The sequence below is a fragment of the Streptomyces albireticuli genome, from assembly GCF_002192455.1.
Classification (GTDB): Bacteria; Actinomycetota; Actinomycetes; order Streptomycetales; family Streptomycetaceae; genus Streptomyces; species Streptomyces albireticuli_B.
The window spans coordinates 8,074,332-8,131,384 of sequence record NZ_CP021744.1 but is presented as its reverse complement, the minus strand read 5'-3'; the positions used below and the strand labels follow the sequence as shown (position 1 = coordinate 8,131,384).

Here is a 57,053-nt window from a genome sequence, read left to right as displayed (position 1 = left end):
TGAACCACACTGCGCATGAGACGAGTCCGGACAAGACCAGAACGCCGGATGCCGGGCACGACCGTGTCGACGCGGCTGACGGCCCCGGCACGATGAGCACCGGCCCACGCCAAGTGATCCCCGTCACTGGCCCACTGCGCGTAAAAGAGAAGACCGGCACCACCCGCGGACAGGAAAACATGCTGCGCCAGACGCCCGGAAGGCCTCCGGGCCGCCTCCCACCCGTCCACCACCACGTCAGCGGCCAAACGCGAACGCTCAGCCGTGCCGGTGAGCCACTCACTCATCAAAACCGCCCCAGCAGCAGGGCGAACAAAATCAAGAAAACGCGTCATGAACGCCAACCCTCAAACATCAAGCACACTCAAGGTCAAGACACACCCACTCAAACACCCCCCGAACACCCCAGCACACTCCCCCACAGACTTCACCAAACCACAGCGACAGCACGCCACGCGGCCCGAAACATGCCAGTGACACATGTACGCGATGACGAACACCCCGGCCATGCAACAAAGCCCACCCCACACCGATGGCCCGCAGACAGGCCACCAAGGACCCGGAGAGACCGAGACCCCCGTCGCCACGCACCCCCGCACCGAAGGACCCAGACTCCCCTCCAGAAACAAAGAAGGACGCCAGCCAACACCTCACGACCATGACGCAAACGCAACACCGCCCACTCCACGCAAGCGGAGGTGAACCGCAGTACAGCCGCCGTGGCCGGCAAGACCGGTACATCCGCTCCACGCAAGCGGAGGTCAGCCGGACAGGGCGCGTTCAACGCTGGGCAGCGTGTCGCAGACCTGTTCCCTGTCAAGTCAGCGTATTGAGCTTCGCAGTCTCGTGGCAGTAGCACTTGGGGGTCGGCTGCTGGCTCGGTCCGAGACGCGTGGCAATGGGGATTGAGGTAGTCGTTCTGGTGCGGCGTCTACCCGCGGCGTGGCTCGGTCAGTTCAGCGGGCGCTGGACTGACCGAGTCACTGCCGTACGTGGTTGCCGGGGTCGTCGAGCCATGCCTGCTGGCCGTCGGCGTCGACGCGGAGGCCGAAGCGGGTACAGCCGGGTCGGCCCTGCTCGGCCCACCAGGTGTGCGCGGCTTCGACCTCGTCCCACAGGCGGCGCTGCCCGGACTGGTAGACGGTGTGGGAATCTTGGTTGCCGCGGAAGATGGCGCAGGCCCAGGAGCGGTCGGTCAGAGACAGCAGCCAGAGGGGGTGGGCTCCGTCCTCCTTGGGGCCGCGGCGGTAGGTCATGGCGTGCACGCGCAGGCCGATGGCGAAGGCTGCGGGCGAGTAGTCGGCGAATACCTCCGGTGCGAGGGACGTCGTGGAGGCGACGGCGTCCTGTTTGCTGTCCTCGGTGACGTACGCGTCGTGGGTGTCTGGTTCGAGTCGTTGCGCGCGCATGCGCATGAACTCCACCAGGCCGGTGAACGGGCCGCTCGCGCTCGCCCCGTCGTCGCTGACGGCCAGGCGGGCGGTTCCCTCGGTGGAGGAGAAGTCGGTTCCCCACGGGAGGAGGATGATGCCGCCCGGCCGTGTCTGTTCCACCCATGCGAAGGGGACCTGGCGCAGACCGCAGGTGGCTACGATCCGGTCGTAGGGGGCGCGGGCCGGTACTCCGGCGTAGCCATCACCACACAAGACCTCCACCGGCAGGCTGAGGCTGTGCAGCGCGGCGCGCGCCGTACGGACGACGCTGGGGTCGATATCGATCGTGGTCACGTTGCGGGCACCGAGCCGGTGCGCGAAGAGTCCCGCGTTCCAGCCGGTGCCCGCGCCGACCTCGAGTACGCGGTCGCCGGGCCGCGGGTCGAGGTCGGTGAGCATGGACAGGACGAGTGAGGGCTTGGAGGACGACACCGAGGCGAGGCGCCCGCGCTCGGGCCCCTGGTGCCGGCCGTCGTCCCACTGCGTGACGATCGGGCTTCGACGACCGTGTACAGCCGGTGTAGGCGGTCGAGTTCCTGGTCGAGGCGTTCGAGTTCCAGGGCGCGCACTTCGGCGGCCGGCTCCTGGACGATGGCGCGCAGGGCGCGCTGTACGCCGTCGTGAACGGTGTGGACGTCGATGCCGAGTTCGGCGGCGATGCGCTTGTAACTCCAGCCGCGGGCACGGAGCTCGCACGCGGTCCGGTCACGCTCGGCTGCGGCGGCGGTGTAGATGTAACGGCCGTCTGGGCCGCGGGTCCGGACGGGAGCGGCGGGCATGGGGCCGGTGTGCTCTTGCACGGCCGCACCTCCAACGAGCATTGACAATGCTATCGCTCATCGTAGCTGCGCATCGAGATAGGGGTGCGAGCTGGCAGACGTGGGCCCCGAGGGCATGAGTGAAGCACTCATGCCCTCGGGGGTCAAGGAAGACCTTGTGGTAGGGGAAATCTCAAAGTGTACGCCCAAAGCGCCTCCCCCATCGGGACGTTAAGGCGCTTACGGTGCACAGAACTTGGCCCAAAGAGTCATGTCCAGAACGGGCCACCCCCCGGATAGCTTGATCAAGCCACAGGGCGGCGATCGTGAGCGGCATCAGGGAGGGGACACATGAGACGAAGAACAGGTTCGAGGTGGGCAGGAGTCGTAGCGGCTGGGGTGATTGCCTTAGCGGGGCCGCATCTCGCCTACGCCCAAGGCGCACCCGTAACCGCAGTGGAGGCACCGGGAGCCTCTCCCGCCGAAGCACCCGCGGGGATCCCTACGCAGCCGATCCAGGACGACCGGGAGCCGTATCGCAGCCAGGCGGCGGACATGAAGTCGGAACAGAGCTGCCTCAAGGTCACGGAAGACCTGACCCGTCACCCCGAGCAGTCTCCGGCTGAAGGTGTCGGCTGCGTATCCGCGGAAGACAGCTTCACCTCATCAGGACAGTCGCTTGTCGCCGGGTCTTCACTGCCTCGCGTTTCCTGCGACAACCTGCCTGGCGTGGTCTGGCATATGAGCAGGTTCAGCTGGTGCCGGCGCATAATTCTCAACTATTCTCACATCAAGATAGAGAAGGGAACGACCAAGATCACCGGAACGGCCCGGTACGCCGTTCAGCAGGACATCGGCCTGGATCCCAACAGCAACAAGTTCGGTGAGCACGTCGACGTCACGCTCATCGAGAAGCACGGAACAGTGAAGTCACCTCAGGTCTCTTTCGAGAGCGGGTGCACGGGCTGCAACCCCCTGTACGCGAGGCCATGGCAGGGCTTCACAGCGATCGGGGAGCAGGAGACGAAGCAGAAGGACTTCAACCGGTACGTCCCGATCCAGAACGGCACCAAGGTCGACGTCGACTGGGGCTGGGAGATGGTCATCAAGCACGCTGGCGTTGCCCTGGACACGAAAATCACCTGGGGCGACGTGGGTGCTCGATGCGACAACAAGGTTGCGGGTAACCGCGGCTGCGTCGTTCCTGCGTTCACACCAACGCTCTACATTGACTACGCGAAGCGCCAGGCCGCTGCGGCCATGATCGTAGAAGCGCAACAGAAGAACTTGCAGCACTGGGGTCTCAGGGGGAAGGGTAAACCTCTTACCAGGCTCGCCGACGACAAGGAAACGCAGAAGAATCGCGACATTACACGCCCGAGCGACTGGATACCGCCAGACGGTCTCGAAAAGGGCTCTTGTGACGAGTTCCCATTTGCGTCGACCTATCAAAGCGGGACTAAGGGCGGCGTACATAGCGGTGACCAGTGCGCCCAGTTGTTCTCGTGGCAATCCCCGAATGGTGACTGGTGGGTTGAGGAATGGGAGCACAAGAACGAGATCGTCGTTGCCCCTTGCATTCGCGCCAACACGCCCCTGATCCAAAACACCAGCGTCGGCGGTGACCTCGGCCGTTTCACGCAGGACATCCGTCTGCTGGACGCGGATCCGTACTGGGTCCAGGTTATAGACACACGCCGAGGGATCCCGACCGACGAGGAAACCCGCTGCCACCTGGAGCAGCGCCCCAACTGCCACCGCCCCACCAACCCGTAGGATCCGGCCTCCAACTGGCAGGTGAGCTCATCCCGCAGCCCCAGCCTAATCGGCCGGGGCTGCGGCACTGCGAGGAGAGATACATGGATTTCTTGTCCTTCAAGGATCACTTGGCCGTGCGCGCCCCGCTTGCCGCGAAGGCGTTGCGCATGCCTGCCAGCCTGGCTGACATCCAGCGGCTGGAGGCCGATCTGGGCTGCGAGCTGGGCACGCATCTGAGGAACCTGCTCCTGAGTAATGACGGGGCGGCAGACGACACAGGCAGGTTCCTCCCTGGCGGCTACCGACTCCTGGGGTGCCGGGAGATCGCTGAACAGCACGAGATGTTGTGCACGGTGCTCGATGAGCTGGGCGAAAGGATGATCGGGCACTGGTGGCACCCGCAATGGGTCCCGTTTGCCATCCACGTGGCGGCCAACTGCCTCTTCGTCGACATGCGGGACACTGACGAGCGTGGACGGGTCGGGGAATTCCTCCACGACGCCCGTGCCGTTGGCGCCTGGCCGAACCTGCCCGCGATGTTCGCCGAGACCAGCCACGCCTTGCGATCCGGTACAGCCGTGCGCGACCACGTTCCTGTGGTGGTCGAAGGCGAAATCACGTGGGAGTGATCGGTCGGTGAGGCGCTCATGAAACGCGGATAGGCCAGTGCGGTTCCGGTGGCGCGCGCGTGGGCGCCCCCAGGGCTGGGGTGCGACCGGGGGCACTGGCCCGGCGACCGCAGACCTTCGGGTGCCGGTGTGATCAGCACCCAACCACCGCGCTTGGGAACGGTGAGGGCGGCGCCCTGCGGTGCCGGGGAGATCAAGGTACCGCCGGTATCCGACGGTGTCAGGAGGCGTGCAGCAGGTTCTTGACGGGGTACTACCGGCGGCGCTGGCGCCCGCCGATCGTGTGGTGTGCAGGTCGAGGTGGCCAGCACCGCGTGTAGCGATGTCGCCGGAGACCGTGGTGGCAGCGAGGACGCCGCGGGCCGCCGTGGTCGCGGTGACCACGATGTCACCGGAGACGGCCTTCGCCCGGAAGGTCTCGCCGTTGTACACAGCGATCTCGACATCGCCTGAGACGGTGTGGATCTCTGCGGCACTGTCGACGCGTCGTTCGGCCAGGATGTCACCGGAGGTAGTGGTACAGCGCAGCGTGTGGACGCCCAGGGCCTCGACATCTCCGGACACCGAAGCACGTTGAGGAGGTGGAGGTCGCCGAGGGTGCGCAGGTCGGCGCTGGCGGTCTCCAGGCGGAGGGAGGAGCGTTCAGACAGCCGGGCGGTCACGGTGATCTGGCCGCAGGCTCCGGGGCCGCTGACGATGGCGCCGGCTTCGGCGATGACGCGGCCATTGGCGACGATCTTCCGGCCACCCATGTAGATGTTGCCGCCGGAGATGACGGCTCCTGTGCCGCCGTTACTGAGGTTTTGGGTGTGGTGTCGTCAGGGTGAGTCCGGTTTCGGTGAGGCATCCGTCGATGACGTCGCTGCGGTACTGGATCTCGCGGAGGGTTCGGCGCAAGACACGCATCAGGTGGTCTGGGTCGGTGAAGGCGATGTTGTTCTGACCGGCGCGTCGTACCAGTGACCAGATGCCTTTGACTGGGTTGAGGTCGGGTGCGTAGGGCGGCAGCTGGCAGGAGGTGATCCACTCGTGAGAGCTTATGAAGGCGCGTAACCGGGCATCGAGGTGGACGTTCAGGTTGTCCCAGACGAAGACAAGCGGGGCGCTGAGTTGCTGGTGGGCGGCGATCAGCAGGTCGCGGTAGTCGGTCCAGGTGAAGCTGCGCCGGCCGCCGCGCTTATGGTCGGGGTGCCACTTGGGCCTGAAGATCAGCCGGGAGCGTTCGCCGGGTTTGTAGCAGGTCAGGGCGGCGATGGAGAAGCGACGCTGGGGGCGTCCTCTCACCCGGATCACCGGGGTATGCCCGCGTCGGGCCCAGGTGCGGGAGGTGGGCGGCGTCATCGAGAGCCCGGCCTCGTCTTCGAAGACGACGAAGGCCCCGAGCGCCGCCGCGATGCTTCCACCTGCGGCCACGTGTCCTTCACCCAGCCGGTGATTTTCTCCTCGTCGCGTTCCAGAGCGCGCCGGGCCGGGACTTGGTGGCTGAAGCCGTGGCGCCGCAGCATCTCCATAATGGTCGACAGTGCGAGAGTCTTGTGGAACCGGTGTCCGATCAACGTCTTGATCCTCGCCAGGGTCCAGGTCTGGTCCGGCCAGCCGTGCGCGACCGGCCCCTTTGCCAGTTCCTGTTCAAGCACGGCTAACAGGGCCTCGCTCAGCTTGGGACGGGCCGCCGGTCCCCGAGAAGTCAGGGCCTGTGGGCCGTCGTCCTGCCAGGAGCGGCGCCACCTCTGCACCGAGCGCACGCTGACCCGAGCTGTTTCGCCACCACCGCGTTGTCCTGCCCGACACCGAACATCCCGGCCGCCTCCATACGGACGCGCTCGCGAAATGCCCGCCGTTCCTCGGCCAGGCCACCGCCTTACGAGTACCTCATGGTTAGGGCATACCGCGACGATCACCACACGTCACCCCTCCACGACACCACGCCCGAAAACTCAGTAACTGCAAAGTCGAGTCTTGGAGGGGCTATGACACGTGTCCGGCGAGTAGCTATCGCGTTCGCAACAAGCATGGTCGCCACTTTGGCGATCGTCGCCCTGGTTACCTGTCAACGGTCAGGGCGACCGCCCCGGTGGCGGACCCAGGGAACCGGGGACCTGCTCGCCGCCGTGGCCCAGGCCGCGGTGTGGGCGGGCATCCTCTACCTCACTCTCACCGGCCGTATGCCGGTCGCCGTCGCCGCCACCACCTACCTCGTGGTCCGCACCGCCAACACGGCCCTGGCCGGCAGCGTCCGCACCTCCGCCCGCCTGTTCGCCACCAGCCTCTACGTCGCCGACTGGGCCCGCTTCCTCGACGGCGCCAGCGCCTGGACCATGCACCGCGGCACCACCACAGCCCCCGCCGCTGGCCCGGGCGAGATCCAGGCCAAGGGGCTGACCTTCACCTACCCCGGCAAGGACACCCCCGCCGTGCACGGGGTCGACCTCACCATCCGGCGCGGAGAGGTCGTCGCCCTGATCGGAGAGAACGGCTCGGGCAAGACCACCCTGGCCAAACTCCTCACCGGCCTCTACCTGCCGACCTCCGGAGAGATCACCTGGGATGGCCAAGACCTCGCCGGCCTCGAGCCCGCGAGCGTGTGGCGGACCTGTGCCATGGTGCCGCAGGACTACACCCGCTGGCCCCTGGCCGCCCGCGAGAACATCACCCTCGGCCAGCCCCGCCCCGAGGGCGACCGGGCGGTGCACGCAGCCGCCGAACAGGCCGGGGCCGACACCGTCCTCCAAGCCCTGCCCGACGGGCTGGACACTTCCCTGGCTCGCTCCTGGTGGGGCGGGCACGATATGTCCAGCGGCCAGTGGCAGCGCATCGCCATCGCCCGCGCCTTCCACCGAAATGCCCCTGTCATCGTGCTGGACGAGCCGACCTCCGCCCTCGACGCCCGCGCCGAGCACCGGATCTTCTCCCGTCTCAGGGAACTCGCAGCAGGCCGCACCGCACTGTTCATCACCCACCGCCTGGCCAACGCCCGCACCGCCGACCGGATCGTTGTCCTGCGCGACGGGGCCATCGCCGAAACAGGCACATACCCCGAGCTCGTCGCCCGTGACAGCGGACTGTTCAGCGAGCTCCACCGTCTCCAGGAGGGGCAGGGAGCGGTTCCGCCCGCCCTGTAGGTTCCGCGGTTCGATGAGCAACGGACCCGCGAAATGGGCAATGGATGAGCAACTCCGCGGTTCGGTGAGCAACGGGTCCCGTGACCTGCGACTTTGTCGCGGCATGTGGACGCGAAGCCTGTTACTACTGGCCCAGATTGCCCACGATCGGGGGCCGGACGACGGCATCGGCATTGCTCAGAACCTCGGACGACGCAGGTCAGAGACTCGCGAGTGCTCACGGACCAGCGGAACCTACACGCCCGGTAGGTCTTCTTCCCTGTTCACAGAGCCCCCGGCTCTGCCTCTGGCGGCCCGCCGCCCGTGCCCGCGGGCACCCCGCTCCAGTACGTGCCCTGCGCGGCGGACCGTCCCTCGCGCCTCGCTTGCTGGCTGGCGTGCTCGGCGGCCCGGTCTCGCCGTCCCGCGCACGTACCGCCAGGCGGATGCCCCACTCCGGGCTCGTGCTGCGCTCGGACCACCGGAATCCGTCCCCGCAGCGTCGTGCCGCGCTCTGCTGGTCCGACGTCCGTGGCCCGTCGCCGGAGCCGGCCCGCACCGGGGCCGGTGGGCGGAGTGCGTTTTGCTAGGCCCGCCTCCCTGGCCCCGGGCCTGATTCAGGTGAGATCCAGGGTGACGCGCAGGGCGGCGGAGATGCGGGTCATGGTCTCGGCGTCGACGGTGCCCAGGAACTCGCCGGAGGTGAGGCGCTTGTCGGTCAGTGCGGTGAGGTCGACGGCGACGGCGGCACCGTGCACGGGATGTGCCAAGGGGATGGTGACGACGGTGTCCGGGGCGCCCTGGGTCTCGTCGATCATCATGCACACGGCGGTGCCGGGCAGGGCGTCCAGGGCGGCGTCGGACTCGACGATGACGACGGCTCGGCTCTTGGTAGCCAGCTGGACGCGCCATACCTGGCCACGGGCCAGCGGCGTCACGCGACGTCCTCGCCGAAGAGGTCGGCGAGCTCCTCAGTGTCGTTCGCGGCCTTCTCGCGCCAGGCCCGTATGGCGGGGGCCGCGTCGCGGAGCTGCTGGGCCCTGAGCGCGCGCTCGACGTAGGCCGACACGTTGCCGCCGGAGGCGGCGCGGGCATGGGCGAGGAGATCGTCCGGCAGGGTGACCGTGGTGCGCGTACGAGTGCTCATACAGATGAGCATACTCGCGTATGACGCCGTGATGCGGAGATGACCGAAAGCCCGCGCTCCCCCTGGCCGCCGGGGCGACGCTGTCCGCTCCCGATAGGCCGCTCCCACCCCGCGGCCTGGCCCGGCCGGAGCGCCATCGGAGCTCTCCGTCGACGTTCTCCTGCCGGCGCGGTTCGTCGGCCCGCTCGACGCTGTCGCACTGGCAAACGGTCCAGGTCCGCTGGCACCGGACGCAGGATGCCGGGCTGACACGCAGATCTTCGAAAAAGATCGCGACGGGTGTCACACCGCGGACGTCCTCGACACCTCTATGGGTGATCCCCCCACCTGGCCTCGATCGGGAGACCCCATGGACTCGCCTCCTCCTGCTGCGCAGTCGCCAGCCCGTGCCCGGGCCGGTGCGCGTTGACGACCAACGACGTGATCGACAAGTTCATCGGCGGCGCCCACACCGTGCCCGAGCACGCCCAGGCCGTGGCCCGGTGGGCCCTGGGCAACGCGTGGTGGACCACCCTCCTGGCCGCGGTCGTCCTGATACTCACGCAGGTGCTGCGCCAGCTGGTCACCCGCCGGCTCCTGAAGCAGGGGCGCCTCGCTTTCGAACTGCTGCCCACGAACGGCTTCGACCCGGGCCTCGAGGACGTCCTGCGGTTCGCCAAGGGCATCGCCCAGGCGCAGCGCACGGTCTCGCGGTGGGCGTTCACCCCCGCGCGGGGCACGGCGATGCGGGTGCGGCTGGTGTCGTCCGGGGGCCCGCTCTCGCTGCGTGTCGAGGGGCCGGCCCGGGCGGCCTCGGTCCTGCGGCACCAGGGCTACGCGCAGTGCGAGCTGCGGGCGGTGGACGCCCGGGCGAATCAGACCGAGCGGCCGCGCATCCGCCTGGGCGCAGCGGCCTGACCGTTCACCACAACCGTGTGAGGAAGGCGAGGGAGCAGGAGATGGCGAATCCCAAGAACCGTGGTGGGCGGGTCCGGCTGACGAAGGACCCCGGCCCGGCGTCGGCCCGGAGCGGCAAGAAGGAGAAGGAGGTGCATGTGGCGCGGGCCGAGCTCGCTCTGGCCCTGCCCGACTACCTCGCGCTGCGGGAGGTGCCGCTGCGTCCCGATCCCCTGGAGGCTCTGGCGGCGGCGGTTGCGGACGTGCGGGAGGACCTGATGGAGCGGGTCGACGTGGTGCTGGACCTGGTCCCGGTCTCCGCGCGCGCGGTGAACCGGAAGCGGCAGCGGCTCCTGGCGCAGGCTCGGCTCCGTCCCTAGGACATGCCGGCCATACCCGGCATGCCGATGCAGCAGTCCGCCGGCCGCGGGATCGGCCTCGATCGGCTGTCCGCGATCGCCTCGGACGGCGAGGCTGCGCCAGAGGGGGACGGCGGCCGACCCGGCGGAGTGGGCTTGTGCCGTGCCGGTCGCCATGCCGGTGGCGGCGAGGACCGCCGCGGCGATGAGGGCGGGGATTCGGATGGATCTCATCTCGACCTCCATGGGTCGTGAGGGGCCAGGGCCCGCACGGGGTGCCGACGGGCACCCCGTGGGCGAGGATGTCGCCCCCGGGGCCGGCGGCTGGAGCCCGGTCCGCTGGCCGGACCGACACCCACGATCTGTCCGGAACCCGACGGCCTACGGCCCGTTCCGGTGCCGGGCGCGCCGTCTCCGGCGGGTCTCTGCGACACACGCACGGCGCTTGTCCGTCGGCCCGCCCCATCGCGCGCGCCCCGCATGCGGGCGGGCGCATCGTGTGTTGGACTCGAAGCGTCCGGCTCAACTCGCCCAGCAGGGAGCGATCATGCCCGAGAAGCACGTCGACATGGACTACCTCCGCATCGTCGGTACGGCCCTCAAAACCGCGACAGGCATGCTGGGCAAAGCCATGACGCGCAAACAAGCAGTGGCAAAGGCCATCGAAAAGGTTCGGGCAGAGGACCCCCAGGGCAAGGACTACACCCCCGAACAAATCGAACAAGGGATGAACGCACTAGCCACCGCGGGCGCCATGATGAGCAGTAGCTGAGACACCGCGCTCACCACGCCGATGACGCCGAGAGCCCAGCCGGACCGTCGGTGGGGCGGACCGCAGCGAGCGCCCGCTCGAGCTGGTCTTGTGGGATGGGTCCGGAGCTCGGGAGCCCGGCAGCCTGCCAGGCGGTGGCCGCCCGCTCGGTGTTCCCACCGACGGTTTGGATCATCAGGTCCTTGGCGTCCGACTCCGCGATGTCGCCGTCAGCCGGGCCGGGATCCACCAGGTGTACGGCCACACGAACCCGGTTGGCTGGCCGGTCGCCGTCCTTGACCTGTACCGATTCCATCGTCTTGTACACCCGGACCAGGCGGCCGACGAGCCGTTGGGCGAGGGCGTACAGCTGCTGACCGGAGTCGTTCTCCAGGCGGTCGGCGCGCAACCGTTCCTCACCGCGGCCCAGGGCCTTGACGTAGATGAAGCCCCGGTTGCTGGACTCCTCGATCTCCACCCGCGTCGGAATGCCGCGCACGCGGTCCTTGGTCGCCTGGATGCGAGCGATATCGGCTGCCAGCCGCATGCCGTCCAGGTGCAGGTTGAGCGCGATCGCGCGTACCCGGTTGTGCCAGGCCGCCTCCAGGCGCGGCGGACAAGGGCCGGCCGCCTGGGCGGCAGCGATGATGAGCTGATGAGGATCGGTCACAGACCCCTGGTGCCGTGCGGCCGCTGAGCCGATGCCGCAGGAAGGCGATGCACCCACCCGCAACCGGCCGCGGTGAAGGAGACGTTGCGGCAGGGTTCTCACCGTCACGGTGGAATCTCCCGCCGAACGCCCAACTCGCGTTCCGCTGCCGGTATTCTTCCCTGCGGCGCACCTCGTGCGCCCCCTCCCACGAGGACGCGGAACCTTCGGGCGCTCGGCCAGGGCGCCCGGTGTGGGCGTTCTCCGGCGCACCCCCGGACAAGGTGCACGTAGGGAGGGGGCGCCTATGGGACGCCACCGGAAGAAGCCGGTCCTCGGGCGCGTCTGCGCGGTCATCCGCGAGCTGGGGAGGCGGCTGATCGGACGGTGACCGGCAGTCCTCATCGATGCTGAGGGCTGGCGGCCACACACCGTCCACATTCTTCTGGTGGGCCCTCGTCGCGGACTCGTCCTCCGGGGCGGGGGTCTCTGCGCAGCCGGGGCGCCAGCTACGCGACCTTCAAGCTAGCACCCGGTGTGCCGGAGGTTCCAGCCCAACATGGTAGCGGCCACCCGGTGAGCGCCCCATAGGCGCTCCGGTCGCGCTGCTGCAACGGTTCGTCGATCCCGTCCTTGCATCCGGTTGACGACCACCGAGCCGTGCCACTCCACCATCGCACCGGCACCCAGGGGGCGGCCCGTCGCTGTGCCCCACTAGGTTCAGCGGCAGCACCGGGTTCTCGAAGTCCTCGTCCGCGAGCGGGCCGCCGCACTGTCCATGCCCACACGGTTTGCTGCTCGTCGAAGAGGGCGATGACGCCGTTGGACAGCGCGTACCCATACGCGTAGTCCTCCGACAGGCTCGGGCCCGCGCTGCCGTGATGGTAGGCCGTCACGGCCCGCTGGAGGCCAGTGAAAGCGGTGAAGAGCCGGAACGCCTCCTGCCTGATGAAGCCTTCGCCCAGTCCGGGAGGCCGGCGGGGCCACGGAGGCTGCTGTCGAGGGTGTCGAGCGCGAGGTGCCAGGTATCGAGCGTGCGCAGGTCACGGCGCACCATCGCGTCGACCGCCCGGGCGATCACCTCGGGCGTTGCCCGGCCGCCCTCACCAGCGTCGGCAGCCCAGTCCCGCAAGGTCTCGACGGTGGCGCCCTCCGCGGCGTCCGGGATGCCGTACGTCGCCGTCTCGTACTCCACTACGGCCGGCCGGTGTTCCTTCGGGACCGCGTCGTAGGGAGGCTGCGTCCAGTCGATGAGGCGTTCCACCTCGAACGCCGTCGGCGCCGTGATCGCGGGGCTGTCCATGGGCCCGGGGCCTACCGGGACCGCCGACGACGTCTGACTCCGTCCGCGTCGTGGACCTGGTGGAGCCGCAGGTCGTGCTCTTCGGTCGCCGGCGCGAGCTGGACGGGTCCGGCTGATTCAGTCGAAAATCCGGTCGGTCGTCGACTGCCCCAGCCTTGTTGCCTGAGGCATCCGCTTTCGAGTCGGACAGTCCGGCAAGCGACGTGTCCCGGCTGGGCCGGGCAGCTGGTGAAGACGGCTAACGGCCGTGAAAGGATCCCGCCATGGATCCGTATGCATAGAAAAAGTCGGTCACCGGTGAGAACTGCCCGCCGTGGTGCGCCCAGGAGCACCACGCGGTCGAGGACCCGGAGGACCCGACCATCGAGAGCTTCTTCCACGAGTCCGGTCCGGTCAGCCTGCGGCTGCCTCCGACCGGTCCGGGGATGGAGTTCCGGCTGAGCACCACGACCTTCAGCGCGGACAACTTGCTCAACGAGACCGTGGGGGCAGTCCGCTTGATCACCACCCTGAGCAGCACAGGTGACCAGAGAAGCGGCATTGATGATCTGGACATCCATACCAAGGCCGACCTCGACGGCTTCATAGCCGGCTTGCACGCCTACGCCACCGCCCTCGGGCAGTGGCGGGACCGGCTGCCAGACTGACCGCACGTCAGCGCGATGGGTACCCGTGCAGGGGCCGTGGTATCCGGGCGTGAGTAGTACCGATGTTTCCCGAGGCCGGTTCCGCCGTGGCGCGCACCAGAGCGACTGTCAGTGGCGGATGCGACCCTGTAGGGCCCCCGGGCCCTCGGCGAAGCCCGGGGCGGCCGGCAACGGGCACCCGAGGATCGGGAGATCACCGGCCGCTGCCCGGGCCGCTGGCGGGGAGTTCCTGCGGGGTCATGAACATTCCTCACGATAGTTGCGTGTACACCACTGACACGACCAGGGCCAGAGCGGTCATAGCCAACAGCCACAAATACCATTTCGGGAGTACGGGGTTCGACTTACGGAGTAATATTCCAGCCAAAGGAATCAGGATCGCGAGTATCGCAAGAATGGTGACCAGGGTGCGCATATTTTCCGTTCGAGAATCCGGGAAGTTACCTCAACTCTAACTATGCCGTAGAGCACCCGACTTCGACTACAGGTGACGCCCCAGGCAGGCTGCGCCGGGGCGAGCGGTCCGCGTGGTGGGTGAGGATCGCCGCGACCTGCGGCGGAATCCCCTTCGGGCGCTCCCCTTGGGGCGCCCCGCGCGGCGTCGAGCTGATCCACGTCCTCGTGCCATGCTTCTCCGGCCACGACTCAGCCCAAGGAATCGGGTCGCTGCTGAAGCTGGCCCGCGCGAGCAGACCGCAGGCAGGACGCACGTCACGCCACCAGCGAAGGTGACAGACGTCGCTTCCGACGGCGCGCCATGCTTCCCGTCACCTTCTACAGAGGGGCGCGAAATTCCGCGCCCCTCTGCTCATCCCGATGGAGGCCTCCGTGATCCTGCTCAGCGGCCCGCGTGTGCTCGCCTTCCCGTAAGGGACTGCGGCGAACCCCTCGCCGAGATCATCACCGGCGCCCGGCATCCTTCCGGCCGCTGTTGTCAGTGGCTGTGTGGATCAGAGCAGCTGATCACGGCCGCTGGCATCCTGTGAACGGCATGCCTCCGGAACGTAGGGGACCAGCCGCTTGTCAGGTCCGCCGGCCTGCCGGTCCGAGCAGGTGCCGTGTGCCGTCATGAGGAGGTGAGGCGGGCCACGACAGCCATGAGGGATCCGACGACGTCCTCCTGGGTGTTGTAGAGGGTCATCGTGTCGGTCAGGTGACGCAGGCCGGTGGTCAGCGTGTAGGTGGTGGAGGGCCACGGCGCGTGGTGATCTGGTGTTGGCCCTTGTGGTGCGGGAGCCGTGAGGTCCTGCTCTATCGCCGCCAGGCGCCGGTCGGTGCCGCGTGGGTGCGTGGTCACTGCGGCAAGGCCAGGGCTGGGGAGGGGGATGGTGCCATGGTCGAGGTCGTCGCCGGTGGGCAGTTCTCGCGCACTCGCGGCGAGACGGTGGGCGACGGCCCACCGGTGCACGCCGGCGGAGGGCGGCGGGCTGGAAGTTCCCGGGGTGCCGTAGCGGCCGGGGGGGACGTCACCGGGGAGCGGGGCGGGGGGCTCGTCGAGGATCCAGTCGCCTCCGTCGGCGTGGAGGGCGGCGGTCTGGTCGCACCACCACCGGGCGGCCTGGCGGTCGCTGGATTGCAGGTGGTGCAGGTACAGGCAGTGGGCGGCGGTGGCAGAGCCGGCGCCCGCGGCGAACTGCCACCAGAAGACGGGGCCGCCCTCGTGGCCGGCGAGGTGGAGCAAGCAGGCGAACGCGGTCCAGCTGGCCGGCTCGGCGGTCAGGTCGTCGGCGAGCAGCGCGAGAGAGGCGATCGCGGCGTGGTCGCTGACGGCGGTGACGGCCAGAACGTCGAGTGTCTGGGCGGCGTACTCGTGCAGGGCGGTGCGCCTGCGGGGAAGGGGGGTGGGGCCGGGGGTGTGCTGGTCGCCTTCGCCAAAGAGCGGGTGGGTGCCCTGGTCGCGGGTGCCGGGTGCGGTGACCCGGGCGGCGATCCGGGCCAGGGCGGCCTGGTCGTCGTAGTCGTGGAACGGGTCGGCCGTCATCCGGGCCTGGGACAGCACCTCGTCGATGGGGCCTTCTTCCTGGCGCCTCACGGTGCCTCCTCCGTTTCGCCGGCCCGCTTGAGGCCCAGGTCGTGGGCGAGGCGCCGTCGTGCTCCGCAGGTGTGGGAGCGGACTGTGGCGGGCGAGATGCCCATGATTTCCGCGACGCGCTCCGCGGGGTAGCCGAGGACGAAACGCAGGACGATGACGTCGTACTGGCGCTCGGGCAGGCGGGTGATGGCCGTGTAGAGGCCCAGGCGGGATTCGAGGATCTGGAGACGGGAGCGGGTGGCGTCCATGACCGCGGCGAACGCGGCGGTCTCCACCAGGGCCCGGCGCGGCCGCCGTCGCGCGGCCTACAGACGGGTGACGTTCTCCTTCAGCGCGGCCAGCGCGAAGGCCGCCGGGCTCGGCTGCTGGAGCACGTGGATCCAGGCCCGAGACAAATGGCCGAACGTGTCCTCAACCACCCATTGCGCATCGGCCGCATCGCCGAGCTGGAGATGGGCGTAGCGGAGGTAGGCACGATGGTGGAGGGAGAAGAAGGCGGTGAAATCTGCGGGTAATCCCTTCATGCCGCGCAGCGCCTGACCGCGTCGACTGGGGGTGTTCACGGCGCCTCCTCCGCGTGGCTTGGGCGGCCCGAACTCGCTCATGCGTACGGTTCCTTTCGTGGGTGGACGACGGTGCTTCCTCTTGGGATGCCGATAGCCTCAGGGCCCTCAGCGTCAGCCAACCGAAACCAGGGTCCAGTCGTGCAGGCAGATGAACGGACCGCTGGGGTAGTTGGCGCACGACTGTTTGCGCACGCCCCCCAGGAAGGGCCTACCGCCTCAGCGAGTTCACGAGTTCTCCGGCCCCCTGGCCCCGGCCCCGGCGCCACGCCGGCGGCCCGCGATGCCGGCGGCGCCCACACGCCGGGACATGCGCGAGCCACCGGGCCTCGATCCCGGGCATGATGGGATCCTGCGGGGCGGTCCCGTCTTGGGTTCGGGCCTCCCGCCAGGCGGGAGGCGAGGCGGCGTGCGAGAGACGACGGCCGGCTTCTGCGCGGCTACAGGCAACGACTTCCCACCCGTCGCGGGCGCGGGCTCCGAGGACCGTGCGGCCGCTGTGCTCCAGGCGGTGGAGGCCTTGCGCAGGATCCGCGAGGTGGTGAACCCCGCGGCCGGGCGGTCGGTTTCCGTGCCTGCCCAGTGGGAGCGACTCCAGCCTGTGCGCGCGATCGCTCTTGCTCTGGAAGCGGCTCAGGTGCCCGCATCCGCCGTCGACGCCGGCGGCCACCGCGTCGCCACCGGGTACAGCGTGCGGGATCACGACGGCGTCGTGCGTGTGGAATGGGTCGGACCGGCCGGCAGCCACGCACGCTACGAGCAACACGAGTGCCTCCAACGCTGTGCCCAGGCCCTGGAGGAGCTCGGCTGGCAGACCCTTGAGTACCGCGGCGCGCGCGGGCAGCGCTGGCTCGAGGCCGAGGCCTTGGCGTGAACACTGCGGTGGGCGTCGGCGAGCTGAAGCCGCCCGGAGGGCTCCTGCGGATCCGCCGGCCTGAAGCTGGTGCGGGACGTTCGGGGTGCGAGGCCACGGCGCGGGGCTGAGGTCGGCTGATCGCCGCTCCAGCCCCGTCAGCAGGCGGGCGACCTGGCGGCGCGGACGGAGCGCTTCGCCGGGAATCGGCGCCCGTGCCACGCCGCGCACACTCCCCGCTGCTGTCACACGATTTCCCATATGCGGCAATTCGGATCAGCTGTCGACGTTTAGGTAATATGGGCGCTGCGGCTGTGCGTGTTCGCCAGCCCCGTGAGGCTCCCCCACGCCGGTCCCCGCGGAATGGAACACCTGCGGCTCATCCGCAGTGTTCTGACCGGTCGCCCCCTTCCGCGGCCTTCCCCGCGTGGGAAACCCTTGCTGCTCTTGGAGTGAGACCAATGAGCCGTGGGCATCGTCAGGCCCGCACCCGTGCGATCCCTGCGGAGGCGCCGCCGTCTGGCGCCCGCTGCGATGAGGTCGCCGACGCCGTCGACGCGGTGAGCGTTGAGCGGTCGACCGTGCACAGCACTGGCCTCATCGTCCACACCCTGGTGCCCCTGTTCATCCCGTGCGGCGAGCTTCTCGGCCCTGGCGAGGCCACGCTCGAGGAGGTTGTGGCGGACAGCATTGCCGCGGCCGGGGTGGCGATCAGCCGGCATGAGGCCCGGGAGTCCTACACCGCGCAGGTCCAGGTCGGTGTGCTGGACCCTGTCGACGACCGGGCGCCGCAGGGATGGCGCCGTCTGGAGCTGGCGATCCTGGTGACCGCTCGTCGGCCCTGGCACATCGAGGGCGAGCAGGAGCTGGTCCAGAAGGACATGGCGCGGGCGGCGGCATTCGGGCTTGCCTGGGCATTTCCCGGTCTGCTCCGCGAGCCCGAATGGAAACCGGACTACCTCCCCCTGGACTGCAGCGGCAACGTGTTCCCTTTCGGTGACCACGTCCGCCTGCTGCGTGAGGATCTGATGTCTCAGGCGGTGGCGGTGGCGGTGACCGGCCCCGAGGGAGCCAACGTCCGCTTGGGCGATGTCGACTATGCCGGCGTCTGGCCGCAGAAATCAGCGGACTGGATGGAACAGTGGGAGGACTACAACCGCAAGGTCCAGCTTCTCGACGCCGAGCAGGCGCTCCCCGCGTAGGGCACCACCAGCCCTCACCGAGTCGCACAACCAGCGGGTCCGGCACGGGCAGCCCGGGGCCCCGCCGCGGCAACCGCGCGTCAGCGGGTGCCACAGGTGGTCGGCGCCGGTCAGAAGCTGTCCCGCTTCCTACTGCGATCCGCCCCCGTTACCTGGCGTCCAGGAGGCCGAGAAGATTGACATGGTGCAGGTCAAGGCTTTCGGCGGCCTGTTGCCTACTGGCCGCGATCATGGACGGCGTCGGGTAGTTCGGAAGCGTGGACGTGCTCCACGCTTTGGTCACGCCGTCCAGTACGGCCAAGATCTGGCCAGCCGATGTCGTTGCACTCGCCGTGTCCCACACAAGCTGTGTCGCATTACTTGGGAGCCAGCTCCGCCTTGCACTCATCGTCTGCGGTGCTCATTGTGTCTCTTTCGAACGTTGACGTGGTGGAGGTCCTGCGACGGTGGTGCTCAAGCTTGGGTCGTCCAGTGGGTGATCTACCGCATGATCCCCTCTCGGGTGCCGCGCATCGCTGCCCTCACATGTGGGAAGTCTCGGGCCGGGTGAACTGATCCGTACCGGCATGAAGGTGGGGTACCGATGGCTTCGGGACTGGACGTGCCCGCTGGCATTGCGCAGGTGCACGGCCGCATGGTCCTGAACACGCATCTGGAATGGACCCCGGAGTTCACGATCCGGCTCGCTGATGGCAGGACTGGCCGGGGCGCAGCCCCCGGTGCTGAGACACCCAGCGTCTTTGAAGCGCGCCGTCCAGACCGGGTCCCCGACCGTGACACCTTTGCCGAGGTGCGGAAGGCTCTCGCCGGCTACTCGTTCACTCAAGGCTCGCTCGATCGCCTGCTGACGGAGCGCGGCGAGTCGTGGGGAGCGTCCGTGGTGTACGGCGTCTCGGTGGCCTTCTTCGAAGCCTCGCGTGCCGAAGACGACATGGAGCTGCCTGACGGCGCGGCGCCAGTGGGTGAGGTCCGCTGCCCCCGGCTGCTGCTGAACGTCCTCAACGGCGGCATGCACGCGTACACCAATCCTGTGGCGTGCGATTTTCACGAGGTCCTGCTGGTGCCGCGGAGCGACGACTACGAGGCGGTGATAGATGCTTACCTGCGGGTCCTTCACCGTGTTCGCACGGCGCTGGTGGATTTTCCGCAACGGTCGGTGGGTGGCAACCGCGTTCACGACCTGGGGCCCGGGTCGAACGAGGCGGCGCTCGCGCTGGTAGAGGGTGCGCTGAAGAGCACCGGGCTGAGCGGCATGTTCGGGCTGATGGTCGATGCCAGCGCCGGCGACTGGACGGATGGGCATCGTCATTACGCCCTGCCCGTCACCGGCCGCAGGCTCACCCCGGAAGGCCTCACGAAGTACTGGCTGCGGCTGATGGACCGCTTCGATCTCACGATGCTCGAAGACCCCTGCGCCGAATCCGACCTGGACGGCTGGCGCGCCCTCCACGCGGCACGTCCGGCGGAGTGCCGGCTCCTCGGAGACAATCTGACGTCCACGCTCCCTTCCGAGCTGGCCGTCAAGGCGGGGATGGTGGACGGAGTGCTGCTGAAGCCGGACCAGAACGGCACCGTCAGCGGTGCCTTGCGTTTTGCCGCGATGGCCGGAGAACGCGATCTTCAGCTGGTGGCCTCACATCGCTCGGTCGAGACGGACACCCTCTTCCTCGTTCACCTGGCCACACAGGTCGAGGCGGACTACTTCAAGATCGGCCCCTTCTCCGACTTCAGCTCAGTCATGCGCAGCAACACCCTCCTGCGACGCCGGGGGCCCGGAGACGTCCCCGCCGGTCGTCAGCCAGGGCCGGTCCCCGGCGATCCGCCTCTCACGCGGCGGGACCTCACCTAGGAGTCCAATGAAGATGTAGAACACGCGCCTGGCTTGCACCGGATTACCCCGATCGACTTTTCCAGCCGAACTGGGGTATCCCGGGCGGCTGAAGCAGCATCTTCATTGGGCTCCTAAGGGGTGTCCGACTGGTCGGTGCGGCATGCGGTTGCTGGTGCTATTCGGGGCGCTCGCTGGCAGCTGGGGGTGCGGGGCTGTCAGCGGGGTTGCCGGACGGCCACCTGTGGCAGGCCCTCGACGGGTTCCTCGATTCACGACGCCACAGCGGAGTGACCGCCCGCGCTGGCGGCCGGCGGCCGACCCGGTGCCGCCGCTACCGGTCGTCGAGGTCCTGGAGGAGGGTGTACTGGCCGGGGCAGTGCAAGGTGGTCAGTGTGGGGGCGGGAGCGTTGCTCCACGGCCAGGGCCGGTGCGGGGGCGCGGGCACCGGATTCTCTCCGGTATCTCCGTCCCACATCCGCCCGTAGGCGTCGGGAATCGTGCCCCACCCCCAGTACGGCAGCGGCCGCTCGGGCACGGTGCCCAGTACCTTGGTCACTTCGATCGGCTGGGACTCCACCCGACAGGTGTGGCGCCAGTTGTCGCCCAGGTCGAACGTGTACCGGAACTCCTGCCCTGGCTGCAGGACCTCGCCCACACACACCACATCCGCATCGAGCTCGACATCCGGGTCCTCGACACCGTCGAGGTAGCGGTGCTCCGTGGCGCGCCGGCCCGTCGCCGGGAACTCGAACTCGTGCAGATGCGAGCGGTCCCAGCGGGCGAAGGCGTCATCGATCGCCTCGGCCAGCGCATGCAGCGTGTGCCCTGTGCTCACGGCGAAGACACGGCCCGGCCGCGGCCACAATTCCCCGGCCATACCTCCGCCCTCCAGCTCGACCCGGACACCCCACCACACGCTGCTCGCACTCCCGGTCACACCAGCAGTATCCCGCGGCTCCCCGGACACGAGAGGCCAGATTCGAAGCACCAGCGGGTGAATCCGTGTATCCGCGCTGCCGCTCGGCATTGCCGAATCCGTGCCCAGTTGCTCCTGATCCCTCGCGAGGTGGTGAGCGACCCGGTGGTGGGCCAGGTGGCAGGTCCACCCCTGCGAGTCCGGTACCGGCGGCTCGTGGCCGTGGTGCGCTGGGCTGCCGGGCCGTGGCGCGACGGCCGGGAGGGGGTTGCCCGCGGGCGAGCCGGCAGGCTACGGCCGGTGGCGGCGTTTGTGACCGCCCGACTCCGATGCTGTGTGTTCCCACGTGACAAGCAGCGCAGCCCGGCTGCCGAACTCCCGCTGGCCTCCTAGCAAGGCCAGCGAGGAGGCAGACCCGCTCGGGCACGCCAGTAATCCGCATCGCGAGGATCGTCCAGCCATCCGATCAGACGCTCCACGCCTGCCCGGAAAGCGCGGGGCAGTGAGATCTCCTCACCGACAACAAGTCTGAGAGCGTCGACGTCATGGGTGGCGTGATCGGTGTCGCACCAGCACCCCACATTCACCGCCGCGTCGACCGCGAGCCGGCCCAGGTCTGTCCACACCACCTGAAGCTGGAACTCCAGCTGATCACCCCGTCTGGATACTCAACGGCATCGAGGCCGAGAACGATGGGCGTCCACGGCTGCGGGCCAGAGAAGACCACATGGTCCAGTGCCCAGTCCTACACTGCCTTGTCTCCGTCAACGCGAGCCGCGTCAACAGCATGGGCCGCATCTTTCAAGGATTCCACGTCAGCAGGTGATAGGCGGGGGAAGAGCGTGGTCAATGGGACGTCGTCAAAGGAACCTCGCATGAGCCGATCATGAGTTCTCTCCGACCCAAACGGCAAGCGACCCCCGGCGCTGAGCAGGACCCCGAACCCCCTCAGTGCACCACCAGCAGTGCCCCAGGGGGCTCACTGCGTGGGGAGGGGGTCTGGTCCGTGCTGTTCACCGGGGGTCTTCCAGGAGGGCGAATCTGCGGGGGTCGGCCAGTGCGCGGACGTGGATACGCGGCGTGCGCCCGAAGACATCGGCCAGGCCGCTCAGATCGCGCTCCACACGGCAGGCGGCCAGCACGCCGTTCTCCTCGACCATGATGACCCGTACCCGCCGGTCGTCCCGCCCGGAGGCGAGGTCAAGGTAGAGCTGCCCTGGTCCGACCGGCCCCCCGGTGGCGGCAGTCCCCGGCGCCCCGGGCTGCCGGATCTCCTCGCTCATCTTCTCCTCCTGCACTCCCGTACCGTCCTGGCGAAGTCATAGCGTGCGCAGGCTACCGGCTGACGGCCAAGCAAAAGCACCCCCAGATCTCCCTCACCAAGGCAGGCATCACGCCCCGCTCGCCGGCCAGCTGCGTGCGCCGTGGCCGATCAGCGGGTACCCGGGCAGTGCGGACGTCTGTGCCCGATGCCGGGCGCGCGATGCGCGGGATGAGTCCTCGTGAGCGGAGCCGGGCGAGGTGTTCGGCGGAGAAGTACGCCTTGTCGGCGCGGACCTTGACCGTTCGCCGTCGTCGTGGCCCGCACCGGGAGCGTATGGCGGGAAGACCCAGGAGCAGCGGCTTGAACGCCTGGCTGTCGTGCACATTCGCGCCGGACACCGCGACGGCCAGCGGGATGCCCTGTGCTTCGGATAGCACATGCAGCTTGCTGCCCCTCTTACCTTGTTCTTTATGGTCTGGCGTCGAATGAGATCGCTCATCCGGGAGTTCGCGGGGCTTGGACACGACCTTCATTTGATCCGGGCGACCACTGAACGCGGCGTGATCAACGGTGTCGAGCCACCGGCCCGGCAACCCGGTACCGGGCGCGGGTGCCGCTCGACCATGATGGTGGCCATGACGGACGAGACAGGCCCCGAACCGCTGGGCCTCTGCGTGGTGGCCAACGTGGCGCGGGAGACTAGCCATGGCGACGGCGGACTGGAGATCCGAACCGGACTGCGGCATTTCGCTCCTGGGGCCAAGGTCTGGATCGCACCGCTGAGGTGGGACGGAGGCAGCCCAAGCGTGCCTGTCGTCGGCCGGCGTCGGGGCAACAGTCGCCGCTACAGCGCGATGGTGATCCCGCGCCGGTTCCTGGAGAACTTTCGGGTCCGTGCCGTGTACAGCTCAGCACTGCTGAGCGCGCTCGGTGGCGGCCCGCTCTGGACGGAAGAGCGTGCGGAGAGCTACGTGCGGTACTGGGGCACGCCGAGGCTGGAGACGCAGGTTGAGGTCGAGGGCACGGATTACACTCGATGGGCCCCGCCGGTCACCGATCCTCCGCCTATGGAGCTGGAGTTCGAGGGCGCGACCTATCACCTGGCCCACTTCAACGCCCACCGGGCCCGCTACTCGCCCCTACCGCCGCCCCTGGAGCCGCCCCCGCCACCGGTCGGGCCGACCGGCTCCTGAGCTCGTTCTTCATGGTCTCGCCTCGAACGATGCTTCGAACGGGATCGCTCGACTGCCTGACCGCGCGTGGGCGTGGGGACGAGCTGTTCGAGCTCGTGGACGCGTTGCTGTGCGCGGACGGCCCGGTGACGTCGCCGGTGGATCTGACGCTGGTGGCCGAGCACCGGCGTGGGCACGGCGCGATGTACGAGGCGTTGAACAGCGAGAACGTGGACGTGCCCCGGCTGCGGCAGGTGCTGGCATCGATCGCCTCGGCCAGCGCATGCAGCGTGTGCCCGCCTGCGAGTCCGGTGCCGGCGGCTCGTGGCCGTGGTGCGCTGGGCTGCCGGGCCGTGGCGCGACGGCTGGGAGGGGGTTGCCCGCGGGCGAGCCGGCAGACTACGGTCGGTGGCGGCGTTTGTGACCGCCCGACTCCGATGCTGTGTGTTCCCACGTGACAAGCAGCGCCGCGGACAAGGTTCTGTCGAATCTCACTGACCGAATACCTGTGCTTGGACACCGAAGTGCGGGACGTGGGGCTGCACGGGATGACGAGCACGCGATGACGCGCAACCGTAAGCAGAAAATGGCCATCCGGGCTGAAGCGGCGAGCGGCAGCCACGCCCGCGCCACCCGGCTCCACGCGTCCGTTCCCAAAGAGATTCTGACGGCCGAGATTCAGAACCGCCTGGTCAGCGCCTTCAAGGCGGTGGGCTAGCCCGTGGAGCACGACGGGTTTCCCGAAGGCGGCACGTGGTCCGGCGGGCTGGGACCGGTGTGGTCCATGCTCTCCCGGCCGGGCGGTCGGGACAGCGAGGCGGATCCGGACGACCCGGATCACTACGACCTCACCACGGTCCCCGAGCTGACCTTCATCACCCCCAGGATCCCCATCAACTCCGGGGAGGCCATGGTGCTCGCACTCCCCGGAACCACGCCGCCCGCCGACATCGTCAGCAAGGTGCGCGAGGAGCTCGCGTGCACCCGCGCGGCCAAGGTCCGCGAACTGGTCAACGACGCAGAGTGCTCCTTGTGCGGCGACCGCTACCCGGCGGCCCACCTGCTACCGGCGACCGAATCCGACCGGCTCCTGCTCTGCCCGTTCTGCGTCTTCGACGGCGACATCCTTGGCGGCCACCCGCTGCGCCTGGCCTACCTCATCGACGAACTGACCGACGAGGACGTAGCCGCACCAGCGGGATGGGCCGCGGTGACAGCACTCCTGGCCTGCGCCGCGGGCCCCGGCTTCCGCGAGCGGCTCGAGGACGGCGACGCCTTGCGAGTGCCACTGCCGCACTGGTTCGATCCCGGCCAGGTGTGGGTGTGGCTTCCGCCCGCCGACCTGCCCCCTCCCTGCGTAACCTGAGCCCCGGCACCAGCCTGAGCGCCCTGGTGGACGCGGTGGAGAAAGCCCACCCTGACCTGCGTGACCACTTCCGTGAGCAAGTAGCCGCCATCCTGGAAGAGGACGGCGAAGACAGCGACGGTGAGGACGCGCGGGACTACCTGGTCGGGGAACTTTGGCCTGCCGCGATCTGCTACGCGGTCACCGCGGCCACCCAGCACCAGGAGCGCCCGAGCGGCCACTCCCCATGGAGCCTCCTCGACGACGGCTTCGAGGAGGGCAACCTGGCCGACCAGTTCGACCAGATCGGCAGCACCCTGGACACCGGCTCCCTCGGACCCGTGTGGACCCTGTCCATCGGAGTACCACTCATCGCCAAGGCCTCGGCTGGTACCCCAACCCGTAGGGCATCCCAAGCATGCCAGGACCCCGTCCCACACCTCAGCTTGTTCCTTATGGTCGGGCCCGGTCATAAGGAACCAGCTCACCGGGGCTGCCCTCCAGCCCTCCAGCGGCCGTGGCACCTCCCAGGGCCGGGAAGAAGCGCGGGGCCGGTGTCATGACGTTCGGGGTTGGCTCCTCAGACCCATCGGCGGTCCCATGATGCCGCGGTAGCCATCATCTCGCTGTTAGGTGATGACGTTGCCTGGGGTGTCCAGCCACACGCGCTGGCCTTCGCGGGTGACGGTCAGGCCCGCACGATCGCGCTCGGGGCGGCCGAGCCGCTCCCACCTTCGGTAGGCGGCCTCCAGCTCGTCCCAGAGAGAGCGGGGCCCGTACTGCTCGACGGCGAAGGTGCCATGCCTGGGCACGTAGTCCACCGAGGCCCAGGACGTCCGGTCGTCGGCGAGCAGCCACAAGGTGGCTTCGTCGCTCCCGTCGTTGGCCTCAGCCAGGAGAGACCATGCGTCCGTCAGTGAGAGGCCGATGAAGAACTTCGCCTCGTACTCGGCTTCCAGGTCCCGGGGCGAGAGGGAGGTCGTGCTGCGGGTGGCGTCGTCGCGGTGGTGGAGGAAGTCGCGCAGGTAGCCGCGCGGGGGGGCGGTTGGTGCGGGTGCGCATGAAGGCCGGGTAGCCGGAGAACCGGCCCTCGGCGACGCCGTCCCGGGTGTCGAGGACGGCGAAACTGTACGAGTGGTAGCTGCCGCCCCAGGGGGCGACGATGCGGCCGGCGGGGGTCTGCTCGACCCAGGCGTAGGGGATCTCGGGGACGGTGAACGTCGCGAGCCACCGGTCGTACGGTGCCCCGTCGGGGTGTCCCTTCTCGGCGTCGCCGCACACGACGTGCGGGCTGTACCCGGCCGCGTGCAGGTTCTTGATCGCCTGCTCGACGATCACGGGGTCGATGTCGATGCCGAAGACGTTGTCGGAGCCGAGGCGGTGCGAGAGCCAGGCGAGGTTGTAGCCCGTGCCGGCTCCGGCGTCCATGGTGCGGTGGCCCTCACGTACGTCCAGCAGCTGAAGCATCTCCAGCATGAGCGAGGGCATGGAGGACGAGGATGTCGGCAGCCGGTACGCGTCGTCGCCCAGGTCCTTGCCGTCGTTGATCTGGGTGACGAGAGGCAGGTCGCCGTAGACCACGGTCAGCCATCGCTCCGGCCGTTCGCTACGCGAGAGCGGCCGGTCGTCGACCTCGATGAGGTCGGGCACGAAGAGCTTGCGATCGACCCTGGCCACGGCGTCCTTCCACTCCGGGAGAACCGCGCCCTTGTTGGTGAGGATCTGAGCGAGTCGTTCGGGAGTGCTCATGCAGTGACCTCTCAGTTGGCTTACAGCCCCGTCGCAGGGATGCCTCGGTGCTCCGCCCACGCCTGAGCCGCTGTCGCCATGTCGGCAAGCCACGACTCATTGGGGGTCCGCTCGGCGAGCTGGCGGTGCATACGTAGATCGGCCGCGGCGAACGCATCGATTGCCTGCGGATCTGCATTCGCCCATGCAGTGCATCCGGCGGCCCATGACTCGGCGGATTCGGGGGTGTGGCCGGCGGCGATCAGCTGCACGACGAGACAGGCCGGGTCGATGAAACCGGGTCCGCGCGTGGGCCAAGACCAGTCGATAATCCACGCACCCGCTTCTCCTACCGTCAGGTTGGAGGGGTTGATGTCGGTGTGCAGTAGGGCATCACCGCGGAGGAGCATCAACTCGTCTTCGCTGTTCACGTAGGCGTCCCACCGGTCTTCCCGCCAGTCCCGTGCGATGTCGGGCAGCTCCAGGCTCGCAGCCCGGTTGAGGAGGTCAACGGCGAGGGGGAGATCCGGTGAGCCGGGCTCGAAGTCAAGGCCGCGCTCCTCGATGGCCTCGAAACCCAGGATGATCCACCCGGCGTCGTCTCCGTCAACACTCCACAGCAGTCGGGGCGAGAGAGGCTGTACGTAGGGGTTGATTGCCCGTTCCCGGAGGATGGAGTCTTTCCGTCCTCCGGGATTGTTGAACATGGCCTTGACGAAGAACCGCCCCTTCTCGCTGTCAATGACTGCGGAGAAGTCGGAACTGAACCCCCGGTCCGGAACCTGGACGTGGGTGACGTTGCCGGTGTACGGCAGGATCAGGTGCCTGAAGTGGCCGTCGGGCAGGTCATCCACGTCGGGTCTCCTCGGTTACGTCAGTTCTTGGGCCCGCATTCGCTGCGCGGTGTACCCGGCCTGCACGCGTCGTTCGGTTCGCACCGCGGGTCGCATGGGTTCTTCGGGACGCAGTCGGGGTTACACGGCTGGTTCTGGCCCTGGTCGTTGTCCTTGTCCTTCTTCCCCCAGTCGGCTCGGAGGGAGTCAACGGCCTCCGACAGAGCGGGGCCGCTCAGGATAGAGGTCAGCGAGTCCTCGCGGACGTTACCGACACCCATCCAGGTGGAGAAGACGCACGGGGATACCACGCCGGTCGGGTCGATCGAGGCCCTGCCGTCACCACACCCCCCACACAGATTCGACGCATCCGGATTCTGGCTACCGCACGCCCGCCCGAACTCCCGGATGTGATCAGTTCCGATCCGACTGACGCCGATCGACTGAAGGTCGGCCTTCGCCGCCTCCATGCGCTGCTCGTTGTCTCCGACGATGCCGGCTCGGACCGGGATACCGAGTTCGAGTGCCTTGATGATGTTGGCGCGAGTCCTGGCGTGACTCGGACGACGGGTGACCTCGTTATGCTCCGACGCGTTGTCGGAGTAGTACGACGTGGCGAGGGACATACCCTCGCGCTGGAGCAGATCCCACCACGTGGCGGACACGTGAACCAGGTTGCTGTAGACCTCGACCTTGATGCCGAGCGTCAGAGCGCGGCTCGCGATCTCGATCGCGTGCGGGTGCATGGTCGGCTCTCCGCCGATGAGGGTGATGTGCCAGACGCCCAGCTCGGCGGCCTGGTCCAAGACCTTGAACCAGTCGTCCCGGGTCATCGTGCCGTGGTCGCCATCAGGTCCTGACGAGTTGTAGCACTGCACGCATTCGAGCTGACACTTCCGCGTCAGGTCCAGCCACAGAAATCCGGTGGTGGTCTGCTCGACGGGTAACGCTGTCGCCATCCTCGTGCCCTCTCATTCGTTGACCGGTTGATCACGGGGCATTCACGGGCCAGCTGTTGCTCGTCGCCTTGCCGTCGACGAGCTTGGCCACGCGGCTGCGCCTCCTCGTGCAGGTCGGAGGAGCGATAGGAGGACGCTAATGCGGGACGGGACGTTTGCAGACGGTGTTTGCTGACAGTGTCCGGGGGGCGACGGCGAGCCCGCTGGCCGGACGTCTCCTTGGTGTCCGGCCAGGTCAGACGGCGTCGTCGTGCACCCCGTGCTGGGGTCACTGCTCCCAATCAGCCAGGTCACGGTGTGGATCCAGGGATTGCCCGTGTCCTTCCGCGGCTGTGGATGGTGTGCAGGCTGCTCACCAGGCGCTGGGGGCCGGTGCGCATCAGGGGCCAGATGCTGCTGATTTCGCGGGCGGTCTCCCACACGCCGGTCGCGGGGACGGTGAACGGGGCGACTGCGATGCCGTTGGCAGTGAAGGGGGCCGCGTCGAGGTAGCTCATACCTCCGGATCCGCACAGATACGTGCGGGCTCCGACGGCGGCGGCGAGGTCGGCGAGTCGCTGTGAGCGCCCTGGTCTGGCCGGGAGGCTGCTGCTGTGGAGGATGCGGCCCTGCCAGCCGAGGAGGTCCAGCAAGGCGCGGGTGGATGCTTCGGCGACAGCCGCCGTCCGGTCGCTGGTGGCGAAGACGTCGAGGACGGGGGCCAGGGCCTGCCGGAGCGCGGGCCAGTGGGGACTACACCCGTAGTACTGCTGGAGGATTCGCGCGATCCGTTGCCGGGACCGGGCGGGCTCGGCCATCACGACCTCGCGGACCGTGGTGTTGCGGCCGTTAGGGAGCTGGGAGGGGATGGACAGCCACCAGCGGTGAGCGGGGTCGTCCAGGGCAGCGAGGCGGGTGCGGTGCTGGTAGTCGCAGCGGGTGAACTGGGCGTCGTCCAGGACGATCCAGCAGTCCGCCGCGAACAGTTTGGCCAGGGTCGAGAGCCGAGGGAAGAGGTTGGGCTGGTGGATGGCGCACAACCCTCCCGGCGGCGGTTCAGGGGTTGAGCAGGCGGCTGTCGAAGCCGTCCTCGAGGAGAGATCGGTATGCGGCATGTACGTCCTCCGGGACGTCCTGCTCGATGGCGAAGCCGAGCTTCGGGTACTCGATCACCCGTTGCAGATCGCCGACGAGCTGGTCGACGACGAGCTTTTCGTCGCCGATCGTCTTCAGGTAGTCGTCGAACTCCAGTGGCGCCGAGGCGCAGATCACTTCCACGTCGGGCCAGACCTTGCGGGCGGTGGCGAACGCGCGTCGTTCCATGTAGGGCATGGCGACCAGGAGCACGGTCTTCACGGCGAGGCCGGTGGCGGCCAGCACGTCGCGGGAGAAGGTGATGTTCTGGCCGGTGTTGCGGGCTTTGGGCTCCAGCAGAACCGCTTTGTCAGGGACGCCGAGGGCGAGCGCGTGCTCGCGGAAGTGGACGGCCTCGCCCCGGGGGAAGCGGCCGGGGTGGGTGGGGTTGGGCCCGCCGGAGAAGACCAGGGTGGGGAAGAGGCCGGCCCGGTACAGCTCGGCGCAGAAGACGGGGACGCCCAGGTCGTGGCTGCCCAGGCCGATCGCGGCGTCCGCCGGCCGGAGTTCGTGGCCCATCTGGTGGTAGTCCCAGATCAGCTTGGCCCGCTTGCGCTGGTTGTCGGTGATGCCTCGCTGGATGTCCGTCGTCACTGGCGTCTCTCTCCCTGTTCACCGCCGCCGGGGCTGGTCGCCTCCGCGGTCTGCCGGATGCTCTCGATGCTGGCCAGCTGGTGGCTCATGCCGTACTGAGCGGCCAGCTTGGCGGCCTGATCGAGGGCCGTCAGGCCATCATCCCGGGTGGCGGGGTCGGACAGCAGGATGTGCCCGTGCGCGGTGTCCAGCCGTACCCGCTGCATCGGCGAGTCGGTGATGCCGGTCCTGCGGGCGATGCCGATGAAGTGCAGGGCCTTGTTCAGGTCGCCCGTGCCTCGGTGGGCGAGGGCGAGTTTCTGGTGGGCGACGGACCAGTCGTCCGGCTCGCCGAGGTCTTCGAAGTCGCGGGTGGCGGCGAGCATGACGCGGGCCGCGTAGTCGTGCTCGCCTTCCTTGCTCAGCGCGGTTCCGACCCACAGGCGGGCCCGTGCGCGGTCGCGGCGGGCGAGCCGGTCGTCGACGGCCAGGTGTTCGTAGTGGCGTGCGGCGGTCTCCAGGCTGCCGGACATCTCGGCGACGACGGCTAGGGAGAGGTCGAGCTGGGCGACGCGTCGGGGGATGTCGAGCTGGGTGAAGATCGAGCGGGCTCCGGTGTAGGCGTGCTGGGCCGACAGCGGCCCCACCACTGCCCCTTGGTCGCGTTTGAGGTCGCCCATGAGGGCCGTGGAGCGGGCGAGGAGATACAGGCCCTTGTCGTCCAGCTCCGGCGGCCGGAAGCGGTTCAGCCACCGGCCCAGCAGGTTGTCGGCGAACGCGAAGTTCTGCCGGCTTAAGGAGACGACGACCCGGTCCAGGTCGTCGGTCCACGACTCGTACTCCCAGGCCCGGGGGCCCGCGGAGGTGACGCGACGGGTGGTCTGGGGCGGCCCGCCGGCCTCGGAGAGGAACGTCTCGAACCGCAGATGCACCGCCGCGTCCGCACGGGCGAGAGCGGTGTCCAAGATCGCCTGAGTGTCCGGACGCGGCTCCGTCTCCGTCAGGTGCTTGTCCCAGTTCGACACGGTCCTCACGGCAACACCGAGGTGCTGGGCGAACGCGCGGACGCTCATCCGCAGGGCAAGCCGCAGGGCCCTGGCCTCCAGGCCGGTCCAGTGGTGCACGGTCGCCACGCGTCGCTCCCTTCCGAGAGCCCATGCAAGCACGGCACACGCATGCGGGGGAACGGAAGTGCAACGCAAGTGCAACACCGTGTCATTTCGTCGCCGTCCGCCAGGGAGGACGCTTCAACACGCAGGTCACAACCCCTCTTTGGTGACGGCCTGCCGGCCTCGTTTCCCCTGAGCCTTGGACGGTCACCTCCATGGAACCCCTCACCGAGCACCGCAGTGTCAGCGGCCCGGCCGTCTACGGCTTCCTTCGGCTGGTCAACGTCCCCACGGTCCGCGAGAAGGCACTGGAGGAGTCGCTGGCCGAGTACTGCCGCCAGCACGAGCTGACCCTGTCCGGGCTGTTCACCGAACGCGTCGCGGAGGCCAACTCGGCAGCCTTCACCGGGCTGATAGACGCGCTGGGAGTACCTGGCACCTACGGAATCGTGCTGCCCTCCGCCTCCCACCTGGGCCCCAAGGCCATAGCGGCGGTGAGGAGCAAACGCATCGCGGCGACCGGAGCCCGCATGCTGCTGGTCCGCAGGGGCACCCCGAGCCAGCAGCGTGAAATCGGTTCCGTACCGGCCCTGGGGACCGAGTCGTGAGCCCTGAGGTGTCCGCGGATGTACAGCGGCTCCCGCTCCCGGGACAGGTGCGGGGCCCGGTTCCACGTGGCTACAGGTCTTCTAGCTCCGCCGCCACCTGAGCGGCGGACCTGCTTCGCCGTCCGCTTCTCCGTCCGGCAGACCCAGGTCCCTCCCTCCGGGGCGCAGGGCCCGAACCGCCGGCGCGGCTCTTCCCCCTGCCCCGGCCTGATCCGGAGAACACCACCGTGACCGACCACCTGACCGCCACGCCCCCTGTCGCTCCCGTGCTTGAAGACATCCCTGCCGTGCAGGCGGGACGGTGGGAGCTGCCGCCCTCGCCAAGCCTGGTCCTCGACAGCGACTTCTCCGTGAGGCCGGACCCGGCCCGCGTCTATGACTTCTTACTGCGCGGCTACAACCACCTGCCCGTCGACCGGCAGATGGCTGCCGTCCTGCTGGCCGAGGACCCGCAGGCTCGGGTGGCGGCGCGCATCACCCACCGGCACCGCGAGCTGGCCCTGACCTACCTGGCCGTCGAGCGCGGTATCCGGCAGGTGCTGGTCGTCGGGTGCGGCTATCCGCAGCGGCCGTACGTACACAAGGTCATCGGCCGGTACGGCACGTCCCGTGTCGTGTACACGGACACAGACCCCGTGGCACTCGGGCACGCGCGCGCCGTCATGAACACCACACCGCCGGGTCACACCGGGTTCGTGCTCGCAGATCTGGCCCAGCCTGGCACCCTGGCCAGCGTCCAGGCCCGTGAGGTTCTGGACTTCAACCGACCGGTCGCGGTCCTGCTGCATCACGTGCTGCACCTGCTGCCGGACCCCTACAACCTGGTCACACAGCTCAAGGACATGCTGGCCAGCGGCAGCGCCCTGTCGATCACACACCCCACCGGCGATCTCCACCCCCGGCACGTGGCCGCCGCCGAGGCGGCCACGGCTGCGGGGATACCCATGTGGCTGCGCACCCGAGATGAAGTGGAGGCGTTCTGCGTGGGCTGGCGCCTGGCCAAGGGCGGCGTGAAGCCCGTGGCGTCCTGGGGCTGCGACAGCAAGGCCGCACCGGGCAGCGGGGCATCCTCCGCTGCCCACGCCGTCATCGCCCTCAAGTCATGAACAGGAAGAGATCAGTGCGACTGTCGGTCAGCGTCGGGGGCGCGTTGCGCGGCACCGTCTCCCCTCTCTCGTGCCTGATCAGGGCGCTTCTGGCCCAGGACTACATGGGCCTGGCCGGGCTGATCCCCGGGAACACGAGCGGTGGTGCAGCATGAGCGTCGCGACCGCGCCGCACGCCTGTGCGCCCCATACGTCCCAGACCGTTCCGGCGCTCCGCAAACGCCCCCGGCTGCGCGCCCCGCGCATGGAGGCCATGGGCATCGCCCCTCGCCGCGAGGCAGTACGGGGCGCCCGGCACGCGGTGAACGCTCTGATGTCCCGCTGGGACATGAGTGACGAGGTGCAGTTCCGGGTGGAGCTGATCGTCAGCGAGCTGCTGACCAACGCCCTTCGGCACGCCTCGCCGGGCCCCGGCGGCGAGATCGGCCTGTACCTCGCCAGCGACGGTGGGGGCGTCTTCGTGGAGGTCGAGGACGGGGGCAGCACGGAGGCCTCACTGTTCGCCTCCTTCGCGGTCGGCGCGGTGGGCGACGGGGAGTCGGAGCATGGCCGCGGGCTGCTTCTGGTGGAGGAGCTGGGGCGCGGCCGGTGGGGGTGGCGCCGGCTCGGCAACGGGCACCGCGTGGTGTGGGCCTACGTCAGCTTGGTCGAGAGCCCGGGGTGCGAGATGAGCACGGTGCGTGCCGGGGCGCCCGCGGCGGTCAACGGCCGGCGTCGTAGCACCCGGCTGTTCGAGAGTCTTCTGGTCAACGTCTGGGGCGAGGATGCGGCCGGTGTCATCGCTGACCGGTTGTGGCGGGTGGGGCTGGTGACGGTGTCCGGGCTGACCACGGCTGAGGCCGTCGCCGACTTCGCGGCCCGGGTGATGGACACCGGCCCGTACGAGGGCGGGCTGTTCGGCCTTCACGGGATACGCGACACCCGCCAGCACACGCACCGTGTGGACGGCGCTGTCCTGACCCGGGGGCCGGTGGACCTGCACACCTGCGGCGCCGCCCTGCGGGAGCCGCCCCGTCTGGTCCTGGTGGTCTGCTTCAGGAAGGCCAGTCGCGGCGGGGAGACGCTGCTGGCCGATGGCCGGGCCGTCTTCGACGACCTGCTGCGGGAGCAGCCGGATGCCGCGCACGCGTTGTCGTTGCCGGGGGCCGCCGCCTTCTTCGGCCGGGGACCGGATGCTTTTGCCGCTCCGGTCTTCCAGGTCCTGGCCGGTAAGCGTCGTGTCGTGCGATTACGGCAGGACGGGCTGATTCGCTGGCCCGAGCACACGCAACCGTACGTGCCCGCGTTGCGGGCCCGCCTGGCCCGCCACCAGCGGGTGATCAAGCTCCGCCCTGGTGAGGGCTACCTGCTGGATAATTCCCGCTGGCTGCACGGACGGGGAGCTTTCGCCGGGAACCGGATCTTCCACCGTGCCGAGGGTTCCCCGCTCATCCCCATGGACAGCGATGCCTGGCCGGGGGTGGACGCGTGGTGAACCGCGTGCGCGTCGAGGCCGCCGCCCGCGAGGGCTTCCAGCGGGCGCTGGGCGAGACGGAACCCGTCTCCACGGCCGCGCTGGAGCGACTGTGGGATGCCTTGCACCGGTGGAGCCCGGACCCGCGCGACGAACCCACTATGGCGCTTCCCGTATGGCGGCCGCCGCTCTCCCTGGCTCCGCCTCCCCCGCGGCTGCCGAGGCGGCATGCCCGCCCGCGTCACCGCCGGCAGCGCACCCTCACGCGGAGGTGGATGGCTCTGCTGTGCGGCCTCCCGGCCGTGCTCGGGCTGGGCGTGCTGCTGTCCGCCCTCCGCTAGCGCAGGCCAACAAGGTTCTGTGCTCCACCCGTCCGGAAGACCCAAGTCCCGCTCGCGCTGACGGGGCCCGAACCACCGGACGGCGACCTCCTTCAGCGTCCGGCGCGCGCCCGGTCGCCTCAGCGCGCTGTCGGTATCCCCGCAGCCCGGCACCGTCAGGCCCCGGTCCCTGCACTCCTCTTGCTTCCGGAAGGGAAGTTCCCGCCACCATGAGCAGCCCCGCACGAGCCGTCGCTCCTCCCGCCGCCCGACCCCGGGCAGGGACCGCCGCCGCCGCGAGCGGGAGGACACCCCGCTCGCCGTCGCGGAGCCGAGCGGGCCCCTGAGCACCAGCAGCGCCACAGCCGCGGACCACCGCACGCCCCCGGCCACCGCCGACGGCCAGCACCAGCTGACCGACGACGCCCGCTTCGTCACCTACAACATCCTCACCGGCGGCATCGACAGCACCGATGGCGGTGGCAAGGACGAGTCGCGGCGGCTGAAGCAGCTCGAGTTCCTGGACTCGCTGGACGCCGACGTGATCGCTCTGCAGGAGCTGCGCGGCTGGGACGCGGACAACTGGTCGCGGCTGTGGGCGGCGGCCAACTCCCTCGACATGGTGCCGCTTCCCCCGGTGATCTCCCGCCTTGGCCGCGGCAACCACCTCGCCCTGCTCTACCGGCCGGCGAGCGTGCAGGTCGATGGCTACGAGCCCGATGCGGCGCGTGGGGCGTTCTATCACGGGCTGGGCCGGGCCCGGCTGCGGATCAAGGACCTGCCGCAGATCACGGTGCTGTTCACGCACCTGTGCTTCCTCGGCGGGGCCGAACGCGTCGCGGAGGCGCAGTGGCTGGCCGGGTACGGCGACACCTACGAGCGTAAGCCTCAGCGGGTGGCTCTGCTCGGTGACCTGAACACGATCGGCGCGAACGACGAAGAACCGGACTGGAGGCGGATCCCGGGGAATCTCCGCTCCCGCCACTGCGAGCTGACCCGTGGCGGCGAGTTCGGGAAGACCGACCGGCGGGCGATCCAGATGCTCACGCAGGCCGGGTTCCACGACCCGTTCGACATCATCGGCCAGGTGCCGCCCCGGACCGCGGGCTACTGGAGCCCGGCCGAGCGTGTCGATCACCGCTCGGACTTCATTCTCGCCAACCGGAATCTGGTCGACTACGTCTGCGGGGCCCGGGTGCACGACACCGCACAGACCCGGGCGCTGTCCGATCACCTGCCCGTCGAGATGACCCTCAGCGCCTCCGCCCCCACGCGTGGGGGTGCGCGGTGACGGGCGGGGCGGTGAGCGTCGTGGTCCCGGTCCGCGACCACGCCGGGCATCTTCCCCGGCTGCTGGCCCGTCTGGCCCGGCAGGACTACCTCGGGGCGCTGGACGTCATCGTGGTCGACAACCACCCCCGGCCCCGCCTGTGCCACCAGCACTACCTGAGCTACCCGATGCCGGTGACCGTCCTGCACGAGGCACGGGCCGGGCTCGCGCGGGCCCGCAACCGTGGAATCAACGCCGCGTCAGGTGAGTGGGTGCTGGTCACCGAGGCGGACACGCTGCCCTGCGCCGGGTGGGTCAGCGCCATGGTCCGCGCGCTCGCCAACAGCGGCGCCCCGCTGGTCGGTGGGCAGGTCTTACCCGACTACCCCACCGCTGAGGGGCCCCTGCTCGGCAAGGGCGTGCTGTCCCTGTTCATGCCGACAGCCTGGCCCAGCGCCCTCACCGAGGTCGGCGGGCGGTGGCTGCTGGCCGGCTGCAACCTGGGCATGCCCCGCTCAGCCACCCTCACCTTCGACCCGGACCTGGGCGCCGGCGGCCGGTTCCTGATGTGCGAGGACCTGGTGACCACGATGAGCACCCAGGCCGCAGGCGAATTCGCGCTGCTGGTACCCGGCGCGGTGGTGCGCCGCGTCCTTCACGACCAGGACCTGACCGTGCGTGCGGTCGCCCGGCGGGCCTGGTGGCACGGGGTGGCCCTGGCCCGCGCGGCCCACAGCATGCCCTCAGCGAACCTGCCCCAGTACCCCCTGCGCGACGTCGCCCCCTGGAGCCGGGGGTTCTCGAAGGCGTGGCTGCTCTCCGCGCTCGCCGGCGTCGCCCGGATCGCCGGGCGCCGGGCCCACCGCCGGGGCCTGCGCCACCAGGCGCCGCGGAAGGCGGTGCACACCTGTGCCTGATGTGACTGGCCGGCGGCTGCGCGTCCTTGCGGTGTGCGCCACCGACGGATTCCTGGGTCCGCTGCCTCTCAACGCGGCAGCCGTCAGGGCGCTGGAGCTGAACTGGCACCTGGCCGAGGGCGATCACCGGGTGGAGGTGTCGATGCTGCTGTGTGACCTCAACCCGGCATCCTTCACCACCGGGTGGCCCTTCCCCGTCCAGTACCTGTCCCCCGGCGACTACTACGCCCGCGACCGGGCCCGCATGACACAGCTGGTGTGCGAGGCCCGGCCGGACGTGCTGGTGATCCCCGACAGTGCCCTGCTGGTGCGCGCCGGCCGTCAGCTGGCGGCCGCGGCCGGCTGCGTCCTGGTGTACGAGATGCATGGCCGCGTGCCCGCCCTGTCCCGTACCGGGGGGCTGGGCGGATCTGACAACGGTGTGGTGCAGCATGCGGCGATCCGTCTGGCGGATGCCGTGATCACCCTGACCGGGCGCGACACCCGCCGGGCCATCGACGCGGGGGCGGCCGGGCAGGTGCGCATCGTGCCCGCGGGGGCCATCCCGCAACCCGCCGCCGCGGGCGGCAATCCCCAGGGGCCGGTGGTGTTCGCCGCCGACTGCACGAGCGAGACCAACCAGCACGCCCTACGAACCCTGCACAAACAGATGCCCGAAGACGTACCGGTGGCGGTCTACGGCCGCTACCCGGCGCCGCTGGGCCGGGAGTTGCCCCGGTTCACGTGGCACGGGCCGGTGTCCGACCTGCACGCCGCGCTGATCACCGCGTCAGCCGGGATCGCCCCGCACGGCGAAGCACCGGGTGTGCGCGCCCAGATCCTCGCCTACATGACCGCGGGCCTGCCCGTCATCGCCACCCGCAAGGCGCTGACCGGCTTTCCCCACCCGGGGTCGTTCGCGCTGATCTCCGAGACCCCGGACGCATCCGACCTGCCCCACCTGCTGTCCGTCCTGCGCCAGGACCCGACGCTGGGGCGGCGCCTGGGACGCTGTGGCCGCCGTCTGATCAGCTCCGAGCTGTCCTGGGCGCGTCTGGCCGCACGGGCCGCATCGGCCTACCGGGACGCACGTCCCCGTCGCCGTGACGCGACGGCCCCGGCGGTGGCACGCCGACTCGCCGAACACCCCCCGCCCGCCCTCACCGCCCTGCACCATCGTTCTCTGGCCCGAGACGGACCGCGTCCAGCTTGTTCGACGACTCTCAGCGTGTTCATGAAGCGGGGTAACGGCGACATTCCCATTGCACACGGGATGTAGCCGGGTCCGGGACTGGGCTGTCTCTTCGTGCACGACGACACGGTGAACACGAACGTTCCATGGGGCCGTCGTTCGTTCAGAAGGCCTCGACGTCGGGCCGTGTCGACGGGGTCGGTACTCTACGGACGTGGATCACCCCGCCCGGCAGTACTACAACCCGCAACTCACAGCGGACGAAGAGCGCGTCCTTCTGCGGAGGAACTACCTGCTCAACCAAACAGGTCAAGCGGCGCTGGGACTCATCGGGCCACACCTTCGCGGTATCGCGGTAGAGCCTCGACCGGACGCGATCGTCCTCCACTTCGCCATCACCGCACGCACTGCTGAGGTGGAAGAAGACCTCGACGACATCATCTTCGAGCTCGAGGTGTTCCTCGGCGGCGGACCCGAACAACGTTCGGAGATCACAGCCGAGATCCCTGTTGGTGGGACAGACGCTACGTGGCCCGGGCGCCGGCACGCTCTGCTCTACGTCGCGAAGCCGGAATCCGGGTGACCGAGGCCCAGGGGTTCTGACGATTCCTCGTCCAGGGTCAACGGCGCCTTGAGCGACATGGTCCTTTGGCATTTGGGCAGGCTGGCGGTACTTCGTCCGTGCTCGGAGCTGAGCACAGCTTTGCCGCGGAGGCTGTCGGTGTTGATCGTGGACTCGGACGCGCTGCTGGTAGAGCGACAGCTGCGAGCCAGCCAGCTGGAATGCCCGCGGTGTTCCTCGGTCCTGGCACCGTGGGGGCATGGGCGGCCCCGGGAGATCCGGGGTGATCTGGGGGCCCGGCTGTTTCTGCGGCCACGCCGTACGCGTTGCTCAGGCTGCAAGGTCACGCACATGCTGCTGGCGGAGGCACTCTGGCCGCGGCGGGCGGATGCGGCCGTGGTGATCGGGGTCGGGCTGGCCTCGCCGTCGAGGCTCACGTACACCACCGGGCGTTCCTCGCCGCCCTCGCCGACGAAACAGAACGCGTCCCCCGAGCCGGCCCGCGCGAACTGCTCCAGCCGGGCGCCGGAAGCGAGGCGGACCCCCTCCTCCAGGCAGTGGGAGGCCGGGTCCGTCGCATCGAGGTCCGCGACCCCGGCGAAGAACGCGACGACCTCCTCATCGACACCCAGGGGGGCAGCAACGCTCCCGGCATATCAGGGCAGACGGGTACGCCGGCGGCTTCGTCGGAGCCTTTCCGAGGAGGGGGTGCTGTAACCGTGACAACGGCTCCGGGGAACAATGAGGCGAAGATCAGCGGAACCGAGGCGTGAGGAATCTGATGAAGAAGATCGTCCCAGTCTCTTTGCTCTGTGCCGCACTGGCCCTGGGCGCGGTGGGCTGCGACCTGTCTGATGGCTATGCGGAGCCGAAGGAGCTCCTCGGCTCCTGGCGTGGCGGCCAGGGAGCAGAGCTGACGTTCCGCGAGGACGGCTCCCTCACCGCGGTGAAGGTTCCCACTTCCTTCGCGGACTCCCCCTCGAACGACAACATGAAGCCCCTCACATGGTTCACGGGCAAGGGCACATGGCGCCTGGAGAAGAAGACCGAACTCGGGAATCAAAGGATCGACGTCATCCTCGGCGAGGTCTTCGGATCCAAGGAATCCATCGCGCTCAAGATCGACGGCAAGGGAGCCAAGAAGGGCATCTTCATCCGGCCTTCCGAAGACGGTTCGTACACATTCGCTTTCAAAAGGTCCTCCCCGCATGGCTGATGTATCCGTGATGGCCTCAGAAGGTGTCCCAGCGTGCGGTGGTGTGGCCGGAGCGGAGGGTGCTGCGGCGGTGTTCGAGCTGCCGGGTGGCCTCGGTGTCGCCGGTGCCGGCGCGCCTGATGAACGATCCCAGGGTGTGGAGGTCGCGTATGGCGATCAGGAGGGGTCCTTGCCCGTCGCGCGGGTCGTAGCGAGGGGTAGCATCGCGGCTCACACTGGGCAACCGGAGCGAGGACAGCCTCATGTCTGACACTGCCACTTCCCTGACTGAGCAGTACACGGCTGTCAGTGGCCGTGTGGATCTCCTCGTATGTGAGGTCCGGGGAGATGCTTGACGGTTCGGGCTCGGGACTTGCTTGACAGTGTCTCGCATGATGCTTGACGGTTCCAGGTGACGGTTGACGGTCAGCGGGAATCGGCGATGAAGCGGAGGACGGGGCCGCCCTTGCGGGGGAGGGGTGACCGGCGGCGCGCCGAGTTCGAGCCTGTCCTGTCCGGCGATCATCGCGGACATGCTCGACTCCCTCATCCTGGAGCCCGGCCACCGTGTCCTCGAGCTCGGCGCCGGCCAGGGCCTCAACGCCGCCCTGCTGGCCTGGCGGACCGGCCCCGGCCTGGTCACCACCGTGGAGGTGGACCCCGTCCTCGCCGCCGCCGCGCAGGACCGGCTGGAGGCCCTGGGGACAGAGGTAGCGGTGCGGACCGGCGACGGCGAGCTCGGCTGGCCCGACGGGGCTCCGTACGACCGGGTGGTGTCCACCTACGCGGTCGAGTCCGTGCCGTGGGCATGGATCGAGCAGACGCGCCCGGGCGGACGGATCGTGACCCCCTGGGGCCGGCTCGGGCACGTCGCGCTGACCGTCGCCGATGACGGCAGATCGGCGAGTGGGTGGATGCAGGGCCTGGCCGCGTTCATGCCCAGCCGCACCACCACCGCCGATGCCCGCCGCAGCTGGCGGCAGATCCGCGGTGAGCGGCCCGCGGACAACCAACGTGCCCTCGCCCTGCCCGGTCGGCTGGACGACGGCAACGCGTTGTTCGTCCTGCGCGTCTGCCTCCCCGATGTCGAGGTCTTCACCCGGACCGGCGACGACCGGACCGTTACCGGATTCCTCCACGACGGCCGCTCCTCCTGGGCCACCCTCACCCCGGCCGGAGAAGGCGTGGCTCTCGCCCGTCAGGGGGCCCGCGCCGCCTGGCCGACGAAGCGGAGCACGTCCTCGCCCACTGGGCGCAGCAGGGCGCGCCATCGTTGTACGACTTCGGCATGACCGTCCAGCCCGACCAGCAGTTCACCTGGTACAAGGACCCTGATACCGGCCCCTACCGGCTCCCCGCCGCTGCGTGACAGGCAGCGGCAGACCCGCCATCAGATGCCCGCTACGCCGAGGACCACAGCCCTAGAGACAGCGGGGCCTGACCGCCGGGGCAAGCGGTGCACGCCGAGGACGGCGCGGGGGTGGTGAAAGGGTTATGTGCCCGAACCAAGACGGCTGAAGGCCCAGCGGAGCACCTCTTGATCGACGCAGGCCCGGCCGGTGCGTTCCAAGGCTGTCTGAGTGTGGGCAGTCAGGCAGGCCCAGGTGACGGCGGAGCAATATTCAAAGCCCCGATGCCGGATTCTCCTGCGATTCCCAGACATCAGACCGCAGAACTGCCTTTAACTCAAAGGAACACCTGAACCGCCGGAGGCAGTCGCGGGACCGGAACAAAACACTCACCTGCCCCGGCACGGAACCCGTGGCCGACGCCCGGCATGCGGCGGTGCAGCGCCTGCAAGTTCTTGGGCGTTACCCCTTGATCGCGGAGCTGGGCCTCCCACTGGGCTGCCTGGTGGATCAGCGGCAGGGCCCGTTCCGAGGATGTTCCCGGGGCGGACGGAGCCCTGTTCCAGGACGTCAGCCGACGAGCGGCGCGCGCTTACCCACCCAGGCCGGATGGAGAGAACGGAAGATCCGGCAAGGTGTTCAGGAGCGTCCTCACCTCATCCTTGCCCGCACCCACACGCGTCTGGAAATCACAGTCGTCTCCCGTTTCCACAGCTTCACTCATCAGCGACTGAACGAGAGAGAACTCCTCCCGGGACATCGTGACCATGACCTGGCTCCCCTGGTTATCCACCCGCATCGCGTAACCACCCCTCCTCCGTGCGCGCACAGCTCCCACACCTCAGCTTCCACCATGATCAGCCAGGAAAACCACGAGGGCCCTCAGCCAGGGACCCCACCAGAGAGCCGCGTCGGGGACCTCCACGTCCGATGTCCCCCAGGGCCCAGAGGCCGCAGCGTCCTACGCTCAGCTCAACGGAGCCGTGCTCTCAGAGAGCGACCGGCCGGTAGGCGAGAGCCTTCTCGACCACCTCGTCGGCCGAGAGCTCCCCGTCCGCAGGCCAGAAGATCAAGTCGCTGAGGTAGCCGGACGGACAGCCCAGAGTGCCCTCGAGCGTGTCCAGCCAGCCGTCCGCCTCACTCCCCGCGGCGTAGTCCGCGTCCATGATCCGCTGCACCAGGACAACAGCCTCCGACCGGCCCACCCCCGCCGCATCCACCACACACCCCTCCCGCCGTGCCCCGTGCCCAGCCAGCCGTCCGGCGGCCCCGGCACACACGGTCGCGACACTACCGACCCCTGCACAGGAGCAGCCCGGTCTCCTGTCACCGGCAGAACGCGAGGTCCCACTCCCCCGTCGCCATCGCATCGAATGCCTCGGCTCGCAGCACCTGGTGGGGCATGCCTCGATCACACCCCGCCGTTTACGCTCTCGGCCGGCTGGGGACCGGATTCGTCGGACTCCCCTCTCATCGGCGGTCTAGGGTACGAGCACGCCGTCCCGCCCGAGGAGGAATCCGGTGCCTTCGCCCTGCGACCCCCAGTACGCTCCCGCCGGCGATGTCAGCGCTGCGCTCATGGTGGTCGACTCTCGGTTCAAGAGCGTCCATGGTGGCAAGACCGAGGTTGACCCTGAACAGCGGAAGCTGACTGGCCAGTACATCGCGTCCTTGGGTCCCGAGGGCGCCGCTGACGTGCTGGACGGCGCGTGCACCCTCGTCTTCCTATTCATGGAGTGGCTGCGGAAAGCTCACGAGAGCCAGGGCAAGGACGTCATCGAGTACGTCGTCCCCACGCTCGTGGCCACGCTGCGGAGGATGACCATGAGTATCCGCCCCGAAGCCATTCCCACCATGGTCGGCCTGGTCGTCGCCGCGGGCACCGAGCTGAGTCCCAGTCTGTAGCGGAAGCAATACGGGGACTGGACCGACGCAGAGATGAATGCCCTGGAAGCCACCACCCTCCTGCTCGCGGAACACGTCAACCGCATCACTGACGATCCTGACTTCGCCACCCGCATGATCACCGAAGCCTTGTCCAACGTAGACCAGGGCTGAAGGGCGCTTCACAACGGCTTGAGGCGCATTGTTGGCCCCGGAACCCTTCCCGGCAGCAGGCGCCGGTACGTGACGTGATCCCGCAGCTGCTCCAGCCGCGCCGCGAGCAGGTACTCGGCGTTGCGCTCCCGGGCAGCGTCCGCAGCCAGTTCAGCTGCCCAGGTCGCGGCCACCAATCCGGTCTCATGACCGAGGGCCTCGGTCCGTCCGGCGCCGGTAGCCGCACATCAACGGAGGCTCGTACCGCACGCGGACACTGGCGGGTCCCGCCGTCGCGGGGAGCGGTTACGAGCCGAACCTCACGCTGTGAGGGAGGTCGCCGAAGAAGTTGGTGAACTGGCCGGACTGCAGGCTGCCCCAGGGATTCTGGCAGTTGCCGTCGAAGTAGAGCGTGGCGGTGGCGTTGGTCTGGTTCAAGGCGTTGGCCGCACCGTCGTGGAGGGGCTCGCACACGCGGAGGGGCGGGTCGGTGATCGAGAAGTCCCCCGCCGAGGAGTGGTAGATGAACGTGCCGCTGGCGGCATAGGCGGTGCTCGTGGGCAGCGCGATGAAGACCACCAGGGCAGCAGTGATCCGGGAACTGTGGAGGTGGTCCACCGGACGGTGACCGCCAGTCCTCACAGATACTGAGGGCTGACGGTCCAAGGCCGTCCTCTTGCGGTTAGCCTCGCCCTCGGATTCCGGCCGACGGCGGGGGCCTCTTTTCCGCATCCCGGCGAGGCCCGGCTCCGGGCCGGCCCTCGCCGGCTTCCACACCGCGGCCTGCGCAGGTACCCCGCGATGCGGCTTTCTCCTCACACGCCATCTTGACGGACCTGCCCCGCGCGAGTACCGGCGAGGATCCGGGCCGGGACTCCCCGCGCACCGTGCGGATGAACTCACGCCGCCCGGCCCATCGGCCGGCACACCGCGAAACAAGGCAGGCTGACGCGCTCGGCCCGCGCCCGGCGCAGGGGCGGCGGCCTCGACCGTGGCGGTCCCGGCGGCGACGTCGGGGCCGCCGGGTCCGGGAGGCTGCATGACCTCATGGCCGCACGCCGACCGGTGTGTCTCCTAAGTTGTATGCCTATTGAAACCATCACGGACTCTGGCCTAGCCTCCTGGATCACAAGGGTGAAAGAGGTAATGCGCCGTGCGATCCGATCCACTCATGACGATCTCCGAACTGGTTTTATCGCACTCCAGAATTCGGGGCGAAAAAATCGCTTTTCACGACGACTGCCGGAGTGTTGACTACCGGCAGCTGGAAAAGCGCACCCGGGGTCTCGCCGGGAGACTGGGAGCGGAATGGCTGCGGCCGGGCGACCGAGCGGCGATCCTGCTCGGCAATCGCGTCGAGACGATGGAGAGTTATATCGCTCTCGCCCGGGCCGGCGCGATCGCGGTCCCGCTCAACCCCGCCGCGACGGAAGGCGAGCTGTCCCATGTGCTGCGCGACAGCGCATGCCGAGTCGTCATCACCGACCGCGCGCACGCCGCTCTGCTGCGGCAGGCGGCACCGGACGGCCAGGCGCCCGCCCTCGTGATCGCGGGAGACGGCCCGGCGCTGGAGGGGTCCCTCTCCTTCGAGGCACTGGCGGACACTCAGGAGCCGGCGCCCGCGCCCCGGGACGACCTGGGGCTCGACGACGTGGCATGGATCTTCTACAGCTCGGGGACCACCGGCCGGCCCAAGGGCGTGCGGGCCACCCAGCGCGGCTATCTGTGGTCGGCGTCCGCGTCCTACCTCGACATCCTGGGCCTGTCGGCAGCGGACCACATGCTGGTTCCCATCCCGCTGCACCACGCCTTCGCTTACAGCCTGTGCGTCGGAGTGCTGACGGCGGGAGCGACCGCGCGCATCGTGACCGGGTTCGACGCGGACGAGGTGGCGGACCTGCTGGACACGGACGCGTACACCTTCCTCACCGGCGTTCCCACCATGTTCCACCAGCTCGTGACCGCCGCCCGGGGGCGTGACGCCGCCCCCGCGGGGCCGCGTGTGTGCGTCGTGGCCGGCGCTCCGAGCAGCGCACAGCTGCGGAGCTCCTGGCAGGAGACCTTCGGCGTGCCCCTTGTGGACGGCTACGGAGCCACGGAGATCTGCGGCGTCGGTACGCTCAACTGGCCTGTGGAAAAGGGCGCGGAGGAGTCGTGCGGCCTGCCGCTGCGCGGGCTCGGCGTCCGGCTGGTGGATCCGGACACCGGAGCGGACGTCCCCCCGGGCGGCGAGGGCGAGATGTGGATCAGCGGCCCCAGTGTCATGCCCGGCTACCACAACCTGCCCGAGGCGAGCGCGGCCGTGCTCGTCGACGGCTGGTACCGCACCGGTGACCTCGCCCGTGCGGACCGCTCGGGACGCCTCGCTCTCACCAGCCGTATCAAGGAGCTCATCATCCGCGGCGGAGAGAACATCTCGCCCACGGAGGTCGAGGAGGTCATCGCGTCCGCTCCCGGTGTGGCGGACGTCGCTGTGGCGGCCAGGGACCACGAGGAGCTCGGGCAGGTGCCGGTGGCGTTCGTCGCCGCCGCGGCCGGCCGTGTCGACGCCGAAGAACTCCTCGCTCTCTGCCGCCGTCGGCTCGCCGCCTTCAAGGTTCCCGCCGAGATCCGCCAGGTGGAGGCCGTGCCACGCAACGGCTCGGGCAAGCTCCTCCGGAGCCTGCTGTGGGAGCGCCCGAGCCGACTGCTGGCGCCCGCGCAAGCGCCCGCTGCCGCGCCGCTGGAGCCGGAGCCGCACCGGCGGCCGGCCGAACTCGACCCGTCCGGGCGGGAGGAGCTGTTCACCGACCTTGTCCTGGCCGAGACCCGGAGCCTCCTTGAACGTGAGGGGCAGGGGCCGGTGGAACTCAGCGGGGACTCCGTCTTCATCGCGCTGGGCCTGCCGTCCGCCGGAGCGGTCCACCTGCGCAACCGGCTCACGGAGGTCACCGGCATCCCCCTGCCGACGACGCTCGTCTACGACTACCCGACCCCGCGTGCCGTCGCCGGCCTGCTGCGTGAGCTGACGGGCCCGGCCGCCTCATGCACCCCCGTCGCGCTGCCGTACGAGGCGACGGCGGACGACGATCCCATCGCCGTCGTCGGCATGGCCTGCCGCTATCCGGGTGGGATCGCCACCCCGGACGACCTGTGGCGGCTGGTGAGGGAGGGAGAGGACGCCACGTCGGACTTCCCGGCCGACCGCGGCTGGGACGTCGAGGCGCTGTACGACCCGGAGGGCGTGCGCCCGGGTGCCACGTACACCCGGCGGGGCGGGTTCCTGCACGGCGCGGCGGACTTCGACGCGGAGTTCTTCGGGATCCCGCCCCGGGAGGCACTGACGATGGACCCGCAGCAGCGACTGCTGCTGGAGACCTCGTGGGAGGCCCTCGAACACGCGGGAATCGGTCCGCGGACCCTGAAGGGCTCCCGCACCGGGGTCTTCGCCGGCGTCATGTACCACGACTACGGGCCCGGTGGGAACGCGGGCAGCCTGGTCTCGGGGCGAGTGGCGTACACGCTGGGCCTGGAAGGTCCGGCGATCTCGGTGGACACGGCCTGTTCGTCCTCGTTGGTGGCCGTGCGTCTCGCGGCGCGGTCGCTGCGGTCGGGCGAGTGCTCGCTCGCGCTGGCGGGCGGCGTGGCGGTGATGGCCACGCCGGGCTCGTTCGTGGAGTTCTCCCGCCAGGGCGCGCTGTCCGGCGACGGCCGGTGCAAGCCGTTCGCCGCCGCCGCGGACGGCACGGCCTGGGGCGAGGGGGTCGGGGTCCTCGTCCTGGAGCGGTTGTCCGACGCGCGGCGCCTCGGGCACCGGGTCCTGGCGGTGGTCAAGGGCGGCGCGGTCAACCAGGACGGGACGTCCAACGGCCTGACCGCCCCGAACGGCCTGGCGCAACAGCGGGTGATCCGGGAGGCGCTGGCCGGTGCGCGGCTGTCGGCCTCGGAAGTGGACGTGGTGGAGGCGCACGGCACCGGCACCACGCTCGGCGACCCGATCGAGGCCCAGGCCCTGTTGGCGACGTACGGGCAGGGCCGCCCGGAAGGACAGCCGCTGTGGCTGGGGTCGTTGAAGTCCAACATCGGTCACACACAGGCCGCCGCCGGTGTGGCGGGAATCATCAAGATGGTCATGGCGATGCGGCATGGCGTGCTGCCGCGGACGCTGCACGTGGACGAGCCGTCCCCGCACGTGGACTGGGCCCAGGGCGAGGTGTCGCTGCTGACGGAGGCCGTGCCCTGGCCGCGGACGAGCCGCCCCGCCGGGCGGCGGTGTCCTCGTTCGGTATCAGCGGCACCAACGCGCACGTCATCCTCGAAGAGGCACCGGAAGCACAAGGACTGCGAGCGGGCGACGACGGCGTGCGCGCCACAGGGTCGGTGACGCCGTGGGTGCTGTCGGGCAGGACGCGCTCGGCCGTGCGAAGCCAGGCGGCGCGGCTGCTGAAGCGGGTCACCGAGGACACCGGCCTGGACCCGGTGGACGTGGGGTTCACCCTGGCCGTCGGCCGGGCGGCGCTGGAGCACCGCGCCGTGCTGCTCGGCGGTGACCGCGACGCGCTGGTCGCCGCCCTGACGGCCCTCGCCGAGGGGAAGGCCGGCGCGAGCGCCGTGGTGACCGGCGCGGCCCGGGGCCGTTCGCCCGTGGCGTTCGTGTTCCCCGGGCAGGGCGCGCAGTGGGTGGGCATGGGCCGGGACCTGCTGGAATCCTCCCCGGTGTTCGCCGCCCGGATGGCGGAGTGCGAGGAGGCGCTGAGCGGCTACGTCGACTGGTCGCTGAGCGATGTGGTGCGGGGCGCGGCGGGCGCGCCCGGCTTGGACCGCGTGGACGTGGTGCAGCCGGTGTCGTTCGCGGTGATGGTGTCGCTGGCCGCGCTGTGGCGCTCCCTGGGGGTCGAACCCGCCGCAGTGGTGGGGCACAGCCAGGGGGAGATCGCCGCCGCCTGCGTCGCGGGCGCGCTGACGCTGGACGACGCGGCCCGTGTGGTGGCGCTGCGCAGCGCGGCGATCGCGGCGCTGTCCGGACAGGGCGGCATGGTGTCGCTGTCCCTGCCCGCGGACGAGGTGCGGACGCGCATCCGCGGCTTCGGCGGACGCCTGTCGCTGGCCGCGGTCAACGGGCCTTCCTCCACTGTGGTGTCGGGCGACCCCGGCGCGTTGGACGGACTGCTGGCGGCGTGCGAGGCGGAGGGCGTACGGGCGCGGCGGATCAGTGTGGACTACGCCTCGCACTCGGCTCAGGTCGAGCGGCTCGAAGCGGAGCTCGCCGAGGCGCTAGGAGGTGTGCGGCCCCGCTCCGCCGCCGTGCCGTTCTACTCGTCGGTGACCGGCGGGCTGCTGGACACCGCCGTGCTCGACGCGGGGTACTGGTACCGCAATCTGCGGCAGACGGTGGAGTTCGAGCAGGCCACCACCGCCTTGCTCAAGCGCGGCATCACGGTGTTCGTCGAGGTCAGTGCGCATCCGGTACTCGCCGTCGGGGTGCAGGAGAGCGCCGACGCGGCGGACGCCCGCGCCACGGTGGTGGCGGCACTGCGCCGTGACGAGGGCGGCCTGGCCCAGGTCGCCGCCGCGGCGGCCGACGTGTTCGCCGCCGGTGTGCCGGTGGCGTGGGAGGCGCTGCTGACCGGTGGTAGGCGGGTCGAGCTGCCGACGTACGCCTTCGAACGGGAGCGGTTCTGGCTGCCCGCCCGGAGCGCCGCCGCCCCTGTGGCCACTCTGGGTCTCACCTCGGCGGACCATCCGCTGCTCGGTGCGGCGGTGCTGCTCGCCGAGGAGCGCGGCGCGGTGCTGACCGGGCGCCTCTCGACGGCGTCGCACCCCTGGCTGGGCGAGCACGCCGTACGAGGCGTGGTCCTGCTGCCCGGCACCGCGTTCGTGGAGATGGCGCTGCGCGCCGGGGACGCGGTGGGCTGCCCGCACCTGCGGGAGCTGATGCTGGAGGCGCCCCTCGTCCTGCCCGAACACGGCGCGGTGCGCGTGCAGGTGGCTGTCGGCGCCGAGGCCCCGGACGGGACCCGCCCGGTCAGCGTCCACTCCAGCCCCGAGCATCCCGACGACGCGCCCGTGTGGACGCGGCACGCCACCGGCGTCCTCGCCGGTGCCACGGCGGATCCGCCCGCCGAGGACGGTGTGGGCGCGGTGTGGCCGCCCCTGGGCGCCACGGCGGTCCCGGTGGACGACCTCTACAGCACGCTGGCGGGCCTGGGGTTGACGTACGGGGCCGCCTTCCGGGGCGTATCGGCGGCGTGGCGGCGTGGTGATGAGGTCTTCGCCGAGATCGCCCTGCCCGGGCTGCTGTGGGAGGACGCGCGGCGGTTCGGCATCCACCCCGCACTGCTCGACGCGGCGCTGCACCCCGCCGTCCTGGGCGGGGACCTCGGCGCCGACGACACGGGGCACACGCGGCTGCCGTTCTCGTGGAGCGGTGTCACCGTGCATGCGCGCGGCGCGAGCGCTCTGCGGGTGCGGATCGCGCCCGCGGGCCATGGGGCGATCACCGTGCGGGCAGCCGACCGGACCGGTGCTCCGGTCGTCCAGGTCGATTCCCTCCTGCTGCGCCCGATCGCTCCCGGGCAGCTCGCGGCCGCCCGGAGCGCGGGCGACGAGCGTACGGCCCTGCTCCGACTGGACTGGGCTGTTCGCTCCCCCTCCCCCGCGGCCCTCCCCGGACCCGCCTCGTGGGCCCTCGTCAGCGCCGACGAAGCGCCGGGCGCGCCTGCGGGGGTGCCGGTCTACGCGTCGGTCGGCGCACTGGTCAGCGCCGTCCGGGCCGGTGCGGCCGTGCCGGAGGTCGTTCTGCTGCCCGTGACCGGCGCGGGTGCGGGCGATCTGCTGTCCGGCGTGCGGAGGGTCGCGTGCCGGACACTGCGGGCGCTGCAGCAGTGGCTGGCCCAGGACGTGCTCACCGCGTCGCGTCTGGTCGTCCTGACCCGCGGCGCCGTGCGCGTCGGCGCCGGCGAAATGGACCTGGCCCAGGCCCCGGTATGGGGGCTCGTACGCGCCGCCCAGAGCGAGAACCCCGGCCGCATCGGCCTCGTCGATCTCGACGGTGCGCCGCACGGCTCCTGGACGTCGCTGCGGGAGGCCGTGGCGTCGGACCTGCCGCAACTCGCGATCCGCGACGGGAAGATCCACGCCCCTCGGCTCAGCCGCCACCGGGCCGCCGCCGCGTCCACGCCCCCTGGACTCGGTGCGGGAACCGTCCTGATCACCGGCGGCACCGGTGGTCTGGGCGCTCGGCTGGCCCGCCATCTGGTGACGCTGGGCGTGGCGCACCTGCTGCTGCTCTCCCGCCAGGGCGAGCTGGCCCCGGGGCCGAAGCCCTGCGGGAGGAGCTCACCGCCGCCGGAGCGCGCGTCACCATCCGCGCGTGCGACGTCGCCGACCGGGCACAGCTCGGTGAGGCGCTGAGCGCGATCGACGCCGCGCATCCACTGACCGCCGTGGTGCACGCGGCCGGTGTCCTCGACGACGCGATGATCGGATCGCTCTCCCCTGAGCGCGTCGACACCGTTCTGCGGCCCAAAGTCGACGGGGCCTGGCATCTGCACGACCTCACGGCCGGTCTGGACCTGTCCGCCTTCGTGACGTTCTCCTCCGTCTCCGCGGTCATCGGCGTGCCGGGGCAGGGCAACTACGCCGCCGCCAACACCTTCCTCGACGCGCTCGCACAGCACCGCCGCGACGCGGGCCTGCCAGGGCTCTCCCTGGCCTGGGGGCTGTGGGACCAGCGCACGGGGATGACCGCACACCTGGACCGCTTCGACCTCCAGCGTCTGGGCCACGGCGGGATGAGCCCGCTCACCGCCGAGCAGGGAATGGCGCTGTTCGACACCGCCCTGGCCACGGCCGGGCCCGGCACGGATGCGGCGCTGGTCGCCCTGGCCCTGGACCTGCCCACCCTGCGGGCCACCGAACCGCACCTGCTCCCACCGCTGTTCGCCGGGCTGCTCACCCAGCGGCGCGCCACCGCGGCGGCCCCGGCCGCCTCCCGGCGCGAGCTGCCGCCCGCGCGCCACCGCACCGGCCCGCTCTCCCGGGAGCAGGCGGTCGACCGGCTCCGGCACCAGATATCCGGCCTGCTGGGCTTCGACGCCGACCGGTTCGACGTCGCGGCGTCGCTCACCTCGCTGGGCATGGATTCGGTGCTGGCCATGCGAGCTCGCGGCGTCGTGGAGCAGGACTTCGGCCGTACGGTGCCGATCGCGCTGCTGCTCAACGGCGCCGGCGTCACCGACATCGCCGACCACTTGGTGGCCGAGACCGCCGACGTCACGCACCGGGAGCGCGACGCGGCGCCCGTCGCCGCTGCGGCGGTCGGCGAGATCGTGTTCCGGCCGGCGACCCGGGACGTGATGCGGCTGGTGCGCGCGGAGCAGCAGGGCACGCCGGGTGTCACGCACCACATCGGCTTCGCCGTGCGGCTCGCCGCGCCGACGACACGCGAGCGGCTGAGCGAGGTGCTGGCCGGGCTCGCCGATCGGCACGCGGCGCTGCGGACGGCGATCGTCCCGGACGCCGAGCACGGTCAGCGGCTCGAGATCCGGCCGCAGGGTTCGGGCGTGCTGCTGCGCTGGTCTCCCGTCGGCGACGGCGTCGACGTCGATCAGCGGCTCCGGGAGCTGATGGAGCCGCCGTTCGATCTCGCCGTGTCCCCGCTGTGGCGATTCGAGCTGCTGGAGTATCCCTCCGGCGAGCAGGTGCTGATCTACGGTGCGCATCACGCTGTGTCCGACTTCCCCTCGCTCGTCCTGGCGGCGGCCGAGATCGGCATGGGGCTGTCCGGTGCGCAGCTGCCCCCGGGTCCGTCCCTTCAGGACATCGATCTCCTGCTGGGGGCGCAGCGGGCGGCTGGTCGCGACGCGGCGACGCCGCAGGGGCTGGAGCGCTACGCCGGGTGCAGCAGGCTGGAGCTGACCTTGGCCAGGCCCCGGCCGGCAGCGCGCAGCTACCGCGCGGCCACCGAGTTCGTCGAGCTGCCCGAGGAACTGCTCGAGCGGGTCACGGCGCGGGCGCGGCGGCTCGGCATCACCCCCGCCGCGCTGTGGCTGGGCACGCTGACCGTCTTCCTCGCCCGCCTGCGCGAGCGGGAGCGGTTCGTGCTGGCGGTTCCGGTGGACACCCGGATGCACGCCGGGGCGCTCGACGCGCTCGGGTTCTTCGGCATCCCGATCCCGTTCGCGGCCGAGGCGGCGCCGGGCGAACCGGTCGCCGACGTGCTCCGCCGGACCGACAGCCGCCTGAGCGCGGTGCTGGAGCAGGGAGTCACGCTCTTCGACGCGATGCCCGCCCTCGTCTCGGCGGGCCTGCACCGCGACAACGCGCCGCTGATCGAGGTGTATTTCAACTACATCCGGCCGCAGGCGCTGACGCTGCACGGGCTGGAGGTGCTGCCCGCGGGCACCGGCTACTCCGACCTCGATCTGATGATCACGGTGGTGCCCGACCTGGGCCATCTGCGCCTGGACTACAGCCTCGACATCCTCGACGGGCCGAGCTGCGCCCGGTTGGGGCGCGCCTTCCTCGCCCTGGTCGCCGAGGTGGCCGCGGGCACGGCGGACGCGATGGACGCGATGGACGCGGTGGACCGTGCGGCCGTGGAGACGCGGGCCGGCGCGCCCCAGGCCGGGGAAGCGGAGCCCGCGGGCATCGCGATCGCGGCCACCTTCGCCCTCGGTAATCTGCCCGCACTGGTGGACACCGCCCTGGAGGGCGCCGGACTTACCACCGTCGAGGCCCCGTACCACCAGGTACTGGCGAGCCTGCACGATCCGGCGGGTGTGCTGAGCGCGCCCTCGACCGCGGTCGGCGTCGTGCTGCTGCGCGCCGCGGACCTGGGACGTTTCGGCTCGCTCACCGACGACGTGCTGGCCGATCTCGCCGAGGAGTACCGTGCCGCGCTGCGCGCCCTGGCCGAACGGACGGGAAAGCCGCTGGTCATCGGCTTCCTCCCGGCCCGCTCCGAGGACCGGCGGCTGCGCGGCTGGGAGCAGTCGGTGGCGGCAGGTCTGCACGGCCATCCCGGCATCGCGCTGCTGGACGCCGGCAGCTGGAGCCGCGGCACGGGCGTCGACAACGTCTTCGACGAGCAGACCGATACCCTCGCCCATCTGCCCTTCCGGATGGAGTTCCAGGCGGCCGTGGCGCTGACCGTCGCCGAGCTGGTACGAGCGGTCCGGCGCACGGCACCCAAGGTGATAGCCGTGGACGGGGACGAGACCCTGTGGAGCGGCGTCGCGGGCGAGATCGGACCGGACCGGGTAGATGTCGGCGGGGACCGCGCGCGGCTGGCCCGCCGACTGCTGGAATGGCGCGCCGCGGGCGTACTGCTGGTGCTGGTGTCCAACAACGACGAGGCCACCGTGCGCGCCGTGCTGGAGCGGCCCGACAGTGTGCTCGGTCCCGACGACTTCACCGCGATCTCCGCGGGGTGGGACCCCAAGTCCACGCGGATCAGGGGGGTCGCCGACGAGCTGGGGCTCGGTCTCGACACCTTCCTTTTCCTCGACGACAACCCCGTGGAAATCGCCGCGGTGCGGGCCACGCTGCCCGACGTCCTGTGCGTGACGTGCCCGCCCGCGGACGAGCTGGCGGACTTCCTGACGCGGCTGTGGCCGGTCGCACCACGAGCGGCGACGCGTGAGGACGCCGCCCGGGCCGAGTTCTACCGCCAGGAGAAGGTACGCGGCGCGGCACGCGCGCAGACGAGTTTCGCGGAGTTCCTCGAGCGGCTGCAACTGGAGCTCGACATCCAGCCGCTGTCCGCCGCCACGGTGGAGCGCTCGGTCCAGCTGGGCCGGCGTACGAACCAGTTCAACCTGCGCCCCTCCCTGCTGGACGCGCAAGCGCTGCCGCGGTGGCAGCGGGAGGGCGAGGTGTGGACGGCGTCGGCGCGCGACCGGTTCGGCGCGTACGGGCAGATCGGCGTGGTGGCGATCCGTCCCGACGGCGACACGCTCGACGTCTTGGCGTGGATGCTCAGCTGCCGGGTGCTGGGCCGCGGCGCCGAAGAGCGGCTGCTGCGGTGGCTCGCCGACCGGGCCGAGGCCCTGGGCTGCCGGTCGGTCCGGCTGACCGCCGAACACACGGACCGCAACGTCCCGGCACGGCGGCTGGTCGCCGCCCTGGGGGGCGAGGACGCCGACGCGCCACAGCTCCAAGCGGTGGTCACGCCGGCGCGGCTGAGGGAGTTCCGCTCGTGGAACGCCGCAACGACACGAACAGGGGATGAGACCAAGTGAGGGAACCGGACGTGAAGGGACTGGACGGGCCGGGGAGCTCCGGCCGCCGGCACGAAGAAGAGCTGGTCGAAAGCGGCGGTCGCGGCGCGGCCGCGGTGGCGGCCCTGCTGGCCCGCTTCGACAAGCCGGGCCCCGCGACGCCGCCCGCGGCGACAGGCGGCGCGGGCGGGGCGACAGGCGGCGCGGGCGGGGCGACAGGCGGCGCGGGCGGGGTGTGGAGCCTGGACGGGCTGGCCTCGGCCATCGCTTCGAAGGCGGCCCGGTTCCTGCACGGGGCGCCGGTCGATGCCGAGACCGACCTGTTCGAGGCGGGGGCGACCTCGGTGGACGCGGTGGAGCTCGTGGCGGCGCTCGACCGTGAATTGGACGTCCGGCTCAGCCTGGACGACGTCTTCGCGGACGCCCGGCCCCGCCGCCTCGCGCAGCGCTGGCTGCGCACGACCGGGCAGCCCGCCCTCGCCACCGCTCCCACGGCCGCGCCGGTGGATGAGGAGCCTCCGCAGGGCGACGACAACGACGACCTCGCGCTGATCACCGCCGACCTGGCGCGCGCCGACCGGCTCCCGTGGTGCGGCGACCCCGACCCGGCCCCGCCCCGCCGGATCCTGCTGACCGGTGCGACGGGCTTCCTCGGCAGCCACATGCTCTTCGACCTGCTGCGGCACAGCCGCGCGCACCTCGTGTGCCTGGTGCGAGCGGACAGCGCCCAGGCCGCGGAACAGCGCTTGGCCGAGGCGCTGACCAGTTTCGCGCTGCCCTGGTCCGCCGAGGTCAAGCGCCGGATCACCGTGCTGGTCGGCGACGTCCGGCAGCCGCGGCTGGGGCTGTCGGACGACCGGTGGGCGGCGCTGGCGCAGGAGCTCGACTCCATCGTCAACGTGGCGGCGGCGGTCGACTTCCTCCGGGGCTACCACTCGCTGCGCCGGACCAACGTCCTGGGCGCGCTGACGCTGGCGGAACTCGCGATGACCGGCCCGGCCAAGCCGCTCCACCACATCTCGTCGGTCGCCGTGTTCAACGAACTGGGCGTCACCTCCATGGGCGAGGACGACCCTGTCGCCCACGTCGACCGGCTGGCCGCCGGATACGACAAGGCGAAATGGGCCGCGGAGGCGGCGCTCCGGCGCGCCCGCGAGCGCGGTCTGACGGTGACGTTCCTGCGCCCGGGCGGCATCGTCGGGCACACCCGTACCGGCGCGTACAACGGGCATGACATCAGCTCCGGCTACATGTCGGTGATCTCCCGCTACCGGACCGCCCCGGCGATGCGCTACCTCAACGTGGCGCCCGTCGACTGGGTGAGCCGGATCGCGACCGCCGTGGTGTGCGAGCCGAGCGCCTGGGGCCAGAACTACCACCTGACCGGCCGGGCCAACACTCTGCCCGAACTGGTCCGCGACATGGCGCTGGGCGGTATGAACGTCCAGGTGCTGGGGTGGGACGACTGGCTGGCCGACTTCCTGTCCCGCATGGATCGCGACCCGGTTCCCGAGCTGGAGTTCCTGGCCCGCGTCCTGCGCAACCCCGCCGCGCAGAAGCTGTGCGAGGCGACGTTGCTGGGCCCGGCGGCGACGAGCGAGCGCACCGACGCCTTCATCGCCCGGCACAAGCTGCCCCCGGCCACCCGCTACGACGCCAAGGCCCAACTGAAGAACTACGAGCGGATGGCCCGCGACGGCCTGGTCGTCCTGCCCCGCCGCGAGGACCCGCCCCATCTGTGGTTCCCGGAGACGATGCGGGGAAAGCTGGGCCCCGTCGACGGCTCGCCCGACACCCGCTGCGCCTTCGCGCTGACGCTGTCCATCGCGAGCATGTACCAGCTCACGGAGCACCGGACCATCCACGTGAGCGGCACGGTGACCTGCCCGAGGCTGCACAAGGATCCGCTCACGGTCGAGGACGGCGAGATCTGGGTCCGCCCGGACGAGGGGATCCCGCTCAGGCACGGCACGGACCACCCCCTGCTGCGCTACCGGCTCGCGCTGCGCGACAGCGACGGCCAGGCGTGGTGGCTGGAGGGCTGGAAGACGGCCCGGGCACGGACCGACTACTGGAAGCAGGCCCGGACCCTCACGGTCGAGGCCGGCCGGGAGGGCGAACCGGCCAGTCTGTCCGGCGTGATGAAGGTGCCCGGCAAGAGCTACCGGCGCGAGCAGATCGACGGCATCCGGGTGAATCCCGCCCTGTCGCTGCAGGAGCAGCGGACCGCGAAGCTCACCTGGCTCCTGTGGTTCACCCAGCAGATGGTCCAGGGGCTGGCGGAGCCCACGCTGCGGGCCGGAGCCGATCTGCTGGATCTGCGCCGGGACGCCATCGACCGGGACAAGGACCGGTTCCAGGCGAAACTCAAGAAACTGGACAAGGACAGGGAACGACTCACATGACGCTACGGCCGCTCCACATTCAGCTCGACGGCGCCACGATCGAGCAGATCCCGTTCGAGGCGTCCGACGGCGCCGAGCTCGGCCTGTGCCGGATCGCCGCCGACGGCGCCGACGGCACCGACCGGCCCGCGGTGCTGCTGCTCCACGGCCTCACGGCGTCCTCGGACATCTTCACCCTCCCGGAGACCCGCAACCTCGTGGACGTGCTCCTCGACGCCGGCTACGAACCCTGGCTGCTGGACTGGCGGGGCAGCTGCCGGCTGCCGCACAACGAGCGCCGGGAACGCTACTCCTTCGACGACGTCGCGCTCTTCGACATCCCCGAGGCGGTCGCGTACATCCGCGGACGGATCGGCGAGCGCCGGCTTTTCGTGGTCGCCCACTGCCTCGGCGCGATATCGCTGTCGATGAGCATGACCGCCGGGTTGGTGCCCGGGCTGGCCGGCGTGGTCGCACAAGGCGTGTTCATGACGCCGAAGGTCAGCGGCAGGACCCGGCTGCGCCTGCACCTGGGCGGCGAGCTGCTGCGGACCCGCTGGGCCCATCTCCCGGTCG

General features: G+C 70.1%; 51 protein-coding genes and 5 pseudogenes (2 of these 56 cut by a window edge). 30 read left to right on the top strand and 26 right to left on the bottom strand.

Features of this window, described 5'->3' with window-relative positions:
- Positions 1 to 335: the 5' portion of an antibiotic biosynthesis monooxygenase gene (locus SMD11_RS34600; RefSeq protein ID WP_087924521.1), read on the bottom strand. 241 nt of this gene lie to the left of the window's left edge; 335 of the gene's 576 nt are visible here — the first part of the coding sequence; it begins with the start codon at positions 333 to 335; its stop codon lies beyond the left edge, outside the window.
- 645 nt (positions 336 to 980) lie between these two features.
- Positions 981 to 1,865, bottom strand: a complete 885-nt coding sequence (locus tag SMD11_RS34595; protein ID WP_087930191.1) for a methyltransferase domain-containing protein — start codon at positions 1,863 to 1,865, stop codon at positions 981 to 983.
- 881 nt (positions 1,866 to 2,746) lie between these two features.
- Here SMD11_RS34595 and SMD11_RS34590 point away from each other — a divergent pair.
- Together SMD11_RS34590 and SMD11_RS34585 are read left to right on the top strand one after the other, a co-directional pair.
- Positions 2,747 to 3,967 carry a hypothetical protein gene (locus SMD11_RS34590; protein WP_159395479.1) on the top strand — a complete coding sequence of 407 codons (1,221 nt, stop codon included), beginning with the start codon at positions 2,747 to 2,749 and terminating at the stop codon, positions 3,965 to 3,967.
- An 83-nt stretch (positions 3,968 to 4,050) separates the two neighbouring features.
- Entirely contained in the window at positions 4,051 to 4,578 is a 528-nt protein-coding gene (locus SMD11_RS34585) for an SMI1/KNR4 family protein (protein WP_087930189.1), read from the top strand.
- A gap of 330 nt (positions 4,579 to 4,908) precedes the next feature.
- On the opposite strand, the pseudogene SMD11_RS37445 reads toward SMD11_RS34585, so the two are convergent.
- The 3 genes and pseudogenes from SMD11_RS37445 to SMD11_RS34570 all read right to left on the bottom strand — a co-directional run.
- Positions 4,909 to 5,142, bottom strand: a pseudogene (locus SMD11_RS37445) (DUF4097 family beta strand repeat-containing protein); the annotation flags it as partial.
- A 228-nt stretch (positions 5,143 to 5,370) separates the two neighbouring features.
- Complete coding sequence (locus SMD11_RS34575) at positions 5,371 to 5,919, bottom strand: transposase (protein ID WP_234366509.1); 549 nt, start codon at positions 5,917 to 5,919, stop codon at positions 5,371 to 5,373.
- The gene (locus SMD11_RS34570) at positions 5,916 to 6,314 is read right to left on the bottom strand and encodes a winged helix-turn-helix domain-containing protein (RefSeq protein ID WP_324614794.1); all 399 of its coding nucleotides are present in this window, start codon (positions 6,312 to 6,314) and stop codon (positions 5,916 to 5,918) included. The genes SMD11_RS34575 and SMD11_RS34570 overlap by 4 nt, the downstream gene beginning before the upstream one ends.
- A 375-nt stretch (positions 6,315 to 6,689) precedes the next feature.
- Between SMD11_RS34570 and SMD11_RS34565 the strand changes: the two genes are divergently transcribed.
- On the top strand, positions 6,690 to 7,700 hold the full coding sequence (locus SMD11_RS34565) for an ABC transporter ATP-binding protein (RefSeq protein ID WP_234366325.1): 1,011 nt from the start codon (positions 6,690 to 6,692) through the stop codon (positions 7,698 to 7,700).
- 596 nt (positions 7,701 to 8,296) lie between these two features.
- Here SMD11_RS34565 and SMD11_RS34560 read toward each other — a convergent pair.
- Together SMD11_RS34560 and SMD11_RS34555 are read right to left on the bottom strand one after the other, a co-directional pair.
- Positions 8,297 to 8,617: a type II toxin-antitoxin system PemK/MazF family toxin gene (locus tag SMD11_RS34560; protein WP_087930185.1), complete on the bottom strand. Its 321-nt coding sequence runs from the start codon at positions 8,615 to 8,617 to the stop codon at positions 8,297 to 8,299.
- Positions 8,614 to 8,826, bottom strand: coding sequence for a type II toxin-antitoxin system CcdA family antitoxin (locus SMD11_RS34555; protein ID WP_087930184.1), 213 nt, complete (start codon positions 8,824 to 8,826; stop codon positions 8,614 to 8,616). The genes SMD11_RS34560 and SMD11_RS34555 overlap by 4 nt, the downstream gene beginning before the upstream one ends.
- A gap of 405 nt (positions 8,827 to 9,231) precedes the next feature.
- Here SMD11_RS34555 and SMD11_RS34550 point away from each other — a divergent pair, with 405 nt between their 5' ends.
- The 3 genes from SMD11_RS34550 to SMD11_RS34540 all read left to right on the top strand — a co-directional run bounded on the left by SMD11_RS34550 (position 9,232) and on the right by SMD11_RS34540 (position 10,833).
- Positions 9,232 to 9,723: a hypothetical protein gene (locus tag SMD11_RS34550; RefSeq protein ID WP_087930183.1), complete on the top strand. Its 492-nt coding sequence runs from the start codon at positions 9,232 to 9,234 to the stop codon at positions 9,721 to 9,723.
- A 41-nt stretch (positions 9,724 to 9,764) separates the two neighbouring features.
- A complete protein-coding gene (locus SMD11_RS34545) occupies positions 9,765 to 10,082 on the top strand; it encodes a hypothetical protein (RefSeq protein ID WP_199844022.1) in 318 nt (105 codons plus the stop codon).
- A 526-nt stretch (positions 10,083 to 10,608) separates the two neighbouring features.
- Positions 10,609 to 10,833, top strand: coding sequence for a hypothetical protein (locus tag SMD11_RS34540; protein WP_087930182.1), 225 nt, complete (start codon positions 10,609 to 10,611; stop codon positions 10,831 to 10,833).
- A gap of 10 nt (positions 10,834 to 10,843) precedes the next feature.
- Here the strand turns inward: SMD11_RS34540 and SMD11_RS34535 are convergent, their stop codons facing one another.
- Positions 10,844 to 11,482 carry a hypothetical protein gene (locus SMD11_RS34535; protein ID WP_087930181.1) on the bottom strand — a complete coding sequence of 213 codons (639 nt, stop codon included), beginning with the start codon at positions 11,480 to 11,482 and terminating at the stop codon, positions 10,844 to 10,846.
- Between the two features lie 871 nt (positions 11,483 to 12,353).
- Positions 12,354 to 12,764, bottom strand: a complete 411-nt coding sequence (locus tag SMD11_RS34530; protein WP_087930180.1) for a hypothetical protein — start codon at positions 12,762 to 12,764, stop codon at positions 12,354 to 12,356.
- A gap of 305 nt (positions 12,765 to 13,069) precedes the next feature.
- Here SMD11_RS34530 and SMD11_RS37440 point away from each other — a divergent pair.
- A pseudogene (locus SMD11_RS37440) lies at positions 13,070 to 13,411 on the top strand (DUF6907 domain-containing protein); the annotation flags it as partial.
- Positions 13,412 to 14,477: 1,066 nt separating this feature from the next.
- Here the strand turns inward: SMD11_RS37440 and SMD11_RS34520 are convergent.
- From SMD11_RS34520 to SMD11_RS34510, 3 genes are read right to left on the bottom strand one after another with little or no spacing between them, the layout of a single operon-like run.
- Positions 14,478 to 15,443, bottom strand: coding sequence for a hypothetical protein (locus SMD11_RS34520; protein WP_087930178.1), 966 nt, complete (start codon positions 15,441 to 15,443; stop codon positions 14,478 to 14,480).
- Positions 15,440 to 15,718: a sigma-70 family RNA polymerase sigma factor gene (locus SMD11_RS34515; protein WP_087930177.1), complete on the bottom strand. Its 279-nt coding sequence runs from the start codon at positions 15,716 to 15,718 to the stop codon at positions 15,440 to 15,442. The genes SMD11_RS34520 and SMD11_RS34515 overlap by 4 nt, the downstream gene beginning before the upstream one ends.
- Before the next feature lie 30 nt (positions 15,719 to 15,748).
- Positions 15,749 to 16,006, bottom strand: a complete 258-nt coding sequence (locus SMD11_RS34510) for a hypothetical protein (protein ID WP_087930176.1) — start codon at positions 16,004 to 16,006, stop codon at positions 15,749 to 15,751.
- A 409-nt stretch (positions 16,007 to 16,415) separates the two neighbouring features.
- On the opposite strand from SMD11_RS34510, the gene SMD11_RS34505 reads away from it, so the two are divergent.
- The 3 genes from SMD11_RS34505 (at position 16,416) to SMD11_RS34490 (ending at position 19,910) form a co-directional block, all read left to right on the top strand.
- The gene (locus SMD11_RS34505) at positions 16,416 to 16,880 is read left to right on the top strand and encodes a hypothetical protein (RefSeq protein ID WP_087930175.1); all 465 of its coding nucleotides are present in this window, start codon (positions 16,416 to 16,418) and stop codon (positions 16,878 to 16,880) included.
- A 440-nt stretch (positions 16,881 to 17,320) separates the two neighbouring features.
- Complete coding sequence (locus SMD11_RS34500) at positions 17,321 to 18,061, top strand: hypothetical protein (RefSeq protein WP_087930174.1); 741 nt, start codon at positions 17,321 to 17,323, stop codon at positions 18,059 to 18,061.
- 583 nt (positions 18,062 to 18,644) lie between these two features.
- The gene (locus tag SMD11_RS34490; protein ID WP_087930172.1) at positions 18,645 to 19,910 is read left to right on the top strand and encodes an enolase C-terminal domain-like protein; all 1,266 of its coding nucleotides are present in this window, start codon (positions 18,645 to 18,647) and stop codon (positions 19,908 to 19,910) included.
- Positions 19,911 to 20,223: 313 nt separating this feature from the next.
- On the opposite strand, the gene SMD11_RS34485 is transcribed toward SMD11_RS34490, so the two are convergent.
- The 3 genes from SMD11_RS34485 to SMD11_RS37435 all read right to left on the bottom strand — a co-directional run bounded on the left by SMD11_RS34485 (position 20,224) and on the right by SMD11_RS37435 (position 22,605).
- The gene (locus tag SMD11_RS34485; RefSeq protein WP_159395477.1) at positions 20,224 to 20,727 is read right to left on the bottom strand and encodes an IS1096 element passenger TnpR family protein; all 504 of its coding nucleotides are present in this window, start codon (positions 20,725 to 20,727) and stop codon (positions 20,224 to 20,226) included.
- A 1,094-nt stretch (positions 20,728 to 21,821) separates the two neighbouring features.
- Positions 21,822 to 22,091, bottom strand: a complete 270-nt coding sequence (locus SMD11_RS34475) for a DUF6354 family protein (protein ID WP_159395476.1) — start codon at positions 22,089 to 22,091, stop codon at positions 21,822 to 21,824.
- A 52-nt stretch (positions 22,092 to 22,143) separates the two neighbouring features.
- Positions 22,144 to 22,605 carry a transposase gene (locus SMD11_RS37435; RefSeq protein ID WP_087930169.1) on the bottom strand — a complete coding sequence of 154 codons (462 nt, stop codon included), beginning with the start codon at positions 22,603 to 22,605 and terminating at the stop codon, positions 22,144 to 22,146.
- Between SMD11_RS37435 and SMD11_RS34465 the strand changes: the two genes are divergently transcribed.
- From SMD11_RS34465 to SMD11_RS34455, 4 genes and pseudogenes are all read left to right on the top strand, one after another.
- Positions 22,558 to 23,265 carry a hypothetical protein gene (locus SMD11_RS34465; protein ID WP_234366324.1) on the top strand — a complete coding sequence of 236 codons (708 nt, stop codon included), beginning with the start codon at positions 22,558 to 22,560 and terminating at the stop codon, positions 23,263 to 23,265. The genes SMD11_RS37435 and SMD11_RS34465 overlap by 48 nt on opposite strands.
- 11 nt (positions 23,266 to 23,276) lie before the next feature.
- A pseudogene (locus tag SMD11_RS34460) lies at positions 23,277 to 23,513 on the top strand (transposase); the annotation flags it as partial.
- Between the two features lie 293 nt (positions 23,514 to 23,806).
- Positions 23,807 to 23,962, top strand: coding sequence for a hypothetical protein (locus SMD11_RS35725; RefSeq protein WP_159395474.1), 156 nt, complete (start codon positions 23,807 to 23,809; stop codon positions 23,960 to 23,962).
- 3 nt (positions 23,963 to 23,965) lie between these two features.
- A complete protein-coding gene (locus SMD11_RS34455) occupies positions 23,966 to 24,610 on the top strand; it encodes a hypothetical protein (RefSeq protein ID WP_087930167.1) in 645 nt (214 codons plus the stop codon).
- A 608-nt stretch (positions 24,611 to 25,218) separates the two neighbouring features.
- On the opposite strand, the gene SMD11_RS36760 is transcribed toward SMD11_RS34455, so the two are convergent.
- The 7 genes from SMD11_RS36760 to SMD11_RS34420 form a co-directional block, all read right to left on the bottom strand.
- Entirely contained in the window at positions 25,219 to 25,449 is a 231-nt protein-coding gene (locus SMD11_RS36760; protein WP_234366323.1) for a hypothetical protein, read from the bottom strand.
- Between the two features lie 28 nt (positions 25,450 to 25,477).
- The gene (locus SMD11_RS34445) at positions 25,478 to 26,338 is read right to left on the bottom strand and encodes a methyltransferase domain-containing protein (protein WP_234366322.1); all 861 of its coding nucleotides are present in this window, start codon (positions 26,336 to 26,338) and stop codon (positions 25,478 to 25,480) included.
- 20 nt (positions 26,339 to 26,358) lie between these two features.
- The gene (locus SMD11_RS34440; RefSeq protein ID WP_087930165.1) at positions 26,359 to 27,171 is read right to left on the bottom strand and encodes a protein kinase; all 813 of its coding nucleotides are present in this window, start codon (positions 27,169 to 27,171) and stop codon (positions 26,359 to 26,361) included.
- Positions 27,172 to 27,191: 20 nt separating this feature from the next.
- A complete protein-coding gene (locus tag SMD11_RS34435; protein ID WP_087930164.1) occupies positions 27,192 to 28,109 on the bottom strand; it encodes a radical SAM/SPASM domain-containing protein in 918 nt (305 codons plus the stop codon).
- Positions 28,110 to 28,399: 290 nt separating this feature from the next.
- Positions 28,400 to 29,128, bottom strand: a complete 729-nt coding sequence (locus SMD11_RS34430; protein ID WP_234366321.1) for a WbqC family protein — start codon at positions 29,126 to 29,128, stop codon at positions 28,400 to 28,402.
- Between the two features lie 16 nt (positions 29,129 to 29,144).
- A complete protein-coding gene (locus SMD11_RS34425; protein ID WP_234366320.1) occupies positions 29,145 to 29,816 on the bottom strand; it encodes a YdcF family protein in 672 nt (223 codons plus the stop codon).
- A complete protein-coding gene (locus SMD11_RS34420) occupies positions 29,813 to 30,928 on the bottom strand; it encodes a helix-turn-helix domain-containing protein (RefSeq protein ID WP_087930162.1) in 1,116 nt (371 codons plus the stop codon). The genes SMD11_RS34425 and SMD11_RS34420 overlap by 4 nt, the downstream gene beginning before the upstream one ends.
- A gap of 191 nt (positions 30,929 to 31,119) precedes the next feature.
- Here SMD11_RS34420 and SMD11_RS34415 point away from each other — a divergent pair, with 191 nt between their 5' ends.
- The 10 genes from SMD11_RS34415 (at position 31,120) to SMD11_RS34370 (ending at position 39,527) form a co-directional block, all read left to right on the top strand.
- Positions 31,120 to 31,512: a hypothetical protein gene (locus SMD11_RS34415; RefSeq protein WP_087930161.1), complete on the top strand. Its 393-nt coding sequence runs from the start codon at positions 31,120 to 31,122 to the stop codon at positions 31,510 to 31,512.
- 227 nt (positions 31,513 to 31,739) lie between these two features.
- Positions 31,740 to 32,618: an SAM-dependent methyltransferase gene (locus SMD11_RS34410; RefSeq protein ID WP_159395473.1), complete on the top strand. Its 879-nt coding sequence runs from the start codon at positions 31,740 to 31,742 to the stop codon at positions 32,616 to 32,618.
- 151 nt (positions 32,619 to 32,769) lie between these two features.
- On the top strand, positions 32,770 to 34,092 hold the full coding sequence (locus tag SMD11_RS34405) for a TauD/TfdA family dioxygenase (RefSeq protein WP_087930159.1): 1,323 nt from the start codon (positions 32,770 to 32,772) through the stop codon (positions 34,090 to 34,092).
- Positions 34,086 to 34,412: a hypothetical protein gene (locus SMD11_RS34400; protein WP_087930158.1), complete on the top strand. Its 327-nt coding sequence runs from the start codon at positions 34,086 to 34,088 to the stop codon at positions 34,410 to 34,412. Before SMD11_RS34405 ends, SMD11_RS34400 begins: the two co-directional genes overlap by 7 nt.
- Positions 34,413 to 34,539: 127 nt before the next feature.
- Positions 34,540 to 35,682: an endonuclease/exonuclease/phosphatase family protein gene (locus SMD11_RS34395; protein ID WP_324614808.1), complete on the top strand. Its 1,143-nt coding sequence runs from the start codon at positions 34,540 to 34,542 to the stop codon at positions 35,680 to 35,682.
- 11 nt (positions 35,683 to 35,693) lie between these two features.
- On the top strand, positions 35,694 to 36,578 hold the full coding sequence (locus tag SMD11_RS34390; protein ID WP_159395472.1) for a glycosyltransferase family 2 protein: 885 nt from the start codon (positions 35,694 to 35,696) through the stop codon (positions 36,576 to 36,578).
- Positions 36,571 to 37,836: a glycosyltransferase gene (locus SMD11_RS34385; protein WP_159395471.1), complete on the top strand. Its 1,266-nt coding sequence runs from the start codon at positions 36,571 to 36,573 to the stop codon at positions 37,834 to 37,836. The genes SMD11_RS34390 and SMD11_RS34385 overlap by 8 nt, the downstream gene beginning before the upstream one ends.
- Before the next feature lie 127 nt (positions 37,837 to 37,963).
- On the top strand, positions 37,964 to 38,332 hold the full coding sequence (locus tag SMD11_RS35720) for a hypothetical protein (RefSeq protein ID WP_159395470.1): 369 nt from the start codon (positions 37,964 to 37,966) through the stop codon (positions 38,330 to 38,332).
- A 57-nt stretch (positions 38,333 to 38,389) separates the two neighbouring features.
- Entirely contained in the window at positions 38,390 to 39,028 is a 639-nt protein-coding gene (locus SMD11_RS37430; protein ID WP_418952549.1) for a DUF6431 domain-containing protein, read from the top strand.
- Positions 39,029 to 39,092: 64 nt separating this feature from the next.
- Positions 39,093 to 39,527 (top strand): hypothetical protein, encoded by a 435-nt coding sequence (locus SMD11_RS34370; protein WP_087930153.1) that lies wholly within the window; start codon positions 39,093 to 39,095, stop codon positions 39,525 to 39,527.
- Between the two features lie 16 nt (positions 39,528 to 39,543).
- Here the strand turns inward: SMD11_RS34370 and SMD11_RS34365 are convergent, their stop codons facing one another.
- Complete coding sequence (locus SMD11_RS34365) at positions 39,544 to 39,741, bottom strand: phosphotransferase (RefSeq protein ID WP_234366319.1); 198 nt, start codon at positions 39,739 to 39,741, stop codon at positions 39,544 to 39,546.
- A gap of 244 nt (positions 39,742 to 39,985) precedes the next feature.
- On the opposite strand from SMD11_RS34365, the gene SMD11_RS34360 reads away from it, so the two are divergent.
- Positions 39,986 to 40,798: a methyltransferase domain-containing protein gene (locus SMD11_RS34360; RefSeq protein ID WP_087930152.1), complete on the top strand. Its 813-nt coding sequence runs from the start codon at positions 39,986 to 39,988 to the stop codon at positions 40,796 to 40,798.
- A 1,046-nt stretch (positions 40,799 to 41,844) separates the two neighbouring features.
- Here the strand turns inward: SMD11_RS34360 and SMD11_RS34350 are convergent.
- The gene (locus SMD11_RS34350; RefSeq protein WP_418952548.1) at positions 41,845 to 42,021 is read right to left on the bottom strand and encodes an e9imm peptide; all 177 of its coding nucleotides are present in this window, start codon (positions 42,019 to 42,021) and stop codon (positions 41,845 to 41,847) included.
- A gap of 355 nt (positions 42,022 to 42,376) precedes the next feature.
- Here SMD11_RS34350 and SMD11_RS34345 point away from each other — a divergent pair.
- Positions 42,377 to 42,913, top strand: a pseudogene (locus tag SMD11_RS34345) (hypothetical protein).
- Between the two features lie 8 nt (positions 42,914 to 42,921).
- On the opposite strand, the gene SMD11_RS35710 reads toward SMD11_RS34345, so the two are convergent.
- Together SMD11_RS35710 and SMD11_RS34340 are read right to left on the bottom strand one after the other, a co-directional pair.
- Positions 42,922 to 43,086, bottom strand: a complete 165-nt coding sequence (locus SMD11_RS35710) for a hypothetical protein (protein ID WP_159395468.1) — start codon at positions 43,084 to 43,086, stop codon at positions 42,922 to 42,924.
- A gap of 112 nt (positions 43,087 to 43,198) precedes the next feature.
- Positions 43,199 to 43,510: a hypothetical protein gene (locus SMD11_RS34340; RefSeq protein WP_159395467.1), complete on the bottom strand. Its 312-nt coding sequence runs from the start codon at positions 43,508 to 43,510 to the stop codon at positions 43,199 to 43,201.
- A 553-nt stretch (positions 43,511 to 44,063) separates the two neighbouring features.
- Here SMD11_RS34340 and SMD11_RS37425 point away from each other — a divergent pair.
- The 4 genes and pseudogenes from SMD11_RS37425 to SMD11_RS34315 all read left to right on the top strand — a co-directional run.
- A pseudogene (locus SMD11_RS37425) lies at positions 44,064 to 51,147 on the top strand (type I polyketide synthase); the annotation flags it as partial.
- 81 nt (positions 51,148 to 51,228) lie between these two features.
- Positions 51,229 to 54,114 (top strand): HAD-IIIC family phosphatase, encoded by a 2,886-nt coding sequence (locus SMD11_RS36070; RefSeq protein ID WP_418952547.1) that lies wholly within the window; start codon positions 51,229 to 51,231, stop codon positions 54,112 to 54,114.
- 11 nt (positions 54,115 to 54,125) lie between these two features.
- Positions 54,126 to 56,498: a thioester reductase domain-containing protein gene (locus SMD11_RS34320; RefSeq protein ID WP_087930148.1), complete on the top strand. Its 2,373-nt coding sequence runs from the start codon at positions 54,126 to 54,128 to the stop codon at positions 56,496 to 56,498.
- A protein-coding gene (locus SMD11_RS34315) for an alpha/beta fold hydrolase (RefSeq protein ID WP_087930147.1) crosses the window boundary here: on the top strand, positions 56,495 to 57,053 show its 5' portion. It continues 551 nt past the right edge of the window; only the first 559 of its 1,110 coding nucleotides appear in the window; it begins with the start codon at positions 56,495 to 56,497; its stop codon lies off the right edge, out of view. Before SMD11_RS34320 ends, SMD11_RS34315 begins: the two co-directional genes overlap by 4 nt.

Bases quoted from the DNA above. Each gene is read 5' to 3' on its own strand.
- SMD11_RS34590 (WP_159395479.1), top strand. From the start codon at position 2,747: ATGAAGTCGGAACAGAGCTGCCTCAAGGTCACGGAAGACCTGACCCGT.
- SMD11_RS34585 (WP_087930189.1), top strand. From the start codon at position 4,051: ATGGATTTCTTGTCCTTCAAGGATCACTTGGCCGTGCGCGCCCCGCTT.
- SMD11_RS34575 (WP_234366509.1), bottom strand. From the start codon at position 5,919: ATGACGCCGCCCACCTCCCGCACCTGGGCCCGACGCGGGCATACCCCG.
- SMD11_RS34555 (WP_087930184.1), bottom strand. From the start codon at position 8,826: ATGAGCACTCGTACGCGCACCACGGTCACCCTGCCGGACGATCTCCTC.
- SMD11_RS34545 (WP_199844022.1), top strand. From the start codon at position 9,765: ATGGCGAATCCCAAGAACCGTGGTGGGCGGGTCCGGCTGACGAAGGAC.
- SMD11_RS34540 (WP_087930182.1), top strand. From the start codon at position 10,609: ATGCCCGAGAAGCACGTCGACATGGACTACCTCCGCATCGTCGGTACG.
- SMD11_RS34530 (WP_087930180.1), bottom strand. From the start codon at position 12,764: ATGGACAGCCCCGCGATCACGGCGCCGACGGCGTTCGAGGTGGAACGC.
- SMD11_RS34500 (WP_087930174.1), top strand. From the start codon at position 17,321: ATGAGCCGTGGGCATCGTCAGGCCCGCACCCGTGCGATCCCTGCGGAG.
- SMD11_RS34490 (WP_087930172.1), top strand. From the start codon at position 18,645: ATGGCTTCGGGACTGGACGTGCCCGCTGGCATTGCGCAGGTGCACGGC.
- SMD11_RS34475 (WP_159395476.1), bottom strand. From the start codon at position 22,091: ATGAGCGAGGAGATCCGGCAGCCCGGGGCGCCGGGGACTGCCGCCACC.
- SMD11_RS34465 (WP_234366324.1), top strand. From the start codon at position 22,558: ATGAGATCGCTCATCCGGGAGTTCGCGGGGCTTGGACACGACCTTCAT.
- SMD11_RS37435 (WP_087930169.1), bottom strand. From the start codon at position 22,605: ATGAAGGTCGTGTCCAAGCCCCGCGAACTCCCGGATGAGCGATCTCAT.
- SMD11_RS35725 (WP_159395474.1), top strand. From the start codon at position 23,807: ATGACGCGCAACCGTAAGCAGAAAATGGCCATCCGGGCTGAAGCGGCG.
- SMD11_RS34445 (WP_234366322.1), bottom strand. From the start codon at position 26,338: ATGAGCACTCCCGAACGACTCGCTCAGATCCTCACCAACAAGGGCGCG.
- SMD11_RS34435 (WP_087930164.1), bottom strand. From the start codon at position 28,109: ATGGCGACAGCGTTACCCGTCGAGCAGACCACCACCGGATTTCTGTGG.
- SMD11_RS34415 (WP_087930161.1), top strand. From the start codon at position 31,120: ATGGAACCCCTCACCGAGCACCGCAGTGTCAGCGGCCCGGCCGTCTAC.
- SMD11_RS34405 (WP_087930159.1), top strand. From the start codon at position 32,770: ATGAGCGTCGCGACCGCGCCGCACGCCTGTGCGCCCCATACGTCCCAG.
- SMD11_RS37430 (WP_418952549.1), top strand. From the start codon at position 38,390: ATGGTCCTTTGGCATTTGGGCAGGCTGGCGGTACTTCGTCCGTGCTCG.
- SMD11_RS34370 (WP_087930153.1), top strand. From the start codon at position 39,093: ATGAAGAAGATCGTCCCAGTCTCTTTGCTCTGTGCCGCACTGGCCCTG.
- SMD11_RS34350 (WP_418952548.1), bottom strand. From the start codon at position 42,021: ATGGACGCGGACTACGCCGCGGGGAGTGAGGCGGACGGCTGGCTGGAC.
- SMD11_RS36070 (WP_418952547.1), top strand. From the start codon at position 51,229: ATGCGGCTGGTGCGCGCGGAGCAGCAGGGCACGCCGGGTGTCACGCAC.